We start from the raw sequence: 57,671 nt of genomic DNA, 5'->3' as shown, positions 1-57,671 counted from the left end.
CATACTTAAATATAATCAATAATTTTTAATCTTGTTCTTGAGGTATTTATTGAGGAGTTCCCTGCCCCGGAAGATGTGAGCCTTTACTGTGCCGAGCGGGAGTTCGAGTTTTTCGGCAATCTCCTCGTACTCCATTTCTTTTTTATGCCTCAGTACAATGACCTTCTTGTATTTTTCGGGAAGGTTCTCAATCGCTTCGTCTATTATTTTCTTACGCTGTTCCTCTATGATCTTATTATCAGGAACGTATTCGGTATCGGGAATCTCGAATTTGAAATCGCTGTCTTCCGAGGCGATCTCTTTATCTATAGAAAATGTGCTGAGCTTTTTCTTACGGAGGTAGTCGATGCAGTTGTTTGTGGCAATCTTATATAACCATGTGGAAAAAGCGAACTGGCGGTCGAAGTTTTCGAGTGAATTGAATGCCTTGATGAAAGCTTCCTGCGTAAGGTCTTCTACATCCTCTTTGCGGAAGATCATTTTATAGATGAGATTGAAGATATGCTGGTAATACTTATTCATCAGCTTTTCAAACGCAGACTGGTCGCCCGCCAATGCGTCATCTATGAGGGCAATATCTTCGAGTTTGGATTTGGAAGGAATGGACTTTTCCCTGCTATTCATCAAGCTTAAAGAGTTCTCTGAGGTATAAATACGTAATTAGACAAAAACAGTTTTAATTAAAAAGTTAATTTTAATGACATAGAATAGCAATTAAAAAGCTATTTGCTTGATAATTAATAAAATCTGCTGTCGATATATTTACATATCATTTTAGGTACTTACGGAGTATATTCAATAAACCCTCGCTTCCGGTTCTTTGGAATGGAGGGTTTTGTCATATTATAAATTATGAAAGTAAAAAAAGACAAAGTAAAGCTTATTACTCTAGGATGCTCAAAGAATCTCGTAGATTCGGAGCATATCCTCGCACAGCTTAGAAATAATGATGTTGAGATAGTGGATGATGAGGATAAGTGTGAAACAGTGATCGTAAATACTTGCGGATTTATCCAGGAGGCAAAAGAAGAGTCGATAAATACTATACTCCGCGCTGTAAAGAAAAAGGATGAAGGAAAGGTAAAGAATGTTTACGTAGCAGGATGTCTCTCGGACAGGTATAAGCCTGACCTGGAAAAGGAGATACCGGAAGTGGATAAATATTTCGGAGCAACCGATAAGAAACAGACGCTTGTAGATCTGCTGAATGAAATTGGTGTCGATTACAAAAGTAATCTTATTGGCGAGAGAGACGTTTCAACACCAAACCATTATGCATATCTAAAGATAAGCGAGGGATGTAATAACCCGTGTTCATTCTGCGCGATACCGATAATGCGCGGTAAGCATGTTTCTAAACCGGCTGAGCAGGTAATTATGGAAGCGCAGAAGCTGGCATCGAAAGGTGTGAAGGAATTGATCATCATAGGGCAGGACACGACTTATTGGGGATTTGACATGGATAAGAAAAGAGGGCTGGCATACCTGATGAAGGAGCTGTCGAAAGTGAACGGCATAGAATGGATAAGGCTGATGTATGCGTACCCGTCGAGATTCCCGGAAGGTCTTATGGAAGTAATAAATAATACCCCGAACATTTGCAAATATATAGACATACCAATACAGCATATTTCAGACCCGGTGTTGAAATCAATGAGAAGAGGAATTACCAAAAAAAGCCAGATAGAATTGCTCGAGAAGCTAAGAGAGAAAATACCCGGTGTAGCCATAAGAACAACTTTAATAACGGGCTATCCGGATGAAACCGAAAAAGATTTTAATGAGTTATTAGATTTTGTAAAGGGATTTCGTTTCGACAGATTAGGCGTATTTACCTACTCACACGAAGAATCTACTCACGCTTATAACTTACCCGATAGAATACCCGTAAAAGAGAAGAGGATGAGGCAAAAGCTGATACTCGACGCACAGCGGGAGATTTCACTGCAAAATAATGAAAAATCAATTGGTAATGTAGTGGATGTGATGATAGACCGGAAAGAAAACGGGTATTACATAGGCAGAACTTACAGGGATGCGCCGGAGATCGATCAGGAAGTTTACGTAAACGCTGATATTGGACTGAAGATCGGAACCCTAAGAAAAGTAAAAATTTATGATTATGAAGAATTTGACTTATTCGCAGAAAGTAACTAATTTTACAATAGATACTTTTTTGGGAAACCTCAAAAATGTAGAATCCGCATATTGCGGGAATAACCATATTTTCTCAACAAATAGGAGGTGCTTATGAAAGCCGCAAAAACCTCTGGGGGATATGGAAGGAGATTAATAACAGCAGTAATACTGGTACTCGCCATTTTCGCCACAAACCGCGCATTTGCTCAACTCGAGAATAAAGAGCTGACAAATTACGGAAAAGATAAGGAGTTTTTCTATCTGGATCCGTTGATCTTTTATAACCAGGAAAACTCTTCCGCAAGGCTGGACGTTTACGTCGAAGTTCCGATGTCAAACGTACAGTTCATAAAAAAATCATCCGAGAAACGTTTTGAAGCAAACCTTGAATATGATATAATAATTACCGACCAGGATAATCAGATAGTCTCGCAGGAAACAAACACGTCAAAGATATCCAAAAGCAACAAGGAGTTTAAGAATGCGAGCGGATCATCGGAGTTTATTATCAAGAATTTTTATCTGCAACCGGGTGATTATGACCTACAGGTCGAAGTAGTAGATAAGAACAGCGGAACGTCACACACAAAAACCACCCCAATTACGGTCGGGAATTTCAGTGAGGGTGACCTTCATTTCAGTGATATAATGATGGTATCTAATTACAGTTATAACGCTGAAAACAAGAAGACAATTACTCCGCTGGTAACAAGGAACGTTGGTGACCTCAATAAATTCTATCTATTCTTCGAAGTATATAATAACCTGGATATTCCTTTGCAGAAGAGCTTCAGATATGAAGTATATGACAAGGATAATAATGAGATAATGAAAGGCGACATCAACTATGTATTGAGTCCGGGTGTGAATCAGAAAATAGAGGAACTCAAGACCGATAACATGCTATCGGGAGATTATAAACTTATAGTAAAGGATAACAACGATAATACGGTCGCCAAGAAGGATTTTAATTTCAAATGGAGCGGACTGCCTATCTCGGTAAAGGACCTCGACCTTGCGATCTCACAGACAATATATATTGCAACCTCGGACGAATATGACAAGCTAAAAAAAGCAAAGACCAAAGAAGATAAGGAAAAGAAATTCATCCAATTCTGGAAATCAAAGGATCCGTCACCAGGTACAGCACGTAATGAACTTATGCAGGAATATTATAAACGCATAGAGATAGCGAATGAAAGATATTCGAACTATTTCGAAGGATGGAAATCCGATATGGGAATGGTTTACATTATCTACGGTGACCCTTCTAATATAGAAAGACATCCGTTTGAAGGAGATTCAAAGCCTTATGAGATCTGGGACTATTATGACATAAACAGACGATTTGTATTTGTTGACAATACAGGATTCGGAGATTACAGGCTAACAACACCTATATGGGACGATAAAGTAAGAGCTTACTAGGATCAAGTATTGAGGGATTTATAATACGGAAGGTGGTGTAAGAGATTACATCACCTTTCTTCTTTTATTGAGATAGCCTAAAAGAGCCTTGTCGTATGGAGTGTCCGTAGAAAGAAGAACATAGTCTATACGGTTATTACGGAATTCCTTTTTGTAATTCTCCACGAAATCTTTCATCGCTTCGCGGTAGGCTTTTTGTATAGCGAAGGGTTGTGAAAAAAGCTCTTCCCTGGTCTCAAGGTCAACAAGGGTCACCGGGCTTCCATCAAGAAAGCTCATTTCCACAGGATCCAGCACCTGGAAGACTATCACTTCATTCATCTTATAACGAAAATGCTTGAGCGCGTTTATTACTTCCGTCGGATCATCGAATAGATCACTGATAACTATTACGAGCCCGCGCCGGTTGATCTTAGATGCTATTTCATTCAAGCACCGTGCTGTTCCGGTCTTGTTTTCCGGTTTAATGGAATCGATATCCTTTAATATAAGCCTTAAGTTCGAGTTTGTAGAGCGAGGCGGTATGTATGAACGGATAGCAGTATCATAAGTAGTAAGTGATATAGCATCGTTCTGCTTAAGCATCATATATGAGAGCGACGCGGCAAGGTAAGACGAGTATTCAAGTTTTGTAAGTCCTGTCTTCCCTTTTTGGGGATTATCTTTCTGATCTTTTCTGAAAATCCTATCCATCACCCCGCCGGAAGATATAGCGTTTGCCGACGAGTAATCCATAGATCGGCTGATATCGAGGAGTACGTAGGACTTAAGGTTGGTTTCCTCTTCGTATTGCTTGATGTAATAACGCTCGGAGCGGGCGACAATTTTCCAGTCGAGGTGGCGCAGATCGTCACCGGGCATATACTGCCTGTGCTCGGCAAACTCCACACTGAATCCGTGATAAGGTGATCTATGGAGACCAGTTAAAAACCCTTCGACGACAAGCCTGGCTTTGAGGTCGAGCCCCGATAGCCTGGCTATCACCGAAGGGTCTAAATATTTTCTATAATCTGTATTTGACATCATTTAATCCGGTTCCGTCTTACATCCTACGCATCGAGAACAACTTTGTTATTTATTCTTCTGTTCCTTTTCGTCGTTTGACTTAGTTTCGCCTTCTTTACCTGTTGGCGGTTTTTTTGTTTCCGTTTTTTGCTCGTCTTTGGGAACCTGCTTTATATTACTACCTTCTTCTTTCTGAGGTTCCTTCGTCGGCGGATTATTCTTTTCATTCTCCATGATCTTCTGCTCGATAAGCTCTTCGACGGATTTGCCAGATTCGAGCACTTCGATCATCATCTTTGCGGATTCGCTCATCTTTTCATTGGGGTCTGTATCTTCCGGGAATTTGGCGAGAAATTCTTTATATGATTTCACAGCATTGTCCTTGTCCTGCAACTTCTCATCATAAGTGAACGCAACCATGAATAAAGCATTCTTTCCTTCTTTTGTGTCAGGGAATGCAGCGTATAGATCACGGTAAGCCTGAATACCTGATTGGAAATCGGTAAGGTTTTCCATGTAAATTCCGGCAATCTGATTATATGCGAAAATGGCGTTTTTTGATTGGGGATAATTCTTTATCAGCTCTCTAAAAGTGGCGATCGATTCCTGGTATTGTTTGTTTTCCAGTTCGGTTTGTGCTTTATTAAGATATTCTTCTTCGGTCATCTTTTTTTCACCGCACGAATAAAACACTATGGCAGCCAGCAAAACAACCACCAAATTGATTCTAAATTTTTGCATAATTTTTAGTATTTTTAATTAGTTATTAGCCGATAAAGGAATTAATTTATAAAAATCCCATATAAATATTAATGGAAAAACTAAATCTTAATGAGAATTTCATCTCAAGGATATGGGAAAATCCCAGTTATTACAAGGATATAAGGACTACCGACGGGAGATTGGTCGAGATCATGGACCATGGAAAAAGGAATACCGATTCCGGACCGGATTACAAAGGCGCAAAGGTAAACATTCACAATGTAATTTATACCGGTGATATCGAGATCCACAGGACAATGTCGGATTGGAAAGCGCACAGACACAAAGGTGACGGCAAATATAATAAGGTCATACTGCAGGTGGTGATGTGGGCGGATGAGAAAGAGAAAGGTCAACTCCCAAAAGCAAAAAAATCACGCGAGATACCTACAATAATATTATCCGAATTTCTTACTTCATCCATACATAGTATCTGGAAGGAGATAATCGATACTCCTTCAGAGAGATTTACTCTGCCGTGCTACCCGGAAGGAACTACCGTCGATAATAATATAAAGAAAAGCTGGGTGGAAGAGCTCAGCGTAGAAAGATTAAGATATAAGACACGAAGAATAAAGAGCCGGTTGGAAAGAATGGTTAACCTGCGGACAGAGAAGGCAAAGTGGGAGCAAATGCTGTTCGAGTTTATTTGTGAAGCGCTGGGATATTCTAAGAACAAGGAGCAGTTCAGGAAGCTCTCGGAAAGGATAGATGTAAGTAAAATAAAACGGTTGAAACTGTCGCGAATGCAAACGGACGCGCTTATGTTCGGTACGGCAGGATTCATGAAAGAGCTGAGATACAAGGATGAGTACATCACGAAACTCAAAAAGAGCAGAGAGGAAGTAAGAAAGAAGCTCAATATTGAATCCATGGATAAGTCGGAATGGCACTTCTTCAGGCTGAGACCGGCTAACTTCCCTACTCTCCGGCTGGCTTATGCATCGGCGTTATTATATGAGATAGCTTACAAGGATTTCTTTAAAGAGGTCGTCTTATCCTTTGAAAAGAGCGATAAGCCTACTAAAAAGATCGGTGAAATATTCTCCTCTATCGAGCCGAATCCATACTGGATGGAGCATTATAATTTCGGGAAAGTAAAGAAGAGAGCATCAGATGTATCCATCGGGAAAGACAGGATAACGGATATATTGACAAATGTGATACTGCCTATCCTTTTTCTTTACTGTAAGGTATTTAATAAAAAGGAACTTGAGGATAAGGTACTTGATGCTTACCTGTTCACCAAGAAAACTTCAGGTAATGAAGTGACGAAAGTAATGGAGAGACAGCTGGATTTCAGGATACGGTCCATATCACAGGAGCAGGGAATAATACAATTACATAATTTTTATTGCATTAAAGGAAGGTGTAATCAGTGCAAGATCGGCAAGGAAGTATTCGGCAGCAAAATAAATGAGCCTTTGAGGATAATATTGTATTAGAAGTTATTCACCAGACCAAAGTGAATCTTGCCGTCAAGTAAGCCATCGCCTTTACCGAGCGCGTAGCTGACACCGATCTGTCCGAGAGCCGTTTCAATCGTAACACCGAGCCCGTAGCCGAAGATGAACTCGTTTTGTTCGGGGAAGTTATTCGCAGGGTCAGCCGGACGCTCGAAGTACCCAAAATCATAAAAACCGAAGAAATAATTCCTGCGCGAAACCGCAAGTCTGAATTCGAGATTTGAATATGCAACACGAGAAGCAAGAAACTGCTCCTCCCTGTAGCCCCGTACCGTTCTCAGACCGCCTATACGGAATAGGTCGGAATCCTCCAGCCTGTCGCCTCTCACTTCACCTGCAAAAACCCTGAACAACAATGCGGTTCTTTTGAAGAATGAGAAGTAATTATACAGATCGATGGTGTATTTTTGTATAGAGTAGTTTTCTTTATAGCCGAGCGAGTCGAGCTCGTCTAGATTGAATATCTTTTTGTCACCGTAAAGATAGCTCGTCGTGTAATGCTGACCGGACGATGGGAAATAAACATCATTCCTGTTATCAAACTTTATCTCGATACCCGAAATAAGAGTACGGGAATCAGCTATAATAAAAGGAGATGAAGTGTTATCAGCCGGAATAATCCTGTCATACCCGAACAACCCGGATACGGTGAACTTCTCAGACAATAGATAGTCACCTTTTAGATCAACTTTTCTGCGAGTGTATGTTGTATCCTGTATTCGCTGGAGAAAGCCAAGACCAACATTCACAGGATAAGAAAACAAGAACGGTTCGTAATAAGCAAACTGAAGCTCCTGCGTCTCACGTACCTCCTGCTGCCAGCGCGCTTCGATCTTTCTGCCGGTACCGAAGAGATTCCTGAATGAGAGGTTCACCAGCCCGGTGAAATACCCATCTTCCTCATTATCGGCAGGAGGTACGTAACCGATTATGCCGTCGAAGGTGCTTGTATTACCCTCGACCACTTCAATGAGCAGACCGGACTTATTCTTGCCCTTGATCGTATATATCTTCGGGGGTTTTACTTCTTTGAAAATGTTCAGCTTCTCGAGCCTGTCCTGGAATTCCTCCAGCTCTTCATTTGTAATATACTTATCTTTACCGAGCCTCAACTCGCGTAAGATGACGTCATCATTAGTAACGTCGTTTCCTTTTATCCTTATCTCGTCTATTTGCACGCGCGAGTTTTCATCAATGTCTATATCTATCTCGAGTTTCTTTTTTGCGTCGTCGTCATATATGGAAATTCCCGTTATCGTCGCTTTTGCAAAGGGAAGTCCCTGCAATTCATAAAACGAAAGCATCTCGGATATATCGACGTTAAGTGTATTCTCATCCAGTACATCGCCGGGTTTGGTTTCGAACAAGCGTAGAAGGCGCGCGTCGGAAAACCTGCTATTGCCCTCCAGCACGATCCGCCCAATCTCGACACGTTCACCTTCGTGGATGTAAATATCGATATTCGCATAAGACGAATCCGAATCATAATATACGATGGAGCTGTCTATTTTCGCAAAAAGGAAGCCGTTACGTTTGTAGCTTTCCCTGATTGAGATGAGATCAAGGTCGAGCTGTGATGGTATAAAATCTTTGTCCTCCTTTAGCACCATAAAATTAAAGAGGTCACCTTTATTGAAGAATTTATTTCCATGGAAATCTATTCCGGTGATCTTTGCCTGTGAGTAGATATATGGACAGGAAAGCAAAAAAATGGCTGATATTAGCAGGAATCGGTGCTTCATCTTCATAAAATATCTATCCTTATAATTAATATAAAATAAAAAAGGTTTCCTCAAATAAAAGAGGAAACCCAAGCATAACTTAAGGGAGGTTTTACTAGATTAAAAGAACGAAAACTTCATTTTTAAACTCCCAAAGTAAGTGAAGATGAAGTGAGAGATTGAGTAAGTTCAGTGTTTTCTCTCAATTCCTAACTACCATTAATATAATAGAGTTAGTATGAACACCTAATAACTTACTTAAAATAATTGATATAAACAAGCGTAAAAACAAAAAAATTTGCTCTAAAAAAAGAAGTCGAAAAGTTAGGATTTTAGCTCTTTTCGGCGCTTAATAATGGATAAAAGGAAGCCAAGTACCATAATAACAGTACCCGACCAGAGGATATTAATGAAAGGTTTTATTGATGCAGTTAAGACAAGTGATTCGGTTTCAGTAGAATTATTCTCTTTTTCGGTATCATTTACTACAGCAATGGTAGCTGTCGCACCGTCTTCTGCGCCGGGATCATTTACATTCATCTTTACCAGGTAAAAGTGAATGTGATCAACGCCTGACATCGATGCAGTTTTGTATTCGGGGGTTCCGTTAGCGTATTTTACTTCAGGCATTATCGTTTCGGTGAACTTTCCATCGGATACTTTTATTTTTCCACCGACGGTAAAGTTACCGCTTTGAACTTCAGCACCGCCCATTTGAATACCGCCGAAATCAAAATCGATAAACTCGACATCCATACCACCGATCTTTTTTGTTTCACCTTTATGAAACTCATAAAGATCTTCCTGCTTGAATGCTTCCGGCTCCACAAGACCCATTGGTGACAGATAAAGATCCCGCGTGAAAAGATTTGCAATGTCGGGGTTCTTCATTACGCCATTGGAGAACTTGCTGAAATACATAATGGGCTGGAGCAGGAACTGTTTACCGTCCTTTTCCACCATCACGTTGAAATGATATTTGGTGTCGGTTTGATTATTAGGATCGTCGAACTCGGTCGCGCCAAGATAAGTAAGCCTGTAGCCAAATGCATCTGCAGGTTGATTTAGCGGGAGCGTGATATTAACCTCTTCGCTGTAACGTGAAGATGCTATTACTCCAAGGAATAAGAGCGCTATTCCAATATGGGCTGTGAATGCTCCGCTTACGCCTTTCTTTTTCATGATGCGGTTCACAAGGAATTCGCCGTTGACGAAGAACGCGAACAAGGCGGCGAGCGCGAAAAGTCCAAATAGAAAATCCTGAACGCCGATTATAACAAGACCGACTGTTACTATAACAGCTAGTAACAACGGGAATAACAACTCACGGAAGAAATTCTTTTCGTCGGTGGTCTTCCATTTTAGAAGTATACTGATGCCGTTAATAAAAGCAATCAGAATGGCAATTGGCAGGTTCATCCTATTATAAAAATCCTGATCAATAGTACCGGATTTAAGTATGGGCCAGCTTGTTCCCGCAAAGACCACAATAGCCGCGGCACATAAGGTCAGGGAGCCAACAAAGAGCGCTGATTCACGTGTAAGAAGGTGACTCTCACCTTTAGACAAAGCTTTTAATTCTTTGAACCTGTATGCAAAAGCAATAATAGATATAAGGATAAACACTCCTATGAATGCAAGAAGGGACCAATAGACCATCCATCCCGGATCTACGAAAGAGTGTACGGAAGAATCGCCCAGGATACCGCTTCGTGTAAGGAAGGTCGAATAAAGCACTAGCAGATATGCCAGGATACATAAAACAAGGTTAGTCTTTTTATATCCGCCGGTCCTCTTCTGCGCAAGGAAAGTATGAATTGCCGCAACGATGACTATCCAGGGAATGAGCGAAGAATTCTCTACCGGGTCCCACGCCCAGTAGCCGCCCCATCCGAGCACGCCATACGCCCAGTAACCGCCCATCATGATGCCAAGACCAAGTATTCCGCCCGCGAATAAGAGCCATGGCATTGAAAACTTGATCCAATCATCGTATTTATTCTGCATCAGGGTCGCAATGGCAAAACAGAATGGTACAGACATAGCTGAAAAGCCTGTGAACAGCGTCGGAGGATGTATCTGCATCCAGAAATTCTGCAATAGAGGATTCAATCCCCTTCCGTCGGGAGGAATGTACCCGAGGGGGACTTCGGGGAATGATTCCCAGACATAATTGAACGGGGACTTCAATATTAATATAAAAGTAAGGAAAGCAAGAATGAGACTAAACACACTCATAACCTGCGGCTCCAGCCTGTCACCTTTACGGACGTAGTTCAGGAGAAAGAGACCCACCACTGAAGTAAGAAGAGTCCACAGCATAAAGCTTCCTTCCTGCCCGGAATAAAATGTGGACATAAGGAGTCCAAGCCCAAGCTCACGATTGCTCTGCTCCCATACATAAGTAAACTGGAATTGGTGAGTAAGTATATTATACATCTGGAAAGCTGAAATAGCCAGAATAAATATCACTGAGGATATAAAGAAAATACGTGCGTACTTTATAAGTTTATCTTTTCCCCTGTGAACTGAAAAGAAGCTTATCCCAGAGGTTACCGCGAGTGTAAAAGCTATATATACGAGTATCTTTCCTATCATAAAACTATAAACAGTTAATTCTCCCTTTCGAGTTTCTTAATTTTGGCATCGATCCTGTTCAATTGATAAAATATACCAAACCAGATTATCAGCACTATCACAAGGACTATATAAACATCATTTATGGATAAAAAATCGTATAGAGAATCGAACATTAGATTATATCCTTTTTATTTTTTTCATAATTAAGTTTCTCAACCCGGACTTTGAGATTATATATCCAGAAAAACAGGAGCGTGAACGTGAACAGCGAGGTAAGAAATATCGTCAGCATTTTTCCATCCATGTGTATCTTTCCCGATGAATTCACAATAGGATCCGGGTGGAGGGATTCAACTATCCTCGGCATAATGAAAACAAAAAACGGTACAGTAACAAAGGCAATGATGGCATATACAGACGACAGTCTTGCCTTTCTATCGGGGGAGTCGATGGATGACCTCAGAGCAAAGTATGCGCCATATATCAAAAGCAGAATGAAAATCGACGTCTGCCTCGGATCCCAATTCCAGAAAGATCCCCATGTGAACTTAGCCCAGACAGAGCCTGTCACGGTTGCCAGAATACAAAATACAAATCCCATCTGCGCAGCCGAAGCGGCTTTGATGTCATTAATGATATCCTTGCCACGGAGGTATTTGATGGAATATATCATCGACATAAAAAATGCTACTACTCCTATCCAGGACATCGGTACGTGGAAATACAACACACGCGCGGTGTCTTTGAGGGCAGGCATGTAGGGGATCTCGACAAGGAATCCGGCAATAATGACACCCGTCATCAGTACGAATAAGACTATTCTGAATATAATATTCATATACTATATCTCCGTTTCGGGAACAGGCTTCCCCATTTGTTCGTATATTTCTTCTATCTTATCTTTGTTCATCTTAGCTTCCTCGTTACCCGGATCGAGCTTTAATACTATTCTGAAATATTTTAATGCCGATTTATACTTGTCTTTGGGCGGAAGCTGGGCATCATACATCAGGTACATTGCAGTCTCCATACATTTCTTTTCGGCAGAACTCTTTGAGTTATCATTGGGAGTTTCTTTGTACTTAGCGTATTCGAAATCTGCTTCCTTCATCAATCTACCGGCGTCCTGATCGCCTTCCGAATCAAAACTATGCGGGGCATTCTTGTCTCCCGATGGCATCTCCTGCTTATCCTGTGTATTACATGAGAAAAATAGAAAAACGAAGAGGATAAAAACTACCGGATAGATTTTAAAACGCATAATGTTGATTTATACAAAAATTACGAATTACATAATTATATGAAACACAAAGCGGATTCTCTAATTAATCTTCCCAAATAAAACTAAAAAGCAAGACGGACGTAGTCAAAACCACAATAGAATATGATATAAGGATCATAAGCTCACCGGAAATCGCCCCCAGAGAAGCTCCGTAACTTGCTAATTTTGATGCATTTATAACCGATAACAGTAAGGGTAATAGTATGGGAAATGATAATACAGGATATAATGTACCCTTTGAATCAGCTTTTGCTATAATAGAAGCAATGACAGTAGAAGAGACAACCAGTCCGAAATTCCCAAGAATAAGGACGACAACAAATGAGAGGATATTCTGTATCTCAAAATCCATGATCGCTATAAATAGAAGGATCACCATAATGTTTAATGCGAAACTCAGCACGAGATTATACAAGAATTTTCCAAGGAATATGTCAGTGGGTTTAGCAGATAGCTTAAGTGCGAATGAGGTTTCCTTATCCTCTTCCTTCACAAAGGTTCTCGAAAGACCGCCCGATGAAGCAAAGAAGATAACAACCCACAGCAGACCATTCAATATATCCTTCTCAACTTTTTCATCACCAACAGCAAATCGTATTATTGATATTGTTACAAGTACGAACATAATGAGCGCGTTAATGACATAGCGCATCCTAAGCTCAGAGCGAAGGTCTTTTTTAAAGATCAATATTGCCGAGCTAAATCCTTTCATCTGTAATCTTCGACGTTAATTTGTTTTTCACAAAGCGCAGCTTCTGCCGGATCGTTTGTAGCTATTATCAAGATGCCCTTTTCTTTTTGTCGTGAAGCTATATTCACAACAACGTCCGACCCTTCCTTATCGAGATTGGTCGTTGGTTCATCCAATAGTAGTATCGCCGGTTTTCCTATCTGCGCAAAGCAAAGCTTTAGCCTCTGCTTCATGCCGGAAGAATAGTTCTTCATCGACTTATTTCTGCTGTCATATATGCCGGCCTCTTTTAGAAGGGTTTCGGTCCTAAAGGCTTCACCGCCTTTTAAGGAAGAAAAAAACTCCAAATTTTCCTGTCCTGTTAGTTCGTCATACAGGTTTAGATAAGGCGCCGCCATGCCCATATATGAATAGTGGTCATCAGCCGGAATTTCTTTTTCTCCAGAATATAATGCTACTTTTCCGCGCGCGGGATGTATGAGATTTGCAATAACTTTAAGCAGAGTGGATTTTCCGGAACCGTTTTTTCCGGTTATGGCAAGGGAACTTCCCGGCGATAACTCCAGGGTGACCCCTTTAAAGAGAGTTTTCCCATAAAATGAATGGGCAAGATCTTCACATTTGAGTAATAATGGGTTCATTATCCCCTTTGCGGTTAATGAACTATGCCGTGTTTTTCACTAAGCCTTTGTTCTCTTCTTCTAAGAGCCTGTTCGTATCTTCTCTTTTCTTCTTCGGACTCAGGTACTATAGGTGGTACGGGCTGAGGCTTCATTGTTTCCCTGTTGATGCTTACGAAAGTAAGATAAGCGCTGTTAGAGTGCAATATTTCGCCTGTCATAAAATTCTCAATCTCTACTTTGACACCAACCTCCATGGAAGTGCTGAAAGCCCTATTTACAGATGCTTTAAGCAGAACAATGTCGCCGAGCTTTATCGGGTGGTGAAAGTTAAGATTATCCACCGCTGCTGTAACGGCAACACTATTACAATGACGGGATGCAGAAAGTGCGGCGGCAATATCAATCCAGTGCATTAGCCTACCACCGAGAAGATTGCCAAGTATGTTTGTGTCATTCGGCAAAACAAGCTCTATCTTTTGAACTTGTGAAGCTTTGACTGTTTTTATCTTAGTTTCCATCTGTTAGTGGAATCCTGCTTTTAATTGTGCTAACTCTGCCCATGTAAGGACTTGAGCTGAATTTCTCTTCAAATCTTATGATCTCTTTTCTTGCGTCTTCGTATTTTTTCCTATCCGAGAGAATAACGATCTTTTCATATAACGCATCATCAGCAAAATCGGAATCGAAGTACTCATTTAATATCTCGTCGTAATAAATAATTGCCGCTTTATAATCATCCATTTTCTTGTAAACCTCTGCACTCATAAATAACTTTTCGGCAAGTTTATCTCTCAGTGCGTCTATCTTTGCCTCGGCATCCGGCGCAAGCGTACTGTTCGGATATAGCTCAAGGAACAGCTGAAAGCTTGTGATCGCATACCTGGTATAGGTCTGATCGAGGTCATATACGGGAGAAAGGCTATAGTAGCACATGGCTACATCGTATCTTGCCTGCTCGCTAAATTCACTCGTGGGATAATTTTTCAGGAAATAATCAAACTCGTATGCAGCAAGGATATATTCGCCGCGCTTATAGTAGCTCATCGCAAGATAGTATTGCGCTTTATCAACTATTTTACTACCTGAAAACTTTACCTTGATGTATGAGAAATCCTGGATTGCCTGCTGATAATCTTTCTTGTCATAATTTCCTTTCGCAATATAAAAGGCTCTTTCGGGATCATCGGTATTTATGTCTGTCTTATCAGCAGATGAACATGAGTATAAAGTGAGTGAGAACATCAACAAAACAAATATACGCATCATGCTAAGCATCCGTGTTGCGTGAATATTTCTATTTATCAAATTGCCGGTTATTTTAAATTAAACTCTATTCGCTTCTTATTACAAAGAATAAAACAATTGTTATCACAGAGGCTCCCAGTAGTACTATTGGGAGTAGATATTTACCCATAAAACTCTCTTCGGGAAGAGACCCCTTTAAAAATCCGTAATTCCCTGACTCTACTCTATTGAGATCGTCAAGCTTGAAATTATCTTTTGAGGATTCCGTTATCTTTTCCGAATAAAGAACTGTGCCGTCGTCTTTTCTAACGAGGCTCACATAATATGAAACAGATATCTCCCTGTCTACCGTTTTGTCACCGAGAACTTTTGACGTGCTGATATTCTTATAACGGGTATTTAACTTGATGCTGTCTATCCTTACATCAGCGAATACACTATCGTAGCCGGACCCATATACCATGTTATACCTATTAAATCTTTGCCTCAGTTTAGTAAGAATATAATCGTCGCCGTCGAGAGCATCACCGAGATTGACCTCGTAAAGATTATCACTGCCGGCAAGTACGATCCGGTTTTCGAGTTCATCAAAGGTTTTATTAACGATATTGTCGTATACCTCGATATTTCTAACAAGAGAACTCTGTGAAAAAACAAAGAACGGTATTAAAAAAGTAAAAGCTATTGATGATAAAATAAGTTTCATTTCATAACCCGTCTGACTCTAGATTATACTAACTATATATACCTCTTAGTTTCAATACAGATGAAACTTTCTGGATCGCATAGACATATGAGGCAAGCCTCAATGTAGTATTATATTTTTCTGCCGTTGCATACACTTTATTGAATGCCTCGGTCATCATCCTGTTTAATCTGGTATTTACCTCGTTCTCTGTCCAGAAATATGCCTGTCTGTCCTGAACCCACTCGAAATAGGAAACGATCACACCGCCTGAATTTGCCAGTATATCAGGGATAACCATTACACCTTTCTTTTCGAGGATCTCGTCGGCATCTGCGGCTGTAGGACCATTCGCACCTTCGACGATCAACTTTGCTTTAATCTTATCTGCGTTTTCCGCAGTGATCTGGTCACCGCTTGCGGCAGGAATAAGTATATCTACATCGAGCTCTAGAAGTTCTTCATTGGTAATATTGGATCCAAAGTTACCTCCTTCAAGAACCTTGTGCTGCGCACAATGTTCGATAGCGAGGTCTACGTCGATTCCATTTTTATCATAGTATCCCCCTGATATATCGCTCACCGCAACAATCCTTACTCCTTTTTCTCTTAGAAGCGCGGCGCTCACCGAACCTACATTACCAAATCCCTGAATAGCGCATGTTGTTTCCTGCGGTTTTAATCCAAGCTTTTCGAGTGCAGCTAGGGTAGCTATCATTACACCTCTGCCTGTTGCTTCTCTTCTGCCAAGCGAACCACCGATGATGGTCGGCTTACCCGTGACCACTCCGGTTACGGTAGTTCTCATATGCATGCTGTATGTATCCATGATCCATGCCATGACCTGCTCGTTTGTATTCATATCGGGAGCGGGTATGTCTGTGTCCGGTCCGAATATTTCCAGCATGTTCGCTGTGTACCTTCTTGTTAACCTCTCGAGCTCTGCCATAGAGAGCTTGCTGGGATCACATTTCACTGCGCCTTTAGCGCCGCCAAACGGAAGGTTAGCAATTGCGCACTTCCATGTCATCCATGACGAGAGAGCTTTCACTTCATGTATATCAACATCAGGCGCGTATCTTATACCGCCTTTAGAAGGACCGAGTATATTATCATGAATAACTCTGTACCCTTCAAAAACCTCGATCTTACCGTTATCCATAGTAACGGGGATAGAAACAATAACCTGCTTGACAGGGTGTTTCAAATAATTATAAAGCCCTTCTTCCAGATTGCACATTGCAGCAGCTTTGTCAAACCTGACAAGCATCGATTCAAACGGATTCGGCTGGTCTTTACGGTAAGGAGCGGGCTCTTTGTATATTGAGGACATATTGTTTTATGAGAACTTTAAAATTTTTTGCAAATTCAAAATTAACACAACCCGTTGCATTTATCAAGTTACTAAATCTTATAAAATCCCATACTTTTAGCTTGTAATCTCTTGATTTTCAATAATTCAGGGGATTTTATAAATTGAATATAAAAATCAAATAAAGTATTTTGAAAACTATAAGATAAGTATTGCATCGGGCAAAAATAATAATGGAATTATGAAATACCTTCCAATAATCCTTTTTTTAGGAGCTTCACTTACATTAACGTCCTGCGGAAAAGAAGAAGACGGAGATTACAAACCGCCTCAAGAATATTCCGCTGATAAAGAAAAGGAACTCCAGGAAAGAGAAGAGTTTCTCAGATTAAAGGAGGAGGAATTGCGAAAAAGAGAACAGATGCTCGATTCAACCGGCGTTAAAACGGATACATCATCAAAAGAGCAGAAAAAAGATTCTGTAAAAACGGAAGAGAAGAAAAAAGAAGAGAAGAAAGAGGACGTTCAAAAAGAAAAAGAACTTAACACACGGCTTGACAACCCAAAAGCTACCATAGATGATTATCTGGAATATATAAAGCGTGGCACAGAGGGTGGAGACTTCGATAAAAACATGTCGGAAGCGAGCAAGCTTTGGAGCAACCGTTCCGTAAACGTTTTTAAAAAGAATTATAAAGATACCGATAAGTTTATAATTGAGTCAGATCCAAAGGTAATATCAAATGATAACAAAACGGCAAAGGTAATGGTCAATTTGAAAACCGTTAATAAGAGCGGAGGAGAGGAAGTGATGTCGGTTACATATATACTAGAACCTGACAGCAAAGGCAAGTGGAAGATCAAAGGCAACACACTGGTAAAGAAACAATAACTAACCATATAAAATACATTTCCAATACATGAGTATTCTTGTAAACAAAAAAACTAAAGTACTGGTGCAGGGCATCACGGGCTCCGAAGGTTCATTCCATGCGGGACAGATGATAGATTACGGCACTAATGTAGTAGCAGGTGTAACGCCCGGAAAAGGCGGTGAAAGATTTCAAAACAAAGTACCGATATTTAATACAGTAAAGGATGCTGTAGAAGCAACAGGAGCAGATGTCTCGGTTATTTTTGTACCGGCACCCTTTGCCGCAGATGCGCTGATAGAGGCTGTAGATGCTGGGATAAGACTGATAGTCTGTATTACCGAGGGCATCCCAACCGAGGACATGATAAAAGTTTATAACCATGTCGAGAATGCCAAAAAGAACGGACATGAAGTAAGATTTATCGGTCCAAACTGCCCGGGAATAATAACTCCCGGTGAATGCAAGATAGGAATAATGCCGGGCTTTATACATAAAAAAGGCAGAGTAGGTGTTATTTCCCGAAGCGGGACGCTTACATATGAAGCTGTGGATCAGCTCACAAAAGCAGGTCTCGGTCAATCCACATGTATCGGGATCGGTGGGGATCCGGTGATCGGGACCAGATTCATCGATGCAGTGAAATTATTCAATGACGACCCAAATACCGACGCGATAATGATGATAGGTGAGATCGGGGGTAGTGCGGAAGAAGAGGCTGCAATGTGGATAAAGAAGAATTCCAAAAAACCCGTGGTTGGATTTATCGCAGGACGTACGGCTCCTCCCGGAAGAAGGATGGGTCATGCGGGCGCTATCATATCCGGCGGAAAAGGAACTGCATCGGAAAAGATCCGGGTAATGAAAAATTCGGGTATAACTGTCGTAGACTCCCCTGCCGATATAGGTTCTACGGTACTAAAGGTGCTGAGCAAGGGAAAGAAAACAGCTTCAAAGTCATCAGCGAAAAAGAAATCAGCAAAAAAGGTTGCTAAGAAAACAGCTACGAAGAAGACAAAGAAAGCGGTTAAAAAGTCTGCGCCGAAGAAGAAGATAGCTAAGAAAAAGTCTGCGCCGAAGAAGAAGATAGCTAAGAAAAAGTCTGCGCCGAAGAAGAAAGTCGTAAAGAAGAAGAGTAGTTCACGTAAGAGAAGGTAATTGACGACCATAAGAATAAATAATGCCAAGTTCTTTGCTTTTCACGGTGTGCTGGAATATGAAAGGAAGTATGGCAACCAGTTTGAAATCGATATAGAGATGGAATGCGACATTGACGGCATTTCGGATGATCTAAATGAGACGGTCGATTACCTTTCAGTATATAACGAAGTAAAGAAAAATTTCGAAAGCAGGACATCCAACCTCATAGAAACGGCTAACAGGGAAATCGGTGAGCTAATCCTGGAAAAATTTCCCAAGGTCATGAAGGTAAAGGTCAGCATAAGAAAACCAGATGCCCCTCTCGGCATCATTGATTCGGTCGAGATAGAAAAAACATACGAAAGAAATTAATTTATATGAGAGTCTTCTTAGGGCTTGGCTCCAATGTAGGGGACAGGCTAAAATTCATCGAGCTTGCCATTGAAAGGATCGGCGCGATAGAGGGAGTTGAATTGACAAAGAAGGCATCGGTATATGAAACAGAACCCTGGGGTGTACAAGACCAGGGATTTTTTTTGAATTCAGCCGTGGAAATAAAAACTTCCCTGACAGCTGAGAAACTTTACAAGGAAATTAAAAACATCGAACAGGACCTTGGCAGAGAAAACCGGGGTAAATGGGAACAGAGGGAGATAGACATTGACCTCCTCTTTTATGGCGATGAAATAATCGACACAGATACTTTAAAGATCCCCCATAACCGTATCGAGGATAGAAGATTTGTACTGGTCCCGCTTGCAGAGTTAGATGCGGAGTTTGTTCATCCGGTATTAAAAAAAAACATTGCAGAATTATTGAGCGAAACATCTGATAATCTTGAAGTTTCCAAATTAACCGAAAATGTTCAGGAAAAGCTTGGAGAATAAAGAAGTAAAGTATATTGCTGTAGAGGGAGTTATTGGAGCCGGAAAGACTTCGCTTGCCAAAAAGCTTTCCGAGCGGCTTAATGCCCAGCTTATTCTCGAAGAATTCGAAGACAATCCCTTCCTCAAAGATTTCTACGATGATCCAAAGAAATTCGCTTTTTATACTCAGATGTACTTCCTATTGAAGAGGTATAAGCAACTGCAGGAAGTTTCACAGGAGACGCTTTTCCATGAATATACTGTTTCGGATTATATTTTTGAAAAGGACAGGATATTTGCGTACTTGAATCTTAATGATGAAGATTTGAAAATATATGAATTGCTGGCTAACCAGATTCAAAAGAACATAACTCCGCCAGATCTGATAATTTATCTACAATCGACTCCGGAAAGGCTTTTCGCGAACATCAGGCACAGGGATCGCGAGGAAGAGCGTCCTATGGCACAGGAGTATTTGGAAAAGCTGAATGAGGCATATAATTATTTCTTTTTTAGATATAAAGCTTCAAAAGTAATGATAGTGAACTCGACCGAGATCGACTTTGTGAACAACAACGACGATTTCGAAAATCTTATAGCGGAAATATTAAAACCGGCGCATTCCTCGATGGAATATTATGACCCGGTTCAAAAACGAATAGCAAAATAGAAAGGATATACGATGTTAAGGTTTATTTTAATACTGGTTGCTTTTTATGCAGTACTGTTTTTTTTGAGAGTATTCTTCAAATCCTATAGAAAATATAAACCGAACCTATTCGGATATAAGCCACAACAACGAAACGATGATGTAAACCGATACCATGGGTACGATAGGGAAAAAGCCGTAAACGCAGAATTTGAAGAAATAAAATAAGCTCCCGGTGTTACTCGGTACTCTAAGATTAATATTAAAAGCCCGCCCACTCACTGCCGGCGATATAGATTATAAAAACGTTCGTAACATCCTTATCGTACGTCAGCACAATCAGCTCGGCGACATGCTCTGCTCTGTACCTCTGTTCGCTTCCCTGAGAAAAAAATTTCCCGAGGCACACATAACCCTTGTAGCATCTCCAATAAATTACGAGATCCTTTTCAGCGATATAAATCCATACATAGATGAGGTTATTACTTATGATAAATCCGGTCCCGGATCTATAAGAAAATTCTTAAAGAAACTCAGGCAAAGGAAGTATCAAATTGGGATTGTACCATCGACAGTATCGCTCTCCCGCACCTCACATATTATAAATGCTTTATCAAGAGCAAAGGTAAAAGTCGGCGTAAAGAGCATCGACGGGAAAAAGAATGATTCGGAATATATGCTCAATATAAAATCGGATTTTAACTGGACCGAGAAGAAACTTCATCAAATAGAAAGAAACCTGGATATTGGAAGGCAGATAGGATGTGATCTGGATCCGGAGGACAGAAGGATAAAGATAGCGCTCTGTGATGATGAACTTAGATTTGCCGAGGAATATGTAAATAAAAACTTCCCCGATAAAAATCGCCCTGTTATCTCGTTTCATCCGGGGGCAGGCAAAGTTCCAAACCGATGGAGTGTGGATAATTTCGTAAGCGTTGCGGAAAGATTGTATAAAGCGTTCAACAATTATATATTAATAACGAGCGGCAAAATAGACGAGTCCGTAACATCCGAAATGAAGAACAAGCTTGAAAAATTGGGAATAGAAAGCGAGGTATTAAAAGATACGCCTGTAAGGAAAGTAGGAGCGGTAATCAAATTGACAGACTTGTACATTACAAACGATACGGGTGTAATGCACGTAGCAGAGGGAGTCGATGCAAAGATAGTTTCGCTTTTCGGTCCCACACATGCATACGAATGGGCGCCAAAAGGAAAATATAACATTCCAATACAATCCAAGAGCGATAACATTAATGATATAACCGTCGATGAAGTTTATAATGCCTCAGTTGATATAATGAACTCAGTTAGAAACAAAATGGAAGCAAAATGAAAGTAGGCGATAGACTGGCTGCTATGGATCTCGGCACAAACTCGTTCCACCTCGTCGTGGCAGAAGTAGCGGGTATGGATCGCTTTAACGTACTCACACGTGATAAGGAAGTAGTACGCCTAGGCACTACACATAAGGATATGAAGCACATTACGCCTGAAGCAATGGAACGCGCATTGACGGCACTAAAAAGGTTCAAACAGGTGGCGGATTCATTTAACGCGAAAATAAGGGCGGTAGCCACAAGCGCAACCCGGGAGGCAAAAAACCGCGAAGAGTTTATTCTCCGCGCCTATGAGGAAACCGGTATCGAAATAGAAGTGATATCCGGTTACGAAGAGGGACGTCTGATCTATTTAGGAGTGATGCAGGCATTAAACGTATATGATAAAAAGATCCTCCTAATAGATATCGGCGGCGGAAGCACGGAATTCTTCCTTTGTCATAAAGGAAACATAGTTGCCGGGTTGAGTCAGAAGCTCGGAGCGGTTAGGCTCACGAATAAGTTCTTCAAAGGTGACAAGATCAAGGAGAGTGTAGTAGAGGAAGCACGAGAGTTTATAAAAGGAGAGATAAATCCTATACAAAGAGAGTTTGCCGGGCACAAGTTTGATATGGCTGTAGGCACATCGGGTACCATGACCAGTGTAGGACTAATGATACTTAAAGAAGAAAATCCTGATGCTGATAAAGAATTTAATCTTAATAATTTCACCTATGACCGGGATTCCTTTTTTAATTTGCTTAAGATCATACTAAAATGCGGGACTACAGAGAAGATAAAAGAAATACCTGGAATGGACGAAAGTCGAGCCGATATTATTGTCGCGGGCGCACTGATACTGGAGCAGGTTTTTGAGGAACTCAATGTAAAAAAGATCACGCTCTCAAGTTTTGCCCTCAGGGAAGGTATTCTCCTTGATACAATACAAGAGGAACTTAGCGGTGATCATCGGGGTCATCTGGATAATGTAAAAGCTAAAAGCGTATTTCACCTTGCAGAAAATTCTAATTATGATAAAGCTCACTCAATTCAAGTAGCTAAACTTGCCGGATTGATATTCGATACCGTAAAAGATAAACTTAAGCTCACTGAGAAAGAGAAAGAATACCTAGAAGCGGCATCTATACTGCATGACATAGGATACCATATATCACACTCAAAACACCACAAGCATTCGTATTACCTGATCCGGAATGCTGAGATGCTTGGTTTTAATGACCGGGAAATAGAGATAATCTCGAACATTGCGCGCTATCACAGAAAGTCACATCCAAAACCATCTCACTATACCTACAATAAACTGAAGGAAAACGACAAAAGGATCGTCCGATTATTAGCGGGTATATTGAGGATAGCTGACGGGCTGGACAGAAGCCACAGGGCGCTTATTACTGACCCGAAGATCTCGTTAAATAAAAACAAACTCACTATCTCAATTAATGTTGATGACGGTATAAGCCCCGATCTTGAGCTTTGGGGAGCTGATAGGAAAAAAGCTCTCTTCGAGGAAGCAACGGGTTATGAAGTCGAAATAATAAACTAACTTCTCTTCTTTTTAGACTCCCTTATCTTTTTATAATCTATCTCTTCTTTGTTGTTAAATGCCTTTATACCCTCTCTTACTTCTTCTGAAACATTATGCAGTGAGAGCCAGTCGCGCGCATGCCCTATGGTTGTATGCCATGAAAGATCCCGCCAGAAGTTTAATTGCTGTTTGGTATATCTGAGACATTCGGGAAGTTTGTTGAAAAGCTTTTCAGCCATAATGTCGACGGCTTCATCCAGCTTTTCATAAGGAACTACCTGATTTATCCAGCCCCATTCCAAAGCCTTCTGAGCTGAGACACGTTCACACAGAAAGAGAATTTCCCTCGCACGCCTGTCGCCCACGATCAAAGGAAGGAACTGTGTAGCTCCCGCTGCCGCAACGCTTCCCCGTGCAGCGCCAACCTGCCCCAGCTCGGCATGTTCCGCCGCGATAGCAAGGTCACAGCTGATATTTAGCTCATTACCTCCACCGACAACGAGCCCGTTAAGCCGGGCAATAGTAGGTTTGCCGAGATTGCGCATAAGCTCGTGAAGCGCGATAAACTCCGCCATCCATTTATAATAGTCGGTCGGGTTACCCAGAAAATACTCCTCCTGCTCCTGCAGATCCGCGCCGGTTGAAAATGCACGTTTACCAGCACCGGTTAAGACAACCACCGCAATATCATCATCCCAGGCAGAATCCTTGAACGCGGTTATCATTTCCTGTATGGTTTCCAGGTTCACGCAATTGAGTTTTTCCTCTCTGTTTATAGTAATGGTAGCTTTGTATCCTGTTTTGTCATATATGATGTTTTTAAAACCCGGATCGCTTTTGATAAAGGATTTGTATTTTTCTGACATACTGTGTATTTGATTTACAATAAAATAACATTAATAATAGATTTTTTTTAGGCATAAAGTGGATTCCGGTTTGTTTGTGATTGACAATTAAAAATTTATTTTCTAATATTAATTAACAAAGGGATTAGCTTTATATAAAGGCAGGGCTATAAATTTAAATTCCAAATGGAATGAAACAGATAATTTATATCCCTGCTATTTTTTTGTATAAAATTAATCTACCACAATGAAAAAGTTAACCAAAATTCTATTCACAATTGTAATTTTATTTTCTGCCTGCCATTTGAATTCACAAACCCAATACAAATGGTTTCCACTTTTGAATTCACCATATAATATTGCCCGATCCGAAGATATTTTCTTTATTGATCCAAATACGGGATGGATCGCAAGGTCGATAGATTCTAATAATATACAACTACCCAACATTTATAAAACTACTGATGCAGGTAATTCATGGGTCAACTTATCAGATACCAATATAGGATACCCAAGATGTATCGGTTTTGCAAATGCCCAGACAGGCTGGATTGGAACTTACCTTGTTTTCCGGGATACGATAGGGATCTATAAAACCACTGATGGTGGGGAAAGCTGGTTTCCACAGCTTATTGGAAGCGTAGCAGATTCGTTTGGTGTTTGCGGAATGAAGGTTCTCGATGAAAATCACGTCTTTGCATGCGGGAGGTGGTACGCCCCGGCAAAATTTTATAAAACGACTAACGGAGGTGAGAACTGGACAGTGAAAGATATGTCTGCATACGCAACAAGGTTAATTGACTGCTACTTCATTACTCCTGATTCCGGCTTTATTGTAGGAGGGTTAGGAACATATTCCGCTGGAAGAGGAGTTGTTCTATTCACTTCCGATGGAGGAGAAAACTGGGTTACAAGAATAACAACTGCCAACACAGGACAATGGGGATGGAAGATCTCATTCCCCTCGAGTGATACCGGTTATGTCTCCCTGGAAAAATCCAGCGGTGTTGGAGGATTTTCTTATTTTCTAAAATCCACAAACGGAGGTGAGAACTGGCAAGAATTAAAATTCAATAATGCTCCCCTCGATGAAGAAGGAATGGGATTTGTAAACGGAAATACAGGCTGGATAGGAGGATGGTGGATGTACACTTACAAATCTACAAACGGGGGTTTTTCCTGGCAACAGGATCCCTGGGGGTATAATGTGAATCGTTTCAGATTTTTCAGTGATACACTTGGATATGCTGTAGGACAGCGCGTTTATAAATATATGCGAGACACTACAATTGGCATATCAACGATTTCAACTGAAATACCAACTAGACCCGATTTGAGTCAAAACTTTCCCAACCCATTCAATCCATCAACAACAATACGATTCCAGGTTCTGGATTATGAGGATACAAAGCTTTCCGTATTTGATGCACTGGGTAGAGAGGTAGCCGTGCTTGTTAATGAAAAGTTATATCCGGGATATTATGAATATAAATTCGACGCAGCCGGGTTACACAGTGGTGTTTATTTCTATAAAATAGAAACCTTACGTTACACCGAAACAAAGAAAATGATCTTGCTTAAATAGTCTTTGGTTAGTAATTGAGGGTAATTAATATGAAAGCCTCCTCTACCAGGGGGCTTTTATATTTTCTTTAACATTAAAAGGAAACGCGATTGAATACCTTCCGCCTCTTTCTCCGTTGGAGCTTCAGTGATTATTCTTATTATTGGTTCAGTATTAGATTTCCTTAAATGTATCCAGTAACCGGGAAAATCAAGCTTCACACCGTCGGTTAATGTTATTCTACAGTCCTCTTTCTTGTATTTTTCCACAACTTTTTTGAGTATTCCATCGGGGTCTTTGACATTTTCCATCTTGTCCTTTGTAATATGGTACTGCGGGAGTTCCTTCTTTTTATAATCGCTAACCTTTCCTTTGTGGTCTGCAAATTCAGATAATACCAGCGCAATCCCGACCATTGCATCCCTGCCATAGTGTAGCGCCGGGAGGATCACTCCTCCGCTTCCCTCTCCGCCCGCCACGGAACCGTTGCTCTGCATTTTCTTTACAACGTTTATCTCGCCGACCGGACTTCGATACACCTTAGCACCGTACCGCATGGCAACGTCTTCCACCGCCCTTGTAGTAGAAAGATTTACTGTAACACTTTGCTTTGATTTCGGTGAATTCTTTAAAACATAATTTACGACCGTCGCAATGGTATTCTCTTCGCCATACGGCTTGCCTTTATCAGTTATGAGTACGAGCCTATCGGCATCCGGATCAACCGAAATACCAAGGTCTGCCTTATTAGACTTAACAGCCTTGCAGAGTGCCTTCAAATTATTTGGAAGTGGCTCCGGCATATGAGGAAATATCCCGCTTCCGTCGCAATACAATGGAATTACACTACATCCTAGCTTGCGCAGTAACTTCGGCACTATCTCTGAACCCGATGCGTTGACCGCATCAACAACAATCTTTAATTTCCGCTTCGCAATCTTTTTCGAGTTCAAAAGCTTTAGCTTAAGAACTTTTGCAATATGCCTGTCAGTCCATCCCTTTTCGTGTTTCAGCGACCCTACATTATCTATGTCGGCATATTTGAAATTCCCTCTCTCCGCAATGGCGAGAAATTTACCCACCTGTTTCACATCAAGAAAAGTACCGTCCGGGTTGAGAAATTTTAATCCGTTCCATATCTGGGGATTATGAGAAGCTGTGATAGAGATACCTCCGGCGGCTTTTGAATCTTCTGTAGCGATCTGTACAGTTGGAGTTGGGGCTATACCGATATCAACTGCATCGAAACCACTCATACGGAGGACGGACACAACTACAGACTGAACCACGTCACCATGCAGTCTCCCGTCTCTTCCTACAATGATCTTATTTGATTTACCGGTCTTTCGGCAATACTCTGCAAAAGCAGATGTGTATTTAACTATGTTTTCGGGAGTGAGACTGTCGCCAACTATTCCCCTAACTCCCGATACCGATGCTATTATTGGAGGCACTTTTAATTGAGATGTTTTTCTAGTTCTTTTAACTGCTCGATGGTGTTAATACCGGTAATTTCTATATTATTTTCTACAGGATACGCCCCGACTTTTTTAGACTTCTCATTCAGATATTTGAAGATGTCGGTAAGGTAATACTCACCCTGTGCATTATCGGTACTCAAACTATCCAGAGCATTCAGCAGTTCACTTGAGTCAATGAGATATATACCTGAATTTATCTCTTTTATCTGTTTCTGAATTTCTGAGGCATCTTTTTCTTCCACAACACCTGTTACATCCATATTAATATCTCTTACTACTCTGCCGTAACCGTGGGGGTCGTCGAAATATGCCGATATCATGCTCGCCTTGTTGCTATTCTCATAGTGAAATTCAAGAAATTCTGATATTGTCTCCGGTTTCAAAAGGGGCACATCCCCGGAAAGAATAAGCACGTCGCCTTTAAAATCCTTAAGGATGTCCCTTGCCTGCATAACGGCATGGCCTGTCCCAAGTTGTTCATCCTGGTGCGCAAATGTGATCTTACCCATGCTATCCGGAAATTCCTCCTCGATAAAATCGATAACGGACTGCTTGTTATAACCTACTACGGCTATAACAAGATCGGAATTGATCTCAAGAGCAAGCTCTATGACGTATTGAATCATAGGTTTGCCGTCGAGTTCAAACATGACTTTGGATTTATTTGGATTCTTCATGCGGGTACCCTTTCCCGCAGCGAGAATTACTGTAGCCAGTTGTCTGGAAGCAAACATATATAAAAAATCCCGGTTGAGTACGGGATAATTTACTAATAGTAATTAAAAATTAAAACTGTATTATTGATTCTATACCTCGATGACCTCAGGTTCTTTCTTAACGATCCTGTTATGTTCATCCACAAACACAACCTTAGGCTTGTAATTTTCAAGTTCTTCATCTGAAAATACTCCGTATGCTATAAGTATTACCCTGTCACCAACCATGCCGAGCCTTGCCGCCGCCCCATTAAGACAGATCACACCGGAATTCCTCTCGCCTTCTATTACATAAGTTTCAAATCTATTTCCGTTATTGATATTTACTACCTGTATCTTTTCGTAAGGCAGGAGATTTGCTTCTTCCATGAGAGCTGAATCAAGCGTAAGGCTTCCCTCATAGTGCAATTCTGCCTGTGTAATTGTGGCTCTGTGTACTTTAGACTTACACATAAACCTATTCATTTGTTATATCCTCTAAATTAATTTTTAGTAAATAGTATATTATCTATCAATCTGGTATTGCCAAATTTTACTGCCAACGAGATAAGTATCTCTCCTTTATAACCACTAAAACTCTCAATATCGTCCAGTTCATCATTATCCGTAACCGCAATGTATTGAATCGAACTAAGCGGAGCCTGTGTACTCAAATATCGTGTAATATACTCAACAATTTCCTTCGAATTTCTTGCTTTTCCGCCGAGAATGAGGTTTTTTGCCTCTCGCAAAGCATCACTTATTTCTGCCGCTTCCGCTTTTTGTCTGGAATCAAGATAAGAATTTCTTGAGCTCATTGCAAGACCGCTCTCTTCCCTGATAGTGTCGCAAACAACTATATTTACGCCGGTATTCATATCTTCGGCCATTCTCTTTATTACCAGCACCTGTTGGGCATCTTTCTGTCCAAAATATGCTTTATGTGGTTTTGTGATGTTAAAGAGCTTTAATACAACAGTAGCTACTCCAATAAAATGCCCGGGGCGGAACTTCCCTTCAAGCTTCTCGGATATCGTTGTAACAACAACGCTCGTGTGATGTTTCTTTGTATACATTTCTTCATTGCCCGGAAAGAACACATAATCCGCTCCGGATTTTTCACACATCACATAATCGCGCTCGAAGTCACGCGGATATTTATCGAGGTCCTCCCCTTTCAAAAACTGTGTTGGGTTTACATATATGCTCACTACAACGACATCATTCTCATGCCTTGCGCGCTCTATCAATGAAACGTGACCCTTATGCAGATATCCCATAGTAGGAACAAAACCGATCGACCTGCCTTTGCATCTCTGAAACTCCGAGATCTCCTGCATGGATTTTACGTCGTTAATAACCTTCAAATCAATTTAATATAAGGTTTAATATCTGATCGAGTTTTTGCTTAAGATCTTTTCTCTCTACTATCAGATCAACAAACCCGTGCGTCAATAAAAATTCTGACCTCTGAAAACCCTTCGGAAGATCTTTACCCGTTGCCTGTTTAATAACGCGAGGTCCGGCAAATCCTATCAGCGCTCCCGGCTCGGCAATATTAACATCGCCAAGCATAGCATACGAAGCAGTAACACCACCCGTCGTCGGATCAACCATTACCGAAATATAAGGTATCTTTTCCTCAGCCAGCTTTGCGAGCCGTGAACTTATCTTTGCCATCTGCATTAATGACAGCGCGCCCTCCATCATTCGAGCACCACTGCTTGCAGAAACTATAATTAAAGGATTTCTTGTTTTGATAGCTTTATCAACCGCCCTGCTGAGTTTTTCTCCTACCACGCTTCCCATACTTCCACCGATGAACTTGAAATCCATACACCCTATTACAACGTCTCTTCCGTTGATCTTTCCTGTTCCGGTCCTTACTGCATCGTAAAGGTTGGTTGATTCAATAGATGATTTGATCCTGTCCTTATACTTCTTAGTATCCGTAAAGCCAAGTGGGTCAGTCGAAATCATTTTCTTGTCCATCTCTCTGTAGGATTTATCATCGAGCAGAAAACCAAAATACTCTTCACTGCCTATTCGGAAATGGTGGTCGCATTTTAGGCAGACGTAATAATTCGCTTCCCACTGCTTTTTGTGCATGAGTTCGTTACATTCGGGGCATTTGACCCACTGACCGCCCGGTACATCCTTTTTAGGGGAATCGGTGGATATATTCTCCTTAGATCTTTTAAACCACGCCATTAATTTTTCTCCTTTACAAGAGGCTTAAATTCCTGCATATAGAAAGGCTCCGATGTACTGATATCGGAAAATTCACTCCTTTCTATTTTCTCCATAGTTAATTCTAACTGCTCCCGTATCATGTCACTTCCAACATCAAAAACATTCATTTCTTTACTAACATCCTCAAAATTTTCACTAAAATCAATCTTTTCATTTATGACTATATCTTTCGTTCGTTTTAGTATTACATCAAGTGTATCTGAAGCATAATCACCAATTCTCATTAATTTACCTTCGTTTGTATAAACCGCGTAATAAAACTCCCCCGTCCTCATTCCGGAATAAATAACAGCAGCGTATTCGTTAGGTGATTTATGCATGCCGGCGATAATATCAAGTGTTACTATCTCGACCAGTTTAGCACCTGTTGAAAAACATATGCCTTTAGCAATAGCTGAACCTATTCTTAATCCCGTGAATGAACCCGGTCCGTTAGAAAGGCTCACGACATCGATATCTTTAAATGGGATACATTTTGCTTCGAGGTCTTTCCGTATTTCAAACATTAGTGAATCTGCATTCCTGGTTCCGGGTATTGTCCTTTCCAGGATTAGTTCACCGTCACGGGCAAAACCATAGCCCGCAGTTTTTGAAGAACAATCGAGTAATAGGATATTCATTTCTCTCTTTTATTCGGGAAGTGTGATAAACCTTTTCTCTTCATCCTCTCCGTGTTCGAATCTCACTGTCCGTAATTCCCTGCCAAGATAATCTTCCATCAGCTCACTCCACTCTATTAAGGTAATACTTTTACCATCGAAATAATTATCCATTCCCAGCGAATCTATCTCAACTGCCTTATTAAGCCTGTAAAGATCGAGATGATTAATTAATTGTTTCCCGCCTGTCACCGGGTCAGACCCTTCGTATTGATTCGCAATTATGAACGTAGGACTGTTAACATCATCTTCGATCCCATAATAACTGCATATTCCTTTTACGAACTGAGTCTTTCCGCTTCCAAGCTCACCTTTCAAACCGATTATCTCACCTGCTTTTAATTGTGTCGCAAATTCCTTCCCGAGAGCTGTTGTCTCCTCCGCACTTCCAGATAATATCTTTGTCACGACTTCGATTCGAGCGTTATTACGGGAAGTATCACCTCTTCCAGAGAAATTCCTCCGTGCTGGAATGTATCGTTATACATGTTCAAATATTTATGGTAATCGGTAGGGTAAACAAAATAGTAATCTTCCTTAGCAATAATGTAATTCACCATTCCGTTTCGTAGCGGAAGTTTATATCTTCCCGGGTTTGCAATGTGCATGCAGTGCTTGCTGTCAGCGTTTACGTTCCTGCCATATTTATAACGTAGGTTCGGGGATGAATCCCTGTCGCCAAGCGCCTTCACGCCGTGCAGGCAACGGATGCTCCCGTGATCTGTTGTTATGATGATCTTTACATCGGGCTTTCCTGCAAGCTTCCTCAGCATTCCGAAGAATGACGAATGCTCGAACCATGATGCTGTCAGCGACCTGAATGCAGATTCGTCCGGCGCTATCTCTTTCAATATTGCGTAGTCGCTTCTAGAGTGAACAATCATGTCAAGGAAGTTTATAACAACCGCATTAAGATGGCTCTCGGTAAATGATATTATCTTATTCTCTATTCCTCTGCTGAAATCCGAGTCCATTATCTTGGTATAACGAAGGTCGTTTCTTAACTTAATTCTCCTCCTCTGCAATAACAGGGAGAGAAGCTCCTTCTCGTGAACGTTCTTGCTGTTCTCGTCATCATCTTTTCCCTGCCACAACTCCGGGTAATGTTTTTCTATATCCGATGGGAACAGCCCCGCAAAGATCGCATTCCTGCTGTAAGGCGTTGCCGTCGGTAGCATCGAATAATAATACTCTTTCGACATCTTGAAATACGGATTCAGGAAAGGTTCCATCACCAGCCACTGATCGAGCCTCATACAATCTACAACAAACAAAAAGACCGATTTGTGTTTATCCAATTCGGGAAACACATACTTGTCCATTATCTGGTGCGAAAGTGTCGGTACATCGTCATCCTTCTCGGCATTTACCCAATCGACATAGTTCTTCTCGATAAACTTTGAAAACTCAACATTGCATTCCCTCTTTTGATCCGAAAGTGTCTGCATAAGACCAAGCTCTCTGTGCTCGCTGACGTCGATCTCCCAGTTACTCATTTTTGTATAGAGGTCTATCCATTCCTTCCAGTTCGGATTGTCAAACAATGCCGATGATATCTTGTTGAACTCCTGTATATAATCGCGCGATATCTGGTCACCCTTTATCCTTTTCGATTCGAGTACCTTCTTACATACAAGAAGAAGCTGGTTAGGATTAACAGGCTTAATAAGATAATCGGATATTTTATTGCCGATAGCATCTTCCATGAGGCTCTCAGTCTCGTTCTTCGTAACCATAACCACCGGGAGAGAAGGTTTCATATCCTTGACTTCAACCAGTGTTTCCAGTCCGCCCATACCGGGCATCATCTCATCCATAAAGACCAGATCGAAATCGTTGTCCCGGATCAGCTGTATCGCGTCCTCGCCGTTTGTAGCTTCATTGACGTCATAGCCCTTTTGCTTAAGGAACATAATATTCGACTTAAGCAGGTCTATTTCATCATCTACCCATAATATTTTTGTATTAGCCATAATTGTGGTACCGTTCGATGGATTTTGCATGACAACTCCTGTTTTTATAATGTTTAATCAAAAAGCGTATTAATCCGTCATGCAAATTTTATAGTTTGATAGTAGTTTATACTTTGATAACAAAAAAATGTTTAAAAATATCTCAAATGTGGTTTGGATAGGTAATATATCTATAATAGATAGGAATTAAAATGTATAGATTTAGCCGATTCTCACCAGGCTTATCACATTTTCCACGTGGTATGTATGAGGGAACATATCCACGGGCTGGATCTTCTCAATTCCGTATTTCCCCATTCCGCAGATGAGTTTCAGGTCGCGGGCTTGTGTGGATGGATTACAGCTAACATATACTATTCTATCGAGATTCGTTTCGGATAGTATCTCGCAGATTTTGGGATGAAGCCCGGACCTTGGTGGGTCCAGTATTATCTTATTATATGCCTTTACATCATTGCTCAGAAGAAAATCCTTTATATCCGAAACAATGAACTCTGCGTTTGTGATACTGTTCAATGTCATATTTTCATTCGCATTGGAGATGGCATCTTCTATCAGTTCGACACCCAGCACACTGTCAACCTTATCCGAAATAAAGATCCCTATCGAACCGGCACCGCAATAAAGGTCCAGCACCTTATCCTCCTTTGTAAACTCCCCGAACTCCAGGGCGACATCATACAGTTTTTGCGCCTGCATAGTGTTTGTCTGAAAAAAAGAGTTGGGGGATATCTTAAAAGAAAATTCTTTCCCGTCCTGCCGAATCAGCTTCTCGTGGATTATTCCGGAACCGAAGATAACTTTTTCATCCTCCGCGAATGCAACCTGCGCGCGTTTATTCGACAGCCCGTTCACAAGCGTTGTTACTTCCGGTGCAGTCTCCCTCAGCTTTTCTGCATACTCATTCATCAGTCCCTCATCATGCTCATATGTCACAAGGTTCACCATGAGTTCGTTCGTATTCTTGCCTTCACGTATTATTAAAAACCTGAGAAACCCTTCATGCGTTTGTGTAGAGTAAACCGACATGGCTCTCTCTTTAAAAAAATCCCTCGTGAAATTCAGTATCCTGTTTGAAACTTCCGATTGCAAAAAACATTCGTGGATATCGATTATTTTTGAATGAAAGCGCGGGACGTGAAGCCCAAGCGCAAATCTCTCTTTCTCTTCACCGGCATCATCCGGATTAACCACCCACTTATCATCTGAAAATGAAAATTCCATCTTGTTCCTGTAAAAGAAAATGTCATCGCTCCCCATCACTTCCGGGAATTCCAATCCATCGAATCCGCCTATCCTTTTGAACGCATTCTCTACCACACCCTTTTTAAATGCAAGCTGTCTGTCATACTCAAGGTTTTGTATCTTACACCCTCCGCACGTGCCGAAGTACTCACAGCGCGGGTCTATGCGGTATTTTGAGGGCTCCAGCAGTTCGAGGAAGCTTGCCTCGGCATATTTATTTCTCTTCTTTCGTATCCGCACCAGGGCTTTGTCTCCCGGCACGACTTTATCCGCAAATATTACCATTCCTTCCCCGGTACGACCCACTCCGCGACCGTCATCGTTCATATCTTCTATAATTATCTCTATTTCGTCGCCTTTTTTCATATAAATTGCACTAAATTAAAGTAATTTTAAAAAAACATTATTCTGAGTATTATATAAGTAATTCCGCCGAAGCGGAATAAACAATTTACCAATAATAAGTGGCAGGTTCAAAGAGTAAAGACACAATAATCAGAGATGCAAAAAAAGTGATCTCGATCGAAAAGCAGGCGATCGACGATCTGCAGAAAAGATTTGCAAAACCTGGATTTAGGGATAACTTTGCTTCTGCGATCGACCTTCTTTACAAGTGCAAAGGCAAAGTAGTCGTCATGGGTATTGGAAAATCCGGGATTATAGCCCAAAAGATTGTAGCTACTTTCAATTCCACCGGAACATACTCCATATTCCTGCACACAGCCGATACCATTCACGGTGACCTTGGAGCAATTCGTGAAGATGATGTCGTTTTGATAATTTCAAAGAGCGGCAGTACAAACGACATAAAGACACTCCTGCCGATATTCAAATCCCAGAAGATAAAGATCGTTTCGATTGTAGGTAATATGAGGTCCGAATTAGCGCGCCTCTCTGATTACACAATAGATGCCTCGGTAAATAAGGAAGCCTGCCCGCATAATCTCGCTCCTACTTCCTCGACGACGGTTACACTTGTGATAGGCGATGCAATTGCAATATCTCTCCTGCAAAAGAAGGGTTTTTCTGAAAATGATTTTGCGACACTGCACCCGGGAGGTAACCTCGGTGCGAAACTTCTTCTCAAAGTTGAGGATATAATGGTAAAGGGTGAAGATATACCCCGCGTCAAAGAAAACGCTATGCTCAAAGAAGTTATCTACGAAATGTCATCCAAACGCCTCGGCTGTACCGCCGTTGTGAATGGAAAAAGCATTAAGGGATTTATTACTGACGGAGATATTCGACGTTATCTTGAGAAAAATATGAACCTTGAAAATACCAAAGCTAAGGATGTTATGACTAAGAACCCGAAGAAAGTGAAATCTAATATGCTCGCCAAAAGAGCGCTGGAATTTATGGAAGATAACAAAATCACACAACTTCTTGTCTCTGATAGTGACGGCAAACTGGCAGGCATCGTTCACATGCACAAATTAATTGAGACCGGATTGTGATCTCGATGAATATCAAACCCGAAAAAATCCTTCTACTCTTCCTGCTTGTCATTTTCTTAACCTCCTGTGATGAGAAGCTCGAACCACCTAAGACTGATATTAACCCGCTCGATATTCCCGACCAGGAAAGCTGGAACTCTACCGTATCCTTCTCCGATTCAGGCAATGTCGTCGCCATACTTGATGCCGGATATATGGGACACTATGAAGGTAAGGGGTACATAAAGATCGACAGTGGAGCAAAAGTCGATTTCTATAAAAATGGACAGATCGTATCTACGCTAACCGGGAAACATGGACTGGTGCTGGACTCTACGAAAGACATCGAGATACTCGACAGCGTGGTAGTCATCAATAAAGAAGGGAGCATCCTTAAAACGGAAAAGCTGTTTTGGAACAACAAAGAGCAAAGAGTGTACTCGGATAAATTCGTAAGTATAAAGACTCCAACCGAAGATATTCAGGGTATCGGCTTCGAATCCGATCAGAATCTGCAAAACTACAGGATCTATAAGGTAACAGGGACTTTTGATAAATGAAGCTTTTGCACCTAAATATCGTCTTTCTCCTTTTGATCGCTGTATCGGCCTTTTCGCAGGAAAAAGTCGAGCTCAAAAATGCAGACCAGCTTCAGGGCAGTGTAAAGGACGGCAAGAACGTACGGGAAGCAACCGGTAACGTTATCCTTCAACAGGGCAATATTACCGTTTACTGCAACTCAGCCACGCAGTATATTGACGATAACATGGTTGACCTCAGAGGCAATGTCCGCATCATACAGGATACCCTCACGTTGCTTACCTCACACGGTATGTATTACGGAAATGAAAAACGTGCCACCGGCAATGGAGGCATTACACTCAAAGACCAGAATGCCACACTTACCGCAAGCTCCGGCGTATATTATTTCAATGAAGCGAAAGCAATATTTAACGGCAATGTACACGTTGTAAATCCCGAATATGACATCACGTCCGATAAACTTACTTATTTTAGGAATACCGAGGATTCTTATGCTGACGGCAATGTAACTGTTACAACTGACTCGGCCATAGTAACAGCGGAAAAGGTTGACTTTTTCAAACGGCAGGGAAAAACACAGGCTTACCAAAATGCAAAGCTCGTAAGTGATTCGACAATCATTACTGCGGATACCCTTACAAATTTCTCCCATGAAAAGAAATCTTATGCAACGGGAAATGTTAAGATTGTCAGCGAGAATAATAACACTATAGTTTTTGGAGACTACCTGGAAAATTACGAAAAGGAAAACCATACGAAAGTAACCGGGCATGCGCGGCTCATTTACGCGGAGGAAGATAAAGACACGCTCTTCATTTACAGCAAAAGCATGGAGGCATTCCGCAATGACCCTGAATATTATGTTGCTACTGATAGCGTAGAAACGATCCGCGGCGACTTCCTGTCTAAATCCGGACTCAGCACCTACTACGCGGATTCTGAAACTGTCTCACTATCTATTCTTCCTATCGTTTGGCAAAATGATTCCCAGATGACAGGCGACTCGATCTACGCAGACCTTCCAGGGAAAAAGTTACAGACCATTTACATCAGAAAACTCGAAGAGCTTCCCGGCACCCGGTCGTCATTCGTTATATCCCAAAATGCCGAAGAAGGTTTCCCCGATCGCTATAACCAGGTAAAAGGCACCGACATCACAATGCACTTTCAGGATGAAAAGATCCATAACGTGGACGTGACCGGGAGTGCTCAGAGTATTTACTACCTGTTCGAAGAAAAAAAAGCAAACGGAGTAAATCGCGCCGAAGGAAAAAACATGAAAATTGACTTTGATGACGACGAGCAGGTCGTAAAAATTGTCCTCGAATCAGATCCTGAGGGTCAGTATATTCCTGAAATAAAAATTCCCGGTGAAAATCTCATTCTTAACGGATTTGATTTTCGAGAGGACAAACCCGAAAAACAGTACTAGTTCAATTTTCAATTTGAGCTAACTCCTTGTTTAATCAGTTCTATCACACCCTCAAATAATTTGGTAATTTAAAAAAAATATTATTATTTTTTAGGATAGAGAGTTCCTCCGCTTCCATTTTCTTAGCAGAATAATGAAAAAGACATTATTAAAAATACTAAGCTGGGCATTCTATTCATTGACGCTATTTGCGCTTGTACTATTATTGTCAGATTCAGGCACAAGTACGGGGCACAGCATCACCTCACCAACCGCCAACGAGATGGTCAGTAATGAGATCATTGTCCTGCTAAGCAAAAATTCTGATGTAAACTCTATCACGTCAAATAATCCGGAGGTTACGTTTACCGTAAAGGAAGCTATCTCAAGAGAACTTAACATGTGGTTGATTAATTACCACGCACCCGAGGGAGATTCACCACAGGATATACTTGGCAACTTGATGGACAATAACAATAACATCTTAACGGCACAGTTTAATTACAAAGTATCCCTCCGCGAAAATTCTCCCGACGATCCCCGCTTCGATGAGCAATGGGGTTTAAGTAATACCGGACAACTCGGTGGCACACCTAATGCCGACATAAAAGCCCTCAAAGCATGGGATATAACAACCGGAGGATTTACAAAGGACGGAAAGGAGATCGTAATTGCCGTCATAGATGACGGATTCTTTCTCCAGCATAGTGACCTCACATTTTGGAAAAATGATCATGAGATTCCGGGTAATAATGTCGATGATGACGGGAATGGATATGTTGATGACTATGACGGATGGAACGCCGCACAAAATAACAGTGTAATAATTCCGCAGGATCATGGAACCAGGGTTTGCGGTGTGATCGGGGCTAAGGGTAATAACTATAACGGCATTGCCGGCGTTAATTGGCGTGTGAGCATAATGCCGATTGAAATAGGTACATTTCCGGATATCGATGAAGCATCTGTCCTCAAAGCATATGCCTATGTCTTAAATCAAAGAAAACTTTACAATCAAACCGGCGGCCTAAAGGGATGCTACGTTGTCGCAACCAATTCCTCTTTTGGGCTGGACTTTGAGCAGCCTGAGAACCATCCTATCTGGTGTGAGCTGTATAACCTCATGGGAAGAGAGGGCATCATCAGCGTAGCCGCAACAATGAATAATCACTCGAATGTTGACGTCACAGGTGATGTACCAACTGCCTGCTCAAGTGATTATCTTATCACGGTTACCAGTACCACCCGTACAGATGAACTATACGGAGGCTCCGCTTATGGTCCAACAACCATCGATATCGGTGCCCCGGGTGTATCGATACTCTCTACATATAATATAAACCAATACAGTAATGCTGTCGGAACATCCCTCGCAGCACCGCATGTAACAGGTGTAGTAGGATTACTGTATGCCGCGGCTCATCAGACATACATAGATTATGGTAATCAGTATCCTGATTCACTCGCACTGCTTTTCAAAAAATTCATTCTTGGCGGAACCGATCAGCTTGGTTCATTGAACGGACTTATCGTTTCGGATGGGCGCCTCAATCTATATAAAACACTAAAAAGCGTCGAACGTCCTTTGGGATCGGATAACTTTATTCCCACAGCTTATTCTCTTAAACAAAACTACCCAAATCCATTTAACCCGGGTACATCTATTGTATATGATGTTCTCGACGCTGTAAATGTGAAAATATCTGTCTTTAATATCCTCGGACAGGAAGTAGGTGTTTTGGTAAACTCATTCCAAACAAAAGGCAGATATACCGTACATTTTGATGCTTCTTCCCTGCCTTCCGGCGTCTACTACTATCGTATCCAGTCAAAATACTTCTCTGACGTAAAAAAAATGGTCCTCTTAAAGTAAAAAGGTATTTCTTTTTACAAATTTCCAGTTTAAATTATTTAAGGATTGAAGTAAATAAAACGATAATTTTCATTGTTTCATCAATGAAGCAATTATCATTGCTATTATGCGAAAATTATTTACTCAATCTATTTTTTTTATATTACTGGGCATAGTTATTTTCTTTTTCTATAACTTTTACCCGGATAATGATCCCTATAAATATGATATCGCCCCGCACCCCGATGATATCACAACTTCCACCGATATATTTCCATACCCTATAAGCTGGAATTTTTATTTTGCTGAAATTCCCGGTCTGAATTTTGGTACCGTTGGAGCCGCATATTTTAAAGGCAAATATTACCTCAATACCTGGAATCAAGCTAATGTGTGCTTTACCCTTCAAGGAAGTGGTCCACAAAATGAACCTCTTATGAGTACGCTTGATTCAATAAGTTCTCCACCCTATGTCGGAGCAATAAGGGATATGACTATAGGAACAGACGGATCCGGAAATGAATTTCTGTGGGGAGGGAAAGCAGCCGATGTTTTATATAAAATGGATTCAAACTTGAATGTAAAAGCAGAATATACTATCGCGGGAGGGCAATTCCGTGCCATAGCCTGGGATCCGAATCGAAAAGGTTTCTGGAACAGCAACTTTACCGGCGATATTATATGTCATGACACCCTGGGTAATATAAAAGGAATTATCCCTTCCACATTATCCGGAAAATACGGGTTTGCCTGGGACAGCCTCACAACACCTGACACTGCATTGCTCTGGGTGTGGAACCAGGCAGGAGGTACGGGAAACAATACGCTGAATAGAATAAACATTGTTTCAGGAGTACTAACTGCCTCTTATAGTATCGATCTCTATCCTACCAGTGTTGCCGGGGGAGCAAATATTTTCAAATTCGGAAATACCTATAAGCTTCTGCTTAATTTTCAAAGCGCTGGAGTGGTTTGCTACGACCTTACGAACGATAGTGCAAATAACTGCACACTCGCATATTATCGGAATAATCTTTCTAAATCCATTCCGGATAATAATCCTGGAGGAGTGTATGATACCCTGAGAATAGATAATTACAGGGGAACACCGGGAAATTTAAATATTGTACTCGATACGGTTTATCACTCCTGGGTTGGCGACCTTACTATGATTCTTTATCATGAGGGACTGGCAGACACATTAATGCTAAACCCCGGGAATGCCTTTGGAAGTTCTTTCGGATCCAGTGGAGACAATTTTATCGGTACTCAGATCGCTGATGATGGAACGATCAGGATGGACTCGATCACCGCACTTATGGCGCCGTGTACGTCTCCGCCAAAGTTCAGGCCTGGGACAAAGTTTGGTATGGATTCACTTTCAAAGTTCCTCAATACTGATATCAATGGTGACTGGGTACTATTCATAAGAGACGGCTTCGGCGGTGACACAGGTGTACTCGAAGCGTGGCATCTTTGCATTGAAGACCTCTCGACAGGTATTACGGGATATGAGCAGGAAAATAAACAGTTTTATCTTGCCCAAAACTACCCTAACCCATTTAACCCTGAGACAACAATCGAATATCACATTCCAAAACCGGGAACGGTAAGCATAAAGATATATGATATAACCGGGCGTGAGATAGCAGTATTAGAAAACTCCTTCAAAAATACAGGAACATACAAAGTAATCTTCGATGGCAGTTCACTCTCCAGCGGAATCTACTTCTACACACTCCAGACGGAAAACCTTACCAGTGTTAAAAAGATGATTTTATTAAAGTAATACCTGCCCTTAAAATTAAACATTGTATCTTTTACAATACGATTTTATCTTAATTATTACTGATTTTATAAACTATTAATATTTATCATGAAAAATTCTTACAAGGGGAAATATCTGTCTCTAACGGGTATGTTTGTAATTGTTGTGGTTGTTTTAGTGATAGCGCTATCCGGACCAACTAACAGCGAGAGCAACTACCTTCACTTCTATAGAGATAAAAATTATGTTGAAGGGGAAATGTTAGTGATGCTTAAAAAGAACGTTGATGTAAACGAATTTATAAGCAAACACGACAATATCGGCTTAACGGTAAAAGAGCCGGTTATTGAAGAATATAACTTATGGTTAGTGCAGTTTGACAAAACTAGATCGGAATCGGTCGATGCTCTTATATCAATGGTTGAAAGTCCTGACGTGGAGATTGCGCAGTTCAATCATTATGTAAAAGAGCGTCAGACATTCCCGGATGATACGAGATTCAACGAAATGTGGGATATGCACAATACCGGTCAGTCCGGCGGAACTGTAGATGCTGATATAGATGCTCCCGAAGCGTGGGATATAACAACAGGCGGTGTGACTGCCGATGGAGACACTATCGTTTGTGCTGTCATAGACGGCGGTTTCTATTTAAATCATGCAGACGTTAGCTTCTGGAAAAACTGGGGTGAGATCCCGGGTAATAGCATCGATGACGACTCTAACGGATACGTGGATGATATTAACGGATGGAATGCATACAATGACAACGGTAACGTTACTGCAAGTGGTACACACGGAACTCACGTTAGCGGTACAGTTGGTGCAAAAGGTAATAATACCCTTGGGGTCACCGGTGTAAACTGGAATGTAAAAGTAATGGCAGTACAGGGTTCTTCCGGAACTGAATCTGTCGTACTGAAAGCATATAGATATGTACAAAGACAAAGACAACTATACAATCAAACCAATGGTCAAAAGGGTGCATATGTTGTTTCAACAAATTCATCCTTCGGTGTCGACTTTGGCCAGCCTGCTAATTTTCCTCTCTGGTGTGCATATTATGATTCGCTTGGCGCAGAGGGTATCCTTAGTGCCGGAGCCGGTCCAAACCTAGGCATCGACATCGATGTCCAGGGCGATGTACCGACTACATGCCCCAGTTATTACATGATAGCCGTTACCAATACGACCAGAACAGACCAGAGAAATAGCGGTGCGGGTTACGGACCTATTAATATGGATATTGGCGCACCGGGTACTACAATACTTTCCACTACATCAGCAAGCAATTACGGGACAAGCACCGGTACTTCGATGGCTACTCCTCACGTTTGCGGAGCAGTAGGGCTGATGTACGCCGCCGCAGATCCGTCACTTATTGCGTTATCAAAAACTGATCCCGATTCTGTTGCCGCATTGATGAAAATGATGATGATGGAAAATGTTGATTCTCTTGCATCTTTGAGCAACATACTATCCAAAGGTAGACTTAATCTTTATAAATCAGTACTCGCTGCAAGTACAATTACAGCCGTTACTGTCAATAATAACGTTACTCCGGAATCATATAAACTTTCACAAAACTATCCTAATCCGTTTAACCCGGCTACAAATATAGAATTCTCTATCCCGGTAAAAGGCTTCGTTTCGCTAAAGATATATGACATAACAGGCAGAGAGGTAGCTCAGCTTGTTAATACTCATCTGTATCCCGGATTATATACGGCTAATTTTGATGCGAGCAGGCTCTCGAGCGGGGTTTATTTCTATACTCTCAGAGCGGAAGGATTTACTCAAACAAAGAAAATGCTGTTAGTAAAATAAAAGAATAGATTTTATTGCATACAAAAAGAGCAGGCTAAATAACCTGCTCTTTTTTATTTTCGGTTAATACTTTTTCGTAAAATTCTTCATACAGAGGTACTATATTATCCTCTTTAAACTTCAATGCCCTCTCACGAGCTTTCTTGCTAAAATAATCATACTTCTTAGTATTAGTGAGAAGCTCGATCGCATACTTTGACATCCTTTCCACGTCACCGATCTCTGCTATATACCCCGTCTCACCGTGAACATTAAGTTCAGGTAAACCTCCTATACTGGTCGATACTACCGGTACGCTGCAACTCATCGCCTCCAGTGCCGAGAGACCAAAGCTCTCCGATTGCGAAGGCATAATAAATAAGTCCGATATAGAAAGTAGCTCTACTAATATATCCTGCTTTCCCATAAATTTCACCCTTTCGAATACGCCCAGATCCGTCGCTAGCCTCTCGCACTCACTCCTATCCGGACCATCACCAACAAGTAAAAGTTTCGACGGTACTTCTTCATTCACCGCTGCGAATATCTTTATAACATCCTGTACTCTCTTCAGCGCGCGAAAATTTGATATATGTATTAATATCTTTTCTCCATCCGGCGCAAATTTCTCCTTAAAGCATTTCGTGTGCTCGTTATTCAGCCTCCTGTATTTCTCTGTATCTATAAAGTTAGGGATCACTTCGATATCCTTCTCGATCTGGTAATTGGATTTAGTCTTATCTCTCAAAAAATTAGAAACCGCTGTTACACCATCTGACTGCTCTATGCTGAATTTCATCGTCGGCAGAAAACTCGGCTCCAACCCGATCAGCGTAATGTCCGTACCGTGGAGAGTAGTTATTACTTTTAATTCCTTTTCGCTCATCTTTTCGGCTTTGAGTATCTCTCTCGCGAGGAACGCGCTCGTCGCATGCGGTATTGCATAGTGGGCATGTATTAGATCCAACTCATTTATTTTAGCTACTTCGACCATTTTACTGGTGAGCGCCAGGCTATATAGAGGAAATTCAAAAAGCGGATAGCTGTACATCTCCACCTCATGATAAAAAATATTATCCACAAAAGCCGTGAGGCGGGTAGGTATTGCATACGATATAAAGTGGACTTCATGTCCCCTCAAAGCAAGCGCTTTTCCCAATTCCGTAGCCACAACACCGCTTCCGCCATAGGTAGGATAGCAAGTAATTCCAATTTTCATCTTTTTTCAGGATTTTCGTTAGATTTGTCTCTTTTAAATAATAAGCTATTTAAAACGAATTAAAAATATAGTTATATTTCTCAATTTATAAATAACTACGATTTTTAATAAAATATGTTTAAAACTTACTTGAATCATAGACATAATTAGTTTAACTTTTGAGCTAAAATACATGAATAATAATGGCTAAACTCCTCGAAGTAAAAAACCTCCAGACATTCTTTTATACCGATGACGGCATAGCAAAGGCAGTGGATGATGTAAGCTATGATTTAGATATGGGCGAAACCCTGGGTATTGTTGGCGAATCCGGCTGCGGAAAGAGCGTTTCCGCGCTCTCTATAATGCGCCTTATACCAGAACCTCCGGGAAAAATTGCCGGCGGTGAGATACTTTTCAAAGGAAAGAACCTCGTTACACTCCCCGAAAAGGAAATGAGAAAGATCAGGGGAAATGACATCGGGATGATATTCCAGGAACCCATGACTTCGCTAAATCCTGTATTTACATGCGGTGACCAGATAGAGGAGGTGCTCATACTTCACCAAAAGCTTGATAAAAAACAGGCAAAGGAAAAAGCCATAGAAATGCTAAAGCTTGTCGGGATACCGGCGCCGGAACAGCGTTACCGTGAATACCCGCACCAGCTATCGGGAGGAATGAGACAACGTGTCATGATCGCTATCGCTCTCGCATGTAACCCGGAAATACTTATTGCTGACGAACCTACAACTGCGCTGGACGTTACCGTACAGGCGCAGATACTCGAGCTCATCAATAAGCTTCAAAAAGAACTTGGCATGGGCGTTATTATGATCACTCACGATCTCGGTGTGATTGCCGAAGTCTCAAATAAAGTTTGTGTTATGTACGCATCAAAGGTTGTTGAATACGGACCAGTAAAGGCAATATTCAAAGATCCTAAACATCCTTACACTATCGGGCTCCTAAATTCTATTCCTAAAGCAAAAAACAGGAAAGAAAAACTAACAACAATTGAGGGCAATGTACCTGCGCCAACTACATACCCGGAGGGGTGTCACTTCTGTACCAGGTGCAAGTTCGCGATCGAAAAATGCTGGCATGAACAGCCTCCGCTCGAAAAGGTCGGAGACGGTCACACTGCCGCCTGCTGGAGATTGGACGAGGTAGCTGCCCATAAAGAAATACTGCTTCAGCCCGAGCTGACTGCATAAAACCCGATACATATTATGCCTCTTCTTCTAAAAGACGTCACCCGGCTGGTTACGTGCCGGGCAAAAACCCCCTTTCCTAAAAAGGGAAAATCGCTTTCCGATGTGTCACCGGAAAAGAACACAAACTTATTTCTAAACAATAAGCGCATAGAATTTATTGGCGGTTCTAAAGAACTGTCTGCATATCTTCGCCAGAGTGACATTAAGAATTACGATGAAATAGATTGCAAGAATAAAACCGTTATGCCGGGATTTGTGGATTCACATACCCATATGGTATTCGCCGGAGAAAGAGAAAATGAATATGAAGAGCGGATAAAAGGCGCTACATATCAGCAGATAGCCGCTAAGGGCGGAGGAATTCTAAGCACTGTTAGAGCCGTACGGCGTGCATCTAAAGCCACACTCTTGGAGCTTGCCGAAAAACGGCTTTACAATTTTGTAAGGTACGGTACCACCACTCTTGAAGCCAAATCCGGATACGGGCTCGATTTTTCTAACGAACTAAAGTTGTTAAACGTCATTAATGAGCTTGCAAAGAAAAATAAATATTCGCTCGATATTATACCGACCTTTCTCGGAGCGCATGCCGTTCCCCCGGAGGTTGGTAAAGAAGAGTATCTTCAGCTGGTTCTTTACAAAATGATCCCGGAAATAGCCCGGCGTCAGCTCGCTGTATTTATAGATGTTTTCTGTGAGAAGGGTTACTTCAATAGAAAAGAAACAGAGGAAATACTGGATTCCGGAAAAAGGTTCGGTCTTGTACCAAAACTCCATACTGACCAGTTTAACTCTATCGGCGGAATACCAGCCGCTATCAAGCAGTCTGCAATATCCGTAGATCATCTTGAGGTAACAAATACAGAGGATATAAAAGCTCTTTCTGAATATAACTCCGGAAAGCAAAACTACATGATGGCAACGATGCTCCCGGGTGTGTCATATTTCCTCGATATATCGTATCCGCCTGCCCGGGAAATGATAGAAAACAAAGTACCTGTCGCGCTCGCTACCGATTTTAATCCGGGTAGCTGTATGACGGAAAATCTGCAGTTTATAATGTCGCTTGCCTCGTCCAAGCTAAAGTTGAGTGTGGAAGAAATAATTAATGCCGTCACATATAACGGCGCCTGCGCTGTGTACAAGCAGGATACTGTGGGCAGTATCGAAGTTGGCAAGCAGGCTGATGTACTTGTATTCGATATGAAAGACTATAAAGAACTGGTATATCACTTCGGAGTCAATATGATTGAATATGTTATAAAAAAAGGAAAAGTTATACATAAGGCTTAAACTTTTGAAGCCACATTTACGTTATTTAGTAAAAAGGAAAAATGAAAGTGATCGCGTCAATATTTATATATCTGCTCGTAACTGTAAATCTCATTTCGTGTTCCAATAAACAGGAGGACAACCGTACCTCCTCTACTCGTACCGAAAACATTAGTCATTCTCCGGGAGATTACCGGATAGAACCTTTTGTGGAGGGACTTGAAGTTCCGTGGAGTATTGTCTTTACTTCTCCCGAAAGGATACTCGTAACGGAGCGTCCGGGCAGACTAAGAGTGATAGAAAACGGTGAGCTTGATCCCGACCCGCTAAGGACATTCCCGGATGTGGTATCTACCGGTGAAGAAGGACTCATGGGGCTCACACTGCATCCCGATTACGCAAACAATAAATATATCTACCTTAGCTATGCCTATGATGGCGCTGACGGTATGACCGTTAAAGTGGTACGCTACAAAGATGAAGGAAACCGCATTTCCGATGAAAAGATAATAATAGACGGTCTCCCTGCCAAACAATACCATGCCGGATGCAGAATAAAGTTCGGACCCGACGGAAAACTCTATATCACTACGGGAGATGCCGGTGAGAGACACTTAGCACAGGAACTCGATAATCTATATGGAAAGATACTTAGAGTAAACGACGACGGCTCTATCCCCAATGATAATCCGTTTCCCGGTACACCAGTATGGAGCTATGGACATCGTAATCCACAGGGAATTGCATGGTACCCCGGTACCGACATTCTATATGAAACTGAACATGGTCCATCCGGTTTTGATGGTCCTGGCGGCGGTGATGAAGTTAATATAATAGTAAAAGGCGGTAACTACGGCTGGCCTATAGTGTCGCACGAAAACACTAAAGAAGGAATGGTATCTCCCCTTCTTGTCTTTACACCAGCTGAAGCCCCCTCCTCTGCTATGTTTTATTCGGGGGATGCTTTACCCTTCAAAAATAATTTTCTATTCGGATGTCTTAGGGGCAAAGGAATAATGCGTGTTGTGATCGATCCAAACGATCCTAAGAAAATACAAAGCTTTGAGAAAATAGACGGAGTTAATTTTGGTAGGATTAGAGATGTCGTACAGGGACCTGACGGCTATATATACTTTGGAACAAGCAATCAGGATGGCAGAGGAAATCCCGATAAAGGCGACGACAAAATTTACAGAATTATAAATAGATAAACCCTTGGCAAAAATAAAAATAACAAAACAAGAGAATCCAAAAAAGGTGCTGGCGATCGGAGCGCATCCGGATGACCTTGAGTTTACATGTACCATCACTCTGAAAAATCTTATGGCTGAAGGCTATGAAGTTACATACCTGGTCATAACTAATGGAGAGAATGGCTTTAAAATACCCGGATATACAAAAGAAAAAAGAATAAAAACCCGCAGAAAAGAACAGCTGGATGCAGCTAAAATGCTCGGCGTAAAGAAAGTCCTTTTTTGGAACTATAAAGATGGCTTCTTGAGATACACCGAAAACCTTCGCAAAAAGCTTATCTTGCTTATTCGCCATTTAAAGCCTGAACTTGTGTTTTCATTTGACCCCGGTAACTCTACCTTTGATAATCTTAACTTATTTCACCGCGATCACCGTGTAGCCGCGCTTGCCGTTTTCGATTCATGCTTTGCCGCCAAAAACGAATACATCTACGGCAAAATGGCTAAACCGCACCAGGTTTCTAAGCTCTACCTTTACGGCGCATCAAATCCGGATCACTTCGTTGACATAACAAAAGATATCGACTTTAAGCTAAGCATACTTGCCTGCCATAAGTCGCAATTTCCGGATATGGATGCTTTCTCAAAGTATTTTAAGGAAAACCTGGCGAAATATACGCCGGAGTATGAATATTCGGAAGCTTTTAGAGTTGTCGAGGTGAGAAGAATTATATAAGATTAAACTTTAGGGAGTTCGAGCGAGATGTCCTCCCTTTCGATATCACGCCATATATTTTGACATGGAAACTTATTTTCGTATAGAGCCTTTGATACCATAGCCGAATCGACACCGTAATCCTTAAGCTCCTCTAACATCTTTAAGTGTTTGTAATTTCCTATACCGCCTGCCGAGGTTATCTTTAGCTTTGTGTTTTCGCCGATCTCCTTCAATCTCTCTATGTGAGGACCCGAAAAATTACCCACCCGCGTCACATCCTGGTAAACTATCCTTTGCACTCCCATAGAATCCATTCTAATTGCAAATTCCAATGGCGTAATATTAGCATATTCTATCCATCCGTTCTTGACTACGTTGTTCATTTTCTCGTCGATCCCAACAACAAGCTTTGACGGAGAGTAGTCATTTAAGATCCGTTCTACAATATCCGGATTAACGATTGCCGCCGTACCAAGAACTATCCTGTACACACCAAGTTCTTCGATTATCCTCTTAGCATTGTCAAAGTTCCTGATCCCGCCTCCGAGCTGTACGGGTATATCGACCGTATCCACTATTTCCTTAATAGTGCCATAGTTCCTCATCTCTCCGTTCACTGCTCCGTCGAGATCGGTTATATGTATCGCTTTAAAATTTTCCTTCCTGAATAGGCGGGCTACTTTGATAGGACTTTCACAATAGTACTGTGAAAGTGAATTGTGACCCTCAAAAACCCTCGCGCACTTTCCTTCCTTGATATCTATTACGGGTATTACAAACATGATCTATTTTTTTATTACGGCAAACTTCCCTGCACCAACTTTGCTTCCATCCTTATTGTATGCTATTACCATATATATTCCGGAAGCTATATTTGCGCTCCTGCTGTTTGTCCATGTTGCTATTTTTCCGCCGGGTGATTCGAATTCTGCAACAATATCACCTGTAAGTGTTATTATCTTTATGCTCGAACCCTCTACCAGCCCGTCGATTCTCAGGTCAACAGTCGAAGGAAGCAGATAAGGATTCGGTGAACAAATTATATCTGTAAAATCTTCCACTGGCTGAACTGCATCCGTATTAACTGAAGATAGACCAACCATCGTTCCAAAATACGCCCTTCCGTCAGAAGGATTTACACCGATCGTCTCAATAGAGTTGCTTAGTATGGGGCTATTGGAAATATTAAATTGATCGAATAGAGTCGTACCGTCCTCTGAAAGATAAAATGCTCCATTTAACGCTGTTCCTATCCACTTGTTATTTAACTCATCGAATGCCAGTGAGTTACAACTCTCGGTAAATGGTACGATCAAATTTCCGGATATTATACCCATCTTTCTTGGTTGCGGTTTGGTCCCCTGCAAAACCGAAACCGGATTGCTTATTATAAATACACCGTTATTTGTACTAACCCACACTTCACCGTTCTTATCGATTATCATATCCGTTAGTTTGCTTACATCACTGGAAAATTCACTAGCAGAGTAAAATCCGTATGTATCATCACTAAAGTTGGTTAATGTCCCGTTCTCATTATAAAAATAAAGTCTGTTTGCATTAAGACTTGCCACAAACCATTTTGTATTATATTGATCAACACCCATTTCATCAATACCTGAATTTGTTGGTGCCGGTATCGGTATCCCGATCCACTGTCCTCCTGCATATGCATAGACAGGGTAAAGACCGGTATTTACAGCCCAGTATCCTGTCCACAAATTACCATTTAGGTCATATGCTCCACTAGTAGGAACACAAAAATTTGTATTCGGACCGCTCGGAGGCATTGCAGTATTTGATGGATTAAAATTCGTGAACACGGAATTCTCCAGTAACGTCGCTCCTCCTCCAAAGGACAACATCCATACTAAACCCTCATGTGTAACTATTTTCCTGAAATCGTCGGATGACCCCAGTGATGGAGTGTTACTCACAGTATATCCTGTCCAGGTACTTCCGTCATAGGAAAATACACCCGAATTTGGAATACCGCCGCTGCAAGCCCAAAGCCTTCCAACATCGTCAAAATTTATGTCAAAAAAACTATTTACGTTCGGTCCGTTTGGAAAAAAGAATGCATAATTAGAATTCAATAAAACTCCCACCCCTTCATTGCTTGTACCCAGAACCGGATTTGAGTTTACATCCAGGGTTATGTCCGTATACCCACCATTGCTCTGAAAAAGCACCGGATTAGCCAGGTTACCTGCATCCGCGTAGTATACCTTATCATTGGTTGCAATATAAAGTCTGCTCCCGGATGATGTCATAGACTTTATATTTGCGTTCTCTATCTCAGAACTTGGATATACTCTCCAAAAAGACCCGTCATAATACAAAAGCCCCGTTGGCGATCCGAAAAACACATTGTTATCAAATGCCGTTGCCGCGACGACGTCGACTGCAAGAGGAGCATTATTGTAATTGGTCCACGATAGCGGGTTGTTAAGATTTGAATTTATATTAGCGTATGCGACACCTGCGCTTGTTGCAGCATAAAACATATCACCCAAAAGGATCAGCTTGTTTACTTTCGTATTGTTCGCGGGAAATTGCCCCAGCTGGGAATAAGGCGCATCGACAAAATTATAATTGTCTGTAGATATCTTTTGAATTCCGTAACCCGTTGCTACATACATATAACTTGTGTATAACATGAAGTCGTTTATCGTCTTGTTCGCCTCTGTAGAATTCTTTATGTCATAAATATAATTCCATCCGCCTGTTTGATAATCATAGATCGATATCGATCCGTCCGATGCTCCTATCCAGAGCTTATTATGATTATCCAGCTTAACAGAGAGAAGATCGACGCTCAATAACCCATCGACATTAGTAAATTTCCTTTTTACCGTACCTGACTGCATATCTACCTCAAACAGCCCTCCGCTCGTTGCGCAATAAACTTCGTTCGTACCCGGGATCACTTCTATATCTCTTATCTCCTTCATCGATGTAAAAGTCTCCCACCTGCGCGCCTGCGAGTTGCCTGTATTGACAAATAAACATATTAATGCCGTCACGAAAAAAAACTTTTTGAGCATCATTGGTTTCCTCTGTTAAAGTTTGAGATAAATGTGAGTAGAAGTGTTCCTATACTTATTGTGGGTTTATAGAGAAAATTTAGAAAATTATTTTAATCATATCCTCGAAGCAAATATTATTTATTTAATCATTAAAATCAATAACAATGGAAGTATTTTTTCTTCTAAAACATTGTTTTTATTCATTTTCTCTGGGCTTATCGCTCGACACCCGGCTTTGTTATTGCCTAATTTGAATTACAATTAAACGTAAATAACTTTATATTAGGCATTTGTAAAAGCAATAATGAAGATCATAATAGTAGGAACAGCATACCCGATGCGTGGGGCATTTGCCCAGCTTAATGCTATACTCTACTCCTATCTCAACAAAAAATACGACGTAAAAATTTTTTCCTTTAAACGCCAATACCCAAAGCTCTTTTTCCCTGGCAAGACGCAGGAGGAAAAGGGCGACGAACTCGTAAAGATCCCCGCTGATAAAAACATAATTTCGATAGACTCCGTTAATCCGTTCAACTGGATCTCGGTTGGCAGGCGCATTGGCAGGGAAATGCCCGGCTTGATAATATTCCGCTATTGGATTCCGTTTTTCGCCCCTTGCTTTGCATTTATCTCGTATTTCGCGAAAAAGCGTTCCGGAGCAAAAGTGCTTTTCATCTGCGATAATGTGATCCCCCATGAAAAAAGGATAGGTGATAAATTCCTCACCCGGCTGGCTTTCAGTCAGGTTGACTACTTCCTCGTCCAATCCAAAAGCGTCGAGGATGACCTGCTCAAATTTTCAAAAGGAAAGCCGTACAAAGTATCTTTCCACCCGATATATAATATCTTCGGAGATAAACTCCCGAAAAGCGAAGCGAAAGAATTCATCAAAGAGAACTATAATGTCGACCTCGAAAAAGATAAAGTTCTACTCTTCTTTGGATACGTGCGGAAATACAAAGGACTGAATTACCTGCTCGAGGCAATGCCCGGCATTTTAAAGCACAATAAAAATGTGAAACTGCTTGTCGTTGGGGAATTTTACGACGATGAAGAGCAATACCGTAAAAAAATATCTGAGCTCGGTCTCGATGATAATGTCATAGTGATTTCCGACTTTGTCCCCAATGAGCGGGTTCGTTATTTCTTCTCCGCGTGCGATGTTGTACTCCTTCCCTATTCGTCCGCTACACAGAGTGGCATAACACACATTGCATATTACTATGATAAACCCGTCATTGCAACGGACGTTGGAGGGTTATCGGAATCCGTCATTAACGGGAAAACCGGGTTTGTAATTAAACCCGAAGACCCCTACGCTATTACCGATGCAGTAAATAAGTTTTACAATGAAAGCCTCGAAGAGAAATTTTCTTCCGGAGCCGCTGAAGAAAAGAAAAAGTATGATTGGGATAATTTTATTAAAGACATCGAAGATTTAACATCCATTTCAAAAAACTAAATTAGATCATATTGCAGTACGACCCGGTAAAAAAAGTTTTTGGCGACATCGTTTCGAGGAACACTTTCCTTAGAAAGATTTTCTACTTTCTTCTGGACCTTATGTTCCTTCGTTCATGGCACGTAAGGAAAGAGATCCGCAAACTCTATCCTAAAGGCGCAAAACTCCGCATCCTGGATGCCGGGATGGGTTTCGGGCAATATACATATTTCCTGGCTAAACGCTTTCCTGATGCGGAAATACTGGCTGTCGATGTTAAAGAGGAACAGATAGAGGACTGCCGATACTTTTTCGAAAAATGCGGTATGAACAAAGTTAAATTCGAGATCGCCGATCTCACAAAGATCACCTACGAAAACGAGTTCGACTTTATTCTTTGCGTTGACGTTATGGAGCATATAGAGGACGACCGCACCGTGTTCAAAAATTTCGCCCGCGCTCTCAAAACCGGCGGCAAACTCCTGGTTAATACTCCTTCTAACCTCGGGGGCAGTGACGCGGATTCCGAAGACGACGAGAGCTTCATCGAGGAACATGCGCGCCTCGGCTATTCACGTGAAGACATTACCGAAAAACTTAACTCAGCCGGAATGGATGTTACTGAATTCCTATACTCATATGGTAAGTTCGGTACTGTCTCATGGCGCTGGGGGATCAAATACCCAATACTCATGGCGGGTAAGTCTAAAATTCTTATACTTATCCTGCCTTTTTATTATCTTTTTACACTGTGGTTTGTACTTATACTAATGTGGTTGGACGTGCATACCGACAATAAAGAAGGAACCGGTATAGTCGTCGTCTCACAAAAAAAATAATTATGAAAGTACTCAGCACCCTTTCAAAAAAGGAAAAGAATATCCTTATATTTATTCTTGCTCTCGCTTTTGTAATTAAGCTGGTGCTGGCAATTACCGTTAAGGTCGAGCTCCGTTCCGACAGCATGGTATATGATACCCTCGCCAAAAACATCGTCCAGAAAGGCGAATACTCATACGACGGAGACCCAACGGCTCTCCTGATACCGGGTTATCCTATCTTTCTTGCAGGAATTTATTCCATTTTTGGTACCGGCCAGATCTTCGTTAAAATTTTACAGTCGCTGTTCGAGATCATATCGGGTTTGCTCTTCTTTCTTATTAGTATGCGCATGTTCGATAAAAAGTACGCTCTCATTTCATTAGCTATTTTTTCTTTCTTTCCTTCGAACATTCTTTTTAGCCAGACGATACTGACCGAACCGCTCTTCTGTCTTCTGCAGATGACACTGCTCTATCTTTGTATCTGTGGCAATATGCCAAAGAATACTTTTGTGCTGGGACTGGTATGGGGCGCTGCAATAATGGTGCGCACGTCATTCGCGATCTCGCTCCTGATTATACCGCTCTACTTCTTCATCAAAAGAAAAGAGTTCTTCAACGGTAGCACACTCCGGATGCTGAAATACACCTCGGTATTTGCCGTAGGTGTCTTCATAATTATCGCGCCCTGGCTCATCCGCAATCAGGTCGTCATGGGAACTATGACGCTTGCAACACAGGGAGGATTCACCTTCTGGTCGGGCAGCAATCCCGACGCAACCGGCTCATGGTACTATAAGATCGAAGAATCCGACCCGCTCTTTGACGAAAAAGACGAGGTCAAGCGCGACAAAGAATTTTATAAACGGGGCATCGACTACATGGTGCACAATCCCCATAAATGGCTTATCACAGGCGCTAAAAAGCTTGGCTATCTCTTCTCCAGTGAGAGGATGATAATATTATATTTTATGGATGATCCCGGCGACGGGCAGACATCTACCCAGCTTTACCGATCCGCCAATCCTTTTCTCATCGCGCTGATAAATATACCCTTCTTTGTCATTATGCTCATGGGCTCATGGGGCCTGCTTGCAATGAAAAAGAACAATTTCTTCCTGTACGGAATTATACTGGCATGGATGATAACAATTTTCATTTTTGTGGCGCTCGCGCGCTATCATTACGTCCTCGTCCCGTTCTTCATCCTCGGCACGGTTAAATTCCTTTCTATGGGCACACGTATATTCCCGGAACTGACACTCCCTCGAAAGGTTATTGCCGTCGGATTTAACCTGTTCCTTCTCGGTGTATGGGCTTCTGAATTTTATCTGTTATTTAAAGGCGGATAGCACTAGGTGAACGACCAAAATAAAAATATAGACGTAAAGGGAAAACAGTTTGCCGATGACCGCCTCTACTGGCGCAAACGCAATCGTTACTACTATAACTCCATTGAAAAGCTTCTTAAGTTCACCATCCCTGAAGGCTCATCCGTTTTGGAGATTGGCTGTGCTGCGGGCGATACGCTTAATGCCGTAAATCCTTCACCAGGTGTCGGAATAGACATTAATCCTTATCTCATTGAAGAAGCTAAGAAAAAATATCCCGGGTTGGAATTCCATTGTATAGACGCCGAAGAAGATTCCGCGATGAACGAACTCATCGGCAAAGGAACGAAATTCGATTACATTATTTGCTCCGATCTCATCGGCTCACTCGACGATATACAATCTGTATTCAAAAGGCTCAACAGCCTGTCACACGACCGCACAAAGACCATCGTTACATATTATAACTACTTCTGGAACCCTATACTGAAGCTTGGCTCGTGGCTTCATTTAAAAATGAAAGAGGGTGAGCAAAATTGGCTTTATATTGACGAGATCCAAAACCTGCTATACCTTACTGATTATGAAGTGTACAAACGCGGATCCCTTTTGCTATTCCCAAAAAATATCCCGCTCATTTCTTCTTTCTTCAATAGCTTTCTGGCAAGGCTCCCTCTCATTAAACGCCTTTGTCTCATCGGGTACGTTATAGCAAATTATAAACCAGATGAAGATACTGCGAAAGAATATTCTGTCACCGTGCAGGTACCTTGCAGAAACGAAGAAGGACACATTGCCGAGATAGTCGAACGCATTCCCCCTCTCGGCTCACATACGGAAATAATTTTTGTGGAGGGAAATTCGACTGACAATACTTACGGCAGGATTGAGGAAATCATAAAAGCAAATCCCGATAAAGACATAAAACTTCTCAAACAGGACGGCAAAGGAAAAGGCAACGCAGTAAGGAAGGGTTTTGAAAATGCTAACGGAGATATACTTATGATACTCGACGCTGATATGACTGTCGCTCCGGAAGACCTCACGAAATTCTACGATGCCCTCCGCAAAGAAAAGGGCGAGTTCATAAACGGCACACGGCTGGTTTATCAAATGAAAGACAAAGCTATGCGCCCGCTCAATAAGCTTGGTAACATCTTCTTCAGCAAAATGTTCAGCTTCCTCCTCGACCAGCGCATAACTGATACACTCTGCGGTACTAAAGTAATGTTCCGCTCCGATTACCAAAAACTTATTGAAAACCGAAAATACTTCGGCGACTTCGACCCGTTCGGAGATTTTGACCTGCTTTTCGGCTCGGCAAAGCTCAACCTCAAGATGGTGGAAATACCTATCCGCTACGGTGAGCGCCAATACGGCGACACCAATATTAGCCGCTTCCGCGACGGCTGGCTCCTCCTCAAAATGTGCTTCTTCGCCATGCGCAAGATCAAATTCAGATAGCCAAATTTCCTCTCCACCCCTATGTTTACGAACTATTTTAGGGTTTTTTAGTGTTTCACTATAGTTATATTATTATTGGTATTTCTATAATTTATATTTTTTAACTCAACCATGAAAAAACTACTCACTCTTGCGGTGCTTATGCTTTTTGGCTTTTCACCGCTGTACTCACAGTGGTCTTCCGATCCCAATGTGAATACGAAAGTCTCTGACCCTTCCGGTCAGCAGACATTGCCAAAGATCGCAAAAACTTCAGATGGCGGATGTTACATCGTGTGGTTCGACCACCGCGCAAGCAACTATGACGTCTATCTCCAAAAACTCAATTCAGCCGGCGTTCCGCAGTTTGCTGCCGACGGCTTGCTTATTAGTTCAAATTCTCAAAATAGCTCCCTGGTTAATTATGATATGATAGCCGATGACAGCAATAACGCTATTATCGTCTTTACGGATATTCGTAGTGGAGAGGTAAATCCGTTCGCATACAAGATCAGCCCCTCCGGCACTTTCCTTTGGGGCGCAAACGGGGTTACTCTTACTGACTCAGCCGGAACTTTCCAGCCAAACCCAAAAGTCGTGCAGACCTCTGATGGAAATTATGTCATCGCGTGGATATGGGCTACTAATCCGCAAAAGATCGCCATGCAAATGCTGAACCGAGGCGGTGTAAAGCAATGGGGCTCCGGTCCTATTAAACTCGCCGGCGGAGCTGGTGAAACTTTCACTTATCCCGCGCTCGTTCCCTCCGACGCAGGAAGTGTGATAATGATGTGGTCTAAATATACAGGCTCTTTTATCAGCCCCGGCAATTACAGGCTGTTCACTCAGAAATTTAACTCATCGGGTTCTCCAGTATGGAATGGTACACAGGACACAGTATATCACCTCGGAAATGTGAACGGTTTCTACGTTCCGAATATTTACTCTGACGGAAATAACGGCGCGCTCTATTGCTGGCAGGACGATCGCAATAGTACCAATCTGCAAAGTTCTTTCGTACAGCATTTTAATTCAGCCGGCGTTCCGCAGTTTCCTGTAAACGGATCCGAAGGTTCTACCGAGGGCGCTATGAACAAGTTCTCGCCGAATGTTGCATATTCAAGCTCAACAAATGAAACT

53 protein-coding genes (1 of these 53 cut by a window edge) are annotated in these 57,671 nt (G+C 41.5%); 26 read left to right on the top strand and 27 right to left on the bottom strand.

Annotation, left to right across the window (positions count from 1 at the left end; translation table 11 throughout):
• Nucleotides 1-15: 15 nt before the first annotated feature.
• A complete protein-coding gene (locus tag H6614_09945; GenBank protein ID MCB9243986.1) occupies nt 16-624 on the bottom strand; it encodes a sigma-70 family RNA polymerase sigma factor in 609 nt (202 codons plus the stop codon).
• Between the two features lie 228 nt (nt 625-852).
• On the opposite strand from H6614_09945, the gene rimO reads away from it, so the two are divergent.
• Together rimO and H6614_09935 are read left to right on the top strand one after the other, a co-directional pair.
• Complete coding sequence (rimO, locus tag H6614_09940; protein MCB9243985.1) at nt 853-2,157, top strand: 30S ribosomal protein S12 methylthiotransferase RimO; 1,305 nt, start codon at nt 853-855, stop codon at nt 2,155-2,157.
• Nucleotides 2,158-2,250: 93 nt separating this feature from the next.
• Nucleotides 2,251-3,567 carry a GWxTD domain-containing protein gene (locus H6614_09935; protein ID MCB9243984.1) on the top strand — a complete coding sequence of 439 codons (1,317 nt, stop codon included), beginning with the start codon at nt 2,251-2,253 and terminating at the stop codon, nt 3,565-3,567.
• Between the two features lie 45 nt (nt 3,568-3,612).
• Here the strand turns inward: H6614_09935 and H6614_09930 are convergent, their stop codons facing one another.
• Together H6614_09930 and H6614_09925 are read right to left on the bottom strand one after the other, a co-directional pair.
• A complete protein-coding gene (locus H6614_09930; GenBank protein MCB9243983.1) occupies nt 3,613-4,590 on the bottom strand; it encodes a DUF58 domain-containing protein in 978 nt (325 codons plus the stop codon).
• Nucleotides 4,591-4,638: 48 nt separating this feature from the next.
• Nucleotides 4,639-5,313 (bottom strand): tetratricopeptide repeat protein, encoded by a 675-nt coding sequence (locus H6614_09925; GenBank protein ID MCB9243982.1) that lies wholly within the window; start codon nt 5,311-5,313, stop codon nt 4,639-4,641.
• 71 nt (nt 5,314-5,384) lie between these two features.
• Here H6614_09925 and H6614_09920 point away from each other — a divergent pair, with 71 nt between their 5' ends.
• A complete protein-coding gene (locus H6614_09920; GenBank protein MCB9243981.1) occupies nt 5,385-6,779 on the top strand; it encodes a DUF2851 family protein in 1,395 nt (464 codons plus the stop codon).
• Here H6614_09920 and H6614_09915 read toward each other — a convergent pair.
• The 11 genes from H6614_09915 to H6614_09865 all read right to left on the bottom strand — a co-directional run bounded on the left by H6614_09915 (nt 6,776) and on the right by H6614_09865 (nt 16,960).
• Nucleotides 6,776-8,542, bottom strand: coding sequence for a BamA/TamA family outer membrane protein (locus H6614_09915; protein MCB9243980.1), 1,767 nt, complete (start codon nt 8,540-8,542; stop codon nt 6,776-6,778). The two genes, H6614_09920 and H6614_09915, sit on opposite strands and share 4 nt — an antisense overlap.
• A 303-nt stretch (nt 8,543-8,845) precedes the next feature.
• Nucleotides 8,846-11,119, bottom strand: a complete 2,274-nt coding sequence (gene ccsA / locus H6614_09910; GenBank protein MCB9243979.1) for a cytochrome c biogenesis protein CcsA — start codon at nt 11,117-11,119, stop codon at nt 8,846-8,848.
• Between the two features lie 14 nt (nt 11,120-11,133).
• Entirely contained in the window at nt 11,134-11,274 is a 141-nt protein-coding gene (locus tag H6614_09905) for a CcmD family protein (GenBank protein MCB9243978.1), read from the bottom strand.
• Complete coding sequence (ccsA, locus tag H6614_09900; GenBank protein ID MCB9243977.1) at nt 11,274-11,933, bottom strand: cytochrome c biogenesis protein CcsA; 660 nt, start codon at nt 11,931-11,933, stop codon at nt 11,274-11,276. Before ccsA (H6614_09900) ends, H6614_09905 begins: the two co-directional genes overlap by 1 nt.
• A 9-nt stretch (nt 11,934-11,942) precedes the next feature.
• Complete coding sequence (locus tag H6614_09895; GenBank protein MCB9243976.1) at nt 11,943-12,362, bottom strand: hypothetical protein; 420 nt, start codon at nt 12,360-12,362, stop codon at nt 11,943-11,945.
• A gap of 64 nt (nt 12,363-12,426) precedes the next feature.
• Nucleotides 12,427-13,095 (bottom strand): heme exporter protein CcmB, encoded by a 669-nt coding sequence (locus H6614_09890; protein ID MCB9243975.1) that lies wholly within the window; start codon nt 13,093-13,095, stop codon nt 12,427-12,429.
• Complete coding sequence (locus tag H6614_09885; GenBank protein ID MCB9243974.1) at nt 13,092-13,715, bottom strand: ABC transporter ATP-binding protein; 624 nt, start codon at nt 13,713-13,715, stop codon at nt 13,092-13,094. The genes H6614_09890 and H6614_09885 overlap by 4 nt, the downstream gene beginning before the upstream one ends.
• Nucleotides 13,716-13,729: 14 nt before the next feature.
• Nucleotides 13,730-14,215, bottom strand: coding sequence for an acyl-CoA thioesterase (locus H6614_09880; GenBank protein MCB9243973.1), 486 nt, complete (start codon nt 14,213-14,215; stop codon nt 13,730-13,732).
• Nucleotides 14,205-15,002, bottom strand: coding sequence for an outer membrane protein assembly factor BamD (gene bamD / locus H6614_09875; protein ID MCB9243972.1), 798 nt, complete (start codon nt 15,000-15,002; stop codon nt 14,205-14,207). Before bamD ends, H6614_09880 begins: the two co-directional genes overlap by 11 nt.
• A 25-nt stretch (nt 15,003-15,027) precedes the next feature.
• Complete coding sequence (locus tag H6614_09870) at nt 15,028-15,648, bottom strand: hypothetical protein (protein MCB9243971.1); 621 nt, start codon at nt 15,646-15,648, stop codon at nt 15,028-15,030.
• 28 nt (nt 15,649-15,676) lie between these two features.
• Entirely contained in the window at nt 15,677-16,960 is a 1,284-nt protein-coding gene (locus tag H6614_09865) for a Glu/Leu/Phe/Val dehydrogenase (GenBank protein MCB9243970.1), read from the bottom strand.
• Between the two features lie 220 nt (nt 16,961-17,180).
• Here H6614_09865 and H6614_09860 point away from each other — a divergent pair, with 220 nt between their 5' ends.
• The 7 genes from H6614_09860 to H6614_09830 all read left to right on the top strand — a co-directional run bounded on the left by H6614_09860 (nt 17,181) and on the right by H6614_09830 (nt 23,352).
• Nucleotides 17,181-17,831 carry a hypothetical protein gene (locus tag H6614_09860; GenBank protein ID MCB9243969.1) on the top strand — a complete coding sequence of 217 codons (651 nt, stop codon included), beginning with the start codon at nt 17,181-17,183 and terminating at the stop codon, nt 17,829-17,831.
• A gap of 28 nt (nt 17,832-17,859) precedes the next feature.
• Nucleotides 17,860-18,969: a succinate--CoA ligase subunit alpha gene (sucD, locus tag H6614_09855; protein ID MCB9243968.1), complete on the top strand. Its 1,110-nt coding sequence runs from the start codon at nt 17,860-17,862 to the stop codon at nt 18,967-18,969.
• The gene (gene folB, locus H6614_09850; protein MCB9243967.1) at nt 18,970-19,323 is read left to right on the top strand and encodes a dihydroneopterin aldolase; all 354 of its coding nucleotides are present in this window, start codon (nt 18,970-18,972) and stop codon (nt 19,321-19,323) included.
• Between the two features lie 5 nt (nt 19,324-19,328).
• A complete protein-coding gene (folK, locus tag H6614_09845; GenBank protein MCB9243966.1) occupies nt 19,329-19,838 on the top strand; it encodes a 2-amino-4-hydroxy-6-hydroxymethyldihydropteridine diphosphokinase in 510 nt (169 codons plus the stop codon).
• Nucleotides 19,813-20,487 carry a deoxynucleoside kinase gene (locus H6614_09840; protein MCB9243965.1) on the top strand — a complete coding sequence of 225 codons (675 nt, stop codon included), beginning with the start codon at nt 19,813-19,815 and terminating at the stop codon, nt 20,485-20,487. Before folK ends, H6614_09840 begins: the two co-directional genes overlap by 26 nt.
• Nucleotides 20,488-20,701: 214 nt before the next feature.
• Complete coding sequence (locus tag H6614_09835; protein MCB9243964.1) at nt 20,702-21,805, top strand: glycosyltransferase family 9 protein; 1,104 nt, start codon at nt 20,702-20,704, stop codon at nt 21,803-21,805.
• Nucleotides 21,802-23,352 (top strand): Ppx/GppA family phosphatase, encoded by a 1,551-nt coding sequence (locus H6614_09830; GenBank protein ID MCB9243963.1) that lies wholly within the window; start codon nt 21,802-21,804, stop codon nt 23,350-23,352. Before H6614_09835 ends, H6614_09830 begins: the two co-directional genes overlap by 4 nt.
• Here H6614_09830 and H6614_09825 read toward each other — a convergent pair.
• On the bottom strand, nt 23,349-24,200 hold the full coding sequence (locus H6614_09825; protein MCB9243962.1) for an enoyl-CoA hydratase/isomerase family protein: 852 nt from the start codon (nt 24,198-24,200) through the stop codon (nt 23,349-23,351). The genes H6614_09830 and H6614_09825 overlap by 4 nt on opposite strands.
• A gap of 226 nt (nt 24,201-24,426) precedes the next feature.
• Between H6614_09825 and H6614_09820 the strand changes: the two genes are divergently transcribed.
• Nucleotides 24,427-25,764, top strand: a complete 1,338-nt coding sequence (locus tag H6614_09820; GenBank protein MCB9243961.1) for a T9SS type A sorting domain-containing protein — start codon at nt 24,427-24,429, stop codon at nt 25,762-25,764.
• Between the two features lie 56 nt (nt 25,765-25,820).
• On the opposite strand, the gene glmM is transcribed toward H6614_09820, so the two are convergent.
• From glmM to rlmD, 9 genes are all read right to left on the bottom strand, one after another.
• Nucleotides 25,821-27,197 carry a phosphoglucosamine mutase gene (gene glmM / locus H6614_09815; GenBank protein MCB9243960.1) on the bottom strand — a complete coding sequence of 459 codons (1,377 nt, stop codon included), beginning with the start codon at nt 27,195-27,197 and terminating at the stop codon, nt 25,821-25,823.
• A gap of 2 nt (nt 27,198-27,199) precedes the next feature.
• On the bottom strand, nt 27,200-27,958 hold the full coding sequence (locus H6614_09810) for an NTP transferase domain-containing protein (protein ID MCB9243959.1): 759 nt from the start codon (nt 27,956-27,958) through the stop codon (nt 27,200-27,202).
• 72 nt (nt 27,959-28,030) lie between these two features.
• Nucleotides 28,031-28,405, bottom strand: coding sequence for an aspartate 1-decarboxylase (locus tag H6614_09805; GenBank protein ID MCB9243958.1), 375 nt, complete (start codon nt 28,403-28,405; stop codon nt 28,031-28,033).
• A gap of 17 nt (nt 28,406-28,422) precedes the next feature.
• Complete coding sequence (locus H6614_09800) at nt 28,423-29,286, bottom strand: pantoate--beta-alanine ligase (protein ID MCB9243957.1); 864 nt, start codon at nt 29,284-29,286, stop codon at nt 28,423-28,425.
• 1 nt (nt 29,287) lies between these two features.
• Nucleotides 29,288-30,130, bottom strand: a complete 843-nt coding sequence (gene accD, locus H6614_09795; GenBank protein ID MCB9243956.1) for an acetyl-CoA carboxylase, carboxyltransferase subunit beta — start codon at nt 30,128-30,130, stop codon at nt 29,288-29,290.
• Nucleotides 30,130-30,792 (bottom strand): tRNA (adenosine(37)-N6)-threonylcarbamoyltransferase complex dimerization subunit type 1 TsaB, encoded by a 663-nt coding sequence (tsaB, locus tag H6614_09790; protein ID MCB9243955.1) that lies wholly within the window; start codon nt 30,790-30,792, stop codon nt 30,130-30,132. The genes accD and tsaB overlap by 1 nt, the downstream gene beginning before the upstream one ends.
• Before the next feature lie 9 nt (nt 30,793-30,801).
• On the bottom strand, nt 30,802-31,239 hold the full coding sequence (tsaE, locus tag H6614_09785; GenBank protein ID MCB9243954.1) for a tRNA (adenosine(37)-N6)-threonylcarbamoyltransferase complex ATPase subunit type 1 TsaE: 438 nt from the start codon (nt 31,237-31,239) through the stop codon (nt 30,802-30,804).
• Complete coding sequence (locus H6614_09780) at nt 31,236-32,804, bottom strand: response regulator (GenBank protein MCB9243953.1); 1,569 nt, start codon at nt 32,802-32,804, stop codon at nt 31,236-31,238. The genes tsaE and H6614_09780 overlap by 4 nt, the downstream gene beginning before the upstream one ends.
• Before the next feature lie 201 nt (nt 32,805-33,005).
• Nucleotides 33,006-34,415 (bottom strand): 23S rRNA (uracil(1939)-C(5))-methyltransferase RlmD, encoded by a 1,410-nt coding sequence (gene rlmD / locus H6614_09775; GenBank protein MCB9243952.1) that lies wholly within the window; start codon nt 34,413-34,415, stop codon nt 33,006-33,008.
• 98 nt (nt 34,416-34,513) lie between these two features.
• Between rlmD and H6614_09770 the strand changes: the two genes are divergently transcribed.
• The 6 genes from H6614_09770 (at nt 34,514) to H6614_09745 (ending at nt 42,886) form a co-directional block, all read left to right on the top strand.
• Nucleotides 34,514-35,506 (top strand): KpsF/GutQ family sugar-phosphate isomerase, encoded by a 993-nt coding sequence (locus H6614_09770; GenBank protein ID MCB9243951.1) that lies wholly within the window; start codon nt 34,514-34,516, stop codon nt 35,504-35,506.
• Between the two features lie 5 nt (nt 35,507-35,511).
• A complete protein-coding gene (gene lptC, locus H6614_09765; protein MCB9243950.1) occupies nt 35,512-36,045 on the top strand; it encodes an LPS export ABC transporter periplasmic protein LptC in 534 nt (177 codons plus the stop codon).
• Entirely contained in the window at nt 36,042-37,460 is a 1,419-nt protein-coding gene (gene lptC / locus H6614_09760; GenBank protein MCB9243949.1) for an LPS export ABC transporter periplasmic protein LptC, read from the top strand. Before lptC (H6614_09765) ends, lptC (H6614_09760) begins: the two co-directional genes overlap by 4 nt.
• A 133-nt stretch (nt 37,461-37,593) precedes the next feature.
• A complete protein-coding gene (locus H6614_09755) occupies nt 37,594-39,312 on the top strand; it encodes a S8 family peptidase (protein MCB9243948.1) in 1,719 nt (572 codons plus the stop codon).
• Between the two features lie 106 nt (nt 39,313-39,418).
• On the top strand, nt 39,419-41,080 hold the full coding sequence (locus H6614_09750; protein ID MCB9243947.1) for a T9SS type A sorting domain-containing protein: 1,662 nt from the start codon (nt 39,419-39,421) through the stop codon (nt 41,078-41,080).
• 129 nt (nt 41,081-41,209) lie between these two features.
• On the top strand, nt 41,210-42,886 hold the full coding sequence (locus tag H6614_09745) for a S8 family peptidase (protein MCB9243946.1): 1,677 nt from the start codon (nt 41,210-41,212) through the stop codon (nt 42,884-42,886).
• 34 nt (nt 42,887-42,920) lie between these two features.
• On the opposite strand, the gene bshA is transcribed toward H6614_09745, so the two are convergent.
• Complete coding sequence (gene bshA / locus H6614_09740; protein ID MCB9243945.1) at nt 42,921-44,084, bottom strand: N-acetyl-alpha-D-glucosaminyl L-malate synthase BshA; 1,164 nt, start codon at nt 44,082-44,084, stop codon at nt 42,921-42,923.
• 182 nt (nt 44,085-44,266) lie between these two features.
• Here bshA and H6614_09735 point away from each other — a divergent pair, with 182 nt between their 5' ends.
• From H6614_09735 to H6614_09720, 4 genes are read left to right on the top strand one after another with little or no spacing between them, the layout of a single operon-like run.
• On the top strand, nt 44,267-45,280 hold the full coding sequence (locus tag H6614_09735) for an ABC transporter ATP-binding protein (GenBank protein ID MCB9243944.1): 1,014 nt from the start codon (nt 44,267-44,269) through the stop codon (nt 45,278-45,280).
• Nucleotides 45,281-45,295: 15 nt separating this feature from the next.
• Nucleotides 45,296-46,573: an imidazolonepropionase gene (locus H6614_09730; protein ID MCB9243943.1), complete on the top strand. Its 1,278-nt coding sequence runs from the start codon at nt 45,296-45,298 to the stop codon at nt 46,571-46,573.
• A gap of 41 nt (nt 46,574-46,614) precedes the next feature.
• Nucleotides 46,615-47,763 (top strand): PQQ-dependent sugar dehydrogenase, encoded by a 1,149-nt coding sequence (locus tag H6614_09725; GenBank protein MCB9243942.1) that lies wholly within the window; start codon nt 46,615-46,617, stop codon nt 47,761-47,763.
• 4 nt (nt 47,764-47,767) lie between these two features.
• Nucleotides 47,768-48,481, top strand: coding sequence for a PIG-L family deacetylase (locus tag H6614_09720; GenBank protein ID MCB9243941.1), 714 nt, complete (start codon nt 47,768-47,770; stop codon nt 48,479-48,481).
• 2 nt (nt 48,482-48,483) lie between these two features.
• On the opposite strand, the gene H6614_09715 is transcribed toward H6614_09720, so the two are convergent.
• The gene (locus H6614_09715) at nt 48,484-49,245 is read right to left on the bottom strand and encodes a 1-(5-phosphoribosyl)-5-[(5-phosphoribosylamino)methylideneamino] imidazole-4-carboxamide isomerase (GenBank protein MCB9243940.1); all 762 of its coding nucleotides are present in this window, start codon (nt 49,243-49,245) and stop codon (nt 48,484-48,486) included.
• Between the two features lie 3 nt (nt 49,246-49,248).
• A complete protein-coding gene (locus H6614_09710) occupies nt 49,249-51,513 on the bottom strand; it encodes a hypothetical protein (GenBank protein ID MCB9243939.1) in 2,265 nt (754 codons plus the stop codon).
• 283 nt (nt 51,514-51,796) lie between these two features.
• Here H6614_09710 and H6614_09705 point away from each other — a divergent pair, with 283 nt between their 5' ends.
• The 5 genes from H6614_09705 to H6614_09685 form a co-directional block, all read left to right on the top strand.
• The gene (locus H6614_09705; GenBank protein MCB9243938.1) at nt 51,797-52,957 is read left to right on the top strand and encodes a glycosyltransferase; all 1,161 of its coding nucleotides are present in this window, start codon (nt 51,797-51,799) and stop codon (nt 52,955-52,957) included.
• A gap of 11 nt (nt 52,958-52,968) precedes the next feature.
• Nucleotides 52,969-53,775 (top strand): class I SAM-dependent methyltransferase, encoded by an 807-nt coding sequence (locus H6614_09700; protein MCB9243937.1) that lies wholly within the window; start codon nt 52,969-52,971, stop codon nt 53,773-53,775.
• 2 nt (nt 53,776-53,777) lie between these two features.
• Entirely contained in the window at nt 53,778-55,109 is a 1,332-nt protein-coding gene (locus tag H6614_09695) for a glycosyltransferase family 39 protein (GenBank protein MCB9243936.1), read from the top strand.
• A gap of 27 nt (nt 55,110-55,136) precedes the next feature.
• Nucleotides 55,137-56,552, top strand: coding sequence for a glycosyltransferase (locus H6614_09690; protein ID MCB9243935.1), 1,416 nt, complete (start codon nt 55,137-55,139; stop codon nt 56,550-56,552).
• 111 nt (nt 56,553-56,663) lie between these two features.
• Nucleotides 56,664-57,671: the 5' portion of a T9SS type A sorting domain-containing protein gene (locus H6614_09685; GenBank protein ID MCB9243934.1), read on the top strand. Its footprint extends 708 nt past the window's final position; 1,008 of the gene's 1,716 nt are visible here — the first part of the coding sequence; the start codon lies at nt 56,664-56,666; the stop codon falls past the right edge of the window.

It is taken from the genome of Ignavibacteriales bacterium (assembly GCA_020635255.1).
GTDB lineage: Bacteria > Bacteroidota > Ignavibacteria > Tepidaquicellales > Tepidaquicellaceae > JAEYVS01.
Note: the sequence above shows the minus strand (reverse complement) of the source record. Positions and strands in the feature narration are given on the sequence as shown.

Coding starts and splice junctions, on each gene's coding strand:
- H6614_09945 (MCB9243986.1), bottom strand. CDS start 624: ATGAATAGCAGGGAAAAGTCCATTCCTTCCAAATCCAAACTCGAAGAT.
- rimO (MCB9243985.1), top strand. CDS start 853: ATGAAAGTAAAAAAAGACAAAGTAAAGCTTATTACTCTAGGATGCTCA.
- H6614_09935 (MCB9243984.1), top strand. CDS start 2,251: ATGAAAGCCGCAAAAACCTCTGGGGGATATGGAAGGAGATTAATAACA.
- H6614_09930 (MCB9243983.1), bottom strand. CDS start 4,590: ATGTCAAATACAGATTATAGAAAATATTTAGACCCTTCGGTGATAGCC.
- H6614_09925 (MCB9243982.1), bottom strand. CDS start 5,313: ATGCAAAAATTTAGAATCAATTTGGTGGTTGTTTTGCTGGCTGCCATA.
- H6614_09920 (MCB9243981.1), top strand. CDS start 5,385: ATGGAAAAACTAAATCTTAATGAGAATTTCATCTCAAGGATATGGGAA.
- H6614_09915 (MCB9243980.1), bottom strand. CDS start 8,542: ATGAAGCACCGATTCCTGCTAATATCAGCCATTTTTTTGCTTTCCTGT.
- ccsA (MCB9243979.1), bottom strand. CDS start 11,119: ATGATAGGAAAGATACTCGTATATATAGCTTTTACACTCGCGGTAACC.
- H6614_09905 (MCB9243978.1), bottom strand. CDS start 11,274: ATGTTCGATTCTCTATACGATTTTTTATCCATAAATGATGTTTATATA.
- H6614_09895 (MCB9243976.1), bottom strand. CDS start 12,362: ATGCGTTTTAAAATCTATCCGGTAGTTTTTATCCTCTTCGTTTTTCTA.
- H6614_09890 (MCB9243975.1), bottom strand. CDS start 13,095: ATGAAAGGATTTAGCTCGGCAATATTGATCTTTAAAAAAGACCTTCGC.
- H6614_09885 (MCB9243974.1), bottom strand. CDS start 13,715: ATGAACCCATTATTACTCAAATGTGAAGATCTTGCCCATTCATTTTAT.
- H6614_09880 (MCB9243973.1), bottom strand. CDS start 14,215: ATGGAAACTAAGATAAAAACAGTCAAAGCTTCACAAGTTCAAAAGATA.
- H6614_09870 (MCB9243971.1), bottom strand. CDS start 15,648: ATGAAACTTATTTTATCATCAATAGCTTTTACTTTTTTAATACCGTTC.
- H6614_09865 (MCB9243970.1), bottom strand. CDS start 16,960: ATGTCCTCAATATACAAAGAGCCCGCTCCTTACCGTAAAGACCAGCCG.
- H6614_09860 (MCB9243969.1), top strand. CDS start 17,181: ATGAAATACCTTCCAATAATCCTTTTTTTAGGAGCTTCACTTACATTA.
- sucD (MCB9243968.1), top strand. CDS start 17,860: ATGAGTATTCTTGTAAACAAAAAAACTAAAGTACTGGTGCAGGGCATC.
- folK (MCB9243966.1), top strand. CDS start 19,329: ATGAGAGTCTTCTTAGGGCTTGGCTCCAATGTAGGGGACAGGCTAAAA.
- H6614_09840 (MCB9243965.1), top strand. CDS start 19,813: ATGTTCAGGAAAAGCTTGGAGAATAAAGAAGTAAAGTATATTGCTGTA.
- H6614_09830 (MCB9243963.1), top strand. CDS start 21,802: ATGAAAGTAGGCGATAGACTGGCTGCTATGGATCTCGGCACAAACTCG.
- H6614_09825 (MCB9243962.1), bottom strand. CDS start 24,200: ATGTCAGAAAAATACAAATCCTTTATCAAAAGCGATCCGGGTTTTAAA.
- H6614_09820 (MCB9243961.1), top strand. CDS start 24,427: ATGAAAAAGTTAACCAAAATTCTATTCACAATTGTAATTTTATTTTCT.
- H6614_09810 (MCB9243959.1), bottom strand. CDS start 27,958: ATGTTTGCTTCCAGACAACTGGCTACAGTAATTCTCGCTGCGGGAAAG.
- H6614_09805 (MCB9243958.1), bottom strand. CDS start 28,405: ATGAATAGGTTTATGTGTAAGTCTAAAGTACACAGAGCCACAATTACA.
- accD (MCB9243956.1), bottom strand. CDS start 30,130: ATGGCGTGGTTTAAAAGATCTAAGGAGAATATATCCACCGATTCCCCT.
- tsaB (MCB9243955.1), bottom strand. CDS start 30,792: ATGAATATCCTATTACTCGATTGTTCTTCAAAAACTGCGGGCTATGGT.
- H6614_09780 (MCB9243953.1), bottom strand. CDS start 32,804: ATGGCTAATACAAAAATATTATGGGTAGATGATGAAATAGACCTGCTT.
- rlmD (MCB9243952.1), bottom strand. CDS start 34,415: ATGAAAAAAGGCGACGAAATAGAGATAATTATAGAAGATATGAACGAT.
- lptC (MCB9243950.1), top strand. CDS start 35,512: ATGAATATCAAACCCGAAAAAATCCTTCTACTCTTCCTGCTTGTCATT.
- lptC (MCB9243949.1), top strand. CDS start 36,042: ATGAAGCTTTTGCACCTAAATATCGTCTTTCTCCTTTTGATCGCTGTA.
- H6614_09755 (MCB9243948.1), top strand. CDS start 37,594: ATGAAAAAGACATTATTAAAAATACTAAGCTGGGCATTCTATTCATTG.
- H6614_09750 (MCB9243947.1), top strand. CDS start 39,419: ATGCGAAAATTATTTACTCAATCTATTTTTTTTATATTACTGGGCATA.
- H6614_09745 (MCB9243946.1), top strand. CDS start 41,210: ATGTTTGTAATTGTTGTGGTTGTTTTAGTGATAGCGCTATCCGGACCA.
- bshA (MCB9243945.1), bottom strand. CDS start 44,084: ATGAAAATTGGAATTACTTGCTATCCTACCTATGGCGGAAGCGGTGTT.
- H6614_09735 (MCB9243944.1), top strand. CDS start 44,267: ATGGCTAAACTCCTCGAAGTAAAAAACCTCCAGACATTCTTTTATACC.
- H6614_09730 (MCB9243943.1), top strand. CDS start 45,296: ATGCCTCTTCTTCTAAAAGACGTCACCCGGCTGGTTACGTGCCGGGCA.
- H6614_09725 (MCB9243942.1), top strand. CDS start 46,615: ATGAAAGTGATCGCGTCAATATTTATATATCTGCTCGTAACTGTAAAT.
- H6614_09715 (MCB9243940.1), bottom strand. CDS start 49,245: ATGTTTGTAATACCCGTAATAGATATCAAGGAAGGAAAGTGCGCGAGG.
- H6614_09710 (MCB9243939.1), bottom strand. CDS start 51,513: ATGATGCTCAAAAAGTTTTTTTTCGTGACGGCATTAATATGTTTATTT.
- H6614_09705 (MCB9243938.1), top strand. CDS start 51,797: ATGAAGATCATAATAGTAGGAACAGCATACCCGATGCGTGGGGCATTT.
- H6614_09695 (MCB9243936.1), top strand. CDS start 53,778: ATGAAAGTACTCAGCACCCTTTCAAAAAAGGAAAAGAATATCCTTATA.